41 protein-coding genes and 1 pseudogene (1 of these 42 cut by a window edge) are annotated in these 55,772 nt (G+C 70.0%); 19 read left to right on the forward strand and 23 right to left on the reverse strand.

The window, feature by feature from the left end; translation table 11 throughout:
- Positions 1-636 carry the 5' portion of a Nif3-like dinuclear metal center hexameric protein gene (locus tag FBT69_08620; GenBank protein MDL1904855.1) on the reverse strand. It extends 504 nt beyond the left edge of the window, so the window shows 636 of its 1,140 coding nt (coding positions 1-636); its start codon is at positions 634-636; its stop codon lies beyond the left edge, outside the window.
- 84 nt (positions 637-720) lie between these two features.
- On the opposite strand from FBT69_08620, the gene FBT69_08625 reads away from it, so the two are divergent.
- Positions 721-1,629 carry a hypothetical protein gene (locus FBT69_08625; protein MDL1904856.1) on the forward strand — a complete coding sequence of 303 codons (909 nt, stop codon included), beginning with the start codon at positions 721-723 and terminating at the stop codon, positions 1,627-1,629.
- Between the two features lie 57 nt (positions 1,630-1,686).
- Positions 1,687-2,703, forward strand: a complete 1,017-nt coding sequence (locus tag FBT69_08630; GenBank protein MDL1904857.1) for an ROK family protein — start codon at positions 1,687-1,689, stop codon at positions 2,701-2,703.
- Positions 2,704-2,766: 63 nt separating this feature from the next.
- On the opposite strand, the gene FBT69_08635 is transcribed toward FBT69_08630, so the two are convergent.
- Together FBT69_08635 and FBT69_08640 are read right to left on the reverse strand one after the other, a co-directional pair.
- A complete protein-coding gene (locus tag FBT69_08635; protein MDL1904858.1) occupies positions 2,767-3,240 on the reverse strand; it encodes an LEA type 2 family protein in 474 nt (157 codons plus the stop codon).
- 87 nt (positions 3,241-3,327) lie between these two features.
- Positions 3,328-3,837, reverse strand: a complete 510-nt coding sequence (locus FBT69_08640) for a hypothetical protein (GenBank protein MDL1904859.1) — start codon at positions 3,835-3,837, stop codon at positions 3,328-3,330.
- 149 nt (positions 3,838-3,986) lie between these two features.
- Between FBT69_08640 and FBT69_08645 the strand changes: the two genes are divergently transcribed.
- Positions 3,987-8,219: a hypothetical protein gene (locus FBT69_08645; protein ID MDL1904860.1), complete on the forward strand. Its 4,233-nt coding sequence runs from the start codon at positions 3,987-3,989 to the stop codon at positions 8,217-8,219.
- A gap of 79 nt (positions 8,220-8,298) precedes the next feature.
- Here FBT69_08645 and rpiB read toward each other — a convergent pair whose 3' ends face one another.
- The 3 genes from rpiB to FBT69_08660 are packed head-to-tail and all read right to left on the reverse strand — an operon-like array spanning position 8,299 to position 10,368.
- Positions 8,299-8,763 carry a ribose 5-phosphate isomerase B gene (gene rpiB, locus FBT69_08650; GenBank protein ID MDL1904861.1) on the reverse strand — a complete coding sequence of 155 codons (465 nt, stop codon included), beginning with the start codon at positions 8,761-8,763 and terminating at the stop codon, positions 8,299-8,301.
- Positions 8,760-10,028, reverse strand: coding sequence for a hypothetical protein (locus FBT69_08655; GenBank protein ID MDL1904862.1), 1,269 nt, complete (start codon positions 10,026-10,028; stop codon positions 8,760-8,762). Before FBT69_08655 ends, rpiB begins: the two co-directional genes overlap by 4 nt.
- Positions 9,919-10,368 carry a DUF393 domain-containing protein gene (locus FBT69_08660; protein ID MDL1904863.1) on the reverse strand — a complete coding sequence of 150 codons (450 nt, stop codon included), beginning with the start codon at positions 10,366-10,368 and terminating at the stop codon, positions 9,919-9,921. The genes FBT69_08655 and FBT69_08660 overlap by 110 nt, the downstream gene beginning before the upstream one ends.
- A 95-nt stretch (positions 10,369-10,463) precedes the next feature.
- Between FBT69_08660 and FBT69_08665 the strand changes: the two genes are divergently transcribed.
- Together FBT69_08665 and FBT69_08670 are read left to right on the forward strand one after the other, a co-directional pair.
- Positions 10,464-11,525, forward strand: a complete 1,062-nt coding sequence (locus FBT69_08665; protein ID MDL1904864.1) for a prepilin-type N-terminal cleavage/methylation domain-containing protein — start codon at positions 10,464-10,466, stop codon at positions 11,523-11,525.
- A gap of 67 nt (positions 11,526-11,592) precedes the next feature.
- Positions 11,593-14,142, forward strand: coding sequence for a DUF4131 domain-containing protein (locus tag FBT69_08670; GenBank protein ID MDL1904865.1), 2,550 nt, complete (start codon positions 11,593-11,595; stop codon positions 14,140-14,142).
- Between the two features lie 7 nt (positions 14,143-14,149).
- Here FBT69_08670 and FBT69_08675 read toward each other — a convergent pair whose 3' ends face one another.
- The gene (locus tag FBT69_08675) at positions 14,150-15,508 is read right to left on the reverse strand and encodes a hypothetical protein (GenBank protein ID MDL1904866.1); all 1,359 of its coding nucleotides are present in this window, start codon (positions 15,506-15,508) and stop codon (positions 14,150-14,152) included.
- Here FBT69_08675 and FBT69_08680 point away from each other — a divergent pair.
- The 4 genes from FBT69_08680 (at position 15,458) to FBT69_08695 (ending at position 22,897) form a co-directional block, all read left to right on the forward strand.
- Positions 15,458-17,539: a hypothetical protein gene (locus tag FBT69_08680; protein ID MDL1904867.1), complete on the forward strand. Its 2,082-nt coding sequence runs from the start codon at positions 15,458-15,460 to the stop codon at positions 17,537-17,539. The genes FBT69_08675 and FBT69_08680 overlap by 51 nt on opposite strands.
- A gap of 161 nt (positions 17,540-17,700) precedes the next feature.
- Positions 17,701-18,705: a hypothetical protein gene (locus FBT69_08685; GenBank protein MDL1904868.1), complete on the forward strand. Its 1,005-nt coding sequence runs from the start codon at positions 17,701-17,703 to the stop codon at positions 18,703-18,705.
- 94 nt (positions 18,706-18,799) lie between these two features.
- A complete protein-coding gene (locus FBT69_08690; protein ID MDL1904869.1) occupies positions 18,800-21,952 on the forward strand; it encodes a DUF5117 domain-containing protein in 3,153 nt (1,050 codons plus the stop codon).
- A gap of 96 nt (positions 21,953-22,048) precedes the next feature.
- The gene (locus FBT69_08695; protein ID MDL1904870.1) at positions 22,049-22,897 is read left to right on the forward strand and encodes a sulfotransferase; all 849 of its coding nucleotides are present in this window, start codon (positions 22,049-22,051) and stop codon (positions 22,895-22,897) included.
- Positions 22,898-22,901: 4 nt separating this feature from the next.
- Here the strand turns inward: FBT69_08695 and FBT69_08700 are convergent, their stop codons facing one another.
- Entirely contained in the window at positions 22,902-25,187 is a 2,286-nt protein-coding gene (locus tag FBT69_08700; protein ID MDL1904871.1) for a methionine--tRNA ligase, read from the reverse strand.
- Here FBT69_08700 and FBT69_08705 point away from each other — a divergent pair.
- From FBT69_08705 to FBT69_08715, 3 genes are all read left to right on the forward strand, one after another.
- On the forward strand, positions 25,075-27,219 hold the full coding sequence (locus tag FBT69_08705) for a hypothetical protein (protein MDL1904872.1): 2,145 nt from the start codon (positions 25,075-25,077) through the stop codon (positions 27,217-27,219). The two genes, FBT69_08700 and FBT69_08705, sit on opposite strands and share 113 nt — an antisense overlap.
- An 84-nt stretch (positions 27,220-27,303) precedes the next feature.
- Positions 27,304-28,944 (forward strand): FHA domain-containing protein, encoded by a 1,641-nt coding sequence (locus tag FBT69_08710; GenBank protein MDL1904873.1) that lies wholly within the window; start codon positions 27,304-27,306, stop codon positions 28,942-28,944.
- Positions 28,945-29,022: 78 nt separating this feature from the next.
- Positions 29,023-29,805 (forward strand): IS5 family transposase, encoded by a 783-nt coding sequence (locus FBT69_08715; GenBank protein ID MDL1904874.1) that lies wholly within the window; start codon positions 29,023-29,025, stop codon positions 29,803-29,805.
- A gap of 82 nt (positions 29,806-29,887) precedes the next feature.
- Here FBT69_08715 and FBT69_08720 read toward each other — a convergent pair whose 3' ends face one another.
- From FBT69_08720 to rplM, 3 genes are all read right to left on the reverse strand, one after another.
- Complete coding sequence (locus FBT69_08720; protein ID MDL1904875.1) at positions 29,888-30,667, reverse strand: hypothetical protein; 780 nt, start codon at positions 30,665-30,667, stop codon at positions 29,888-29,890.
- Positions 30,668-30,804: 137 nt separating this feature from the next.
- Positions 30,805-31,299 (reverse strand): 30S ribosomal protein S9, encoded by a 495-nt coding sequence (gene rpsI, locus FBT69_08725; GenBank protein MDL1904876.1) that lies wholly within the window; start codon positions 31,297-31,299, stop codon positions 30,805-30,807.
- 56 nt (positions 31,300-31,355) lie between these two features.
- Entirely contained in the window at positions 31,356-31,790 is a 435-nt protein-coding gene (gene rplM / locus FBT69_08730; protein MDL1904877.1) for a 50S ribosomal protein L13, read from the reverse strand.
- Positions 31,791-32,060: 270 nt separating this feature from the next.
- On the opposite strand from rplM, the gene FBT69_08735 reads away from it, so the two are divergent.
- Positions 32,061-33,566: a CPBP family intramembrane metalloprotease gene (locus FBT69_08735; protein ID MDL1904878.1), complete on the forward strand. Its 1,506-nt coding sequence runs from the start codon at positions 32,061-32,063 to the stop codon at positions 33,564-33,566.
- 66 nt (positions 33,567-33,632) lie between these two features.
- Here the strand turns inward: FBT69_08735 and FBT69_08740 are convergent, their stop codons facing one another.
- Both FBT69_08740 and FBT69_08745 read right to left on the reverse strand, forming a co-directional pair.
- The gene (locus FBT69_08740; GenBank protein ID MDL1904879.1) at positions 33,633-35,300 is read right to left on the reverse strand and encodes a hypothetical protein; all 1,668 of its coding nucleotides are present in this window, start codon (positions 35,298-35,300) and stop codon (positions 33,633-33,635) included.
- Positions 35,301-35,442: 142 nt separating this feature from the next.
- Positions 35,443-36,276: a hypothetical protein gene (locus FBT69_08745; protein MDL1904880.1), complete on the reverse strand. Its 834-nt coding sequence runs from the start codon at positions 36,274-36,276 to the stop codon at positions 35,443-35,445.
- A gap of 45 nt (positions 36,277-36,321) precedes the next feature.
- Here FBT69_08745 and FBT69_08750 point away from each other — a divergent pair, with 45 nt between their 5' ends.
- Entirely contained in the window at positions 36,322-36,948 is a 627-nt protein-coding gene (locus FBT69_08750) for an acetyltransferase (protein ID MDL1904881.1), read from the forward strand.
- A 119-nt stretch (positions 36,949-37,067) separates the two neighbouring features.
- Here the strand turns inward: FBT69_08750 and FBT69_08755 are convergent, their stop codons facing one another.
- From FBT69_08755 to FBT69_08785, 7 genes are all read right to left on the reverse strand, one after another.
- The gene (locus FBT69_08755) at positions 37,068-37,592 is read right to left on the reverse strand and encodes a PEGA domain-containing protein (protein MDL1904882.1); all 525 of its coding nucleotides are present in this window, start codon (positions 37,590-37,592) and stop codon (positions 37,068-37,070) included.
- 26 nt (positions 37,593-37,618) lie between these two features.
- Positions 37,619-38,410, reverse strand: a complete 792-nt coding sequence (lptB, locus tag FBT69_08760; GenBank protein ID MDL1904883.1) for an LPS export ABC transporter ATP-binding protein — start codon at positions 38,408-38,410, stop codon at positions 37,619-37,621.
- Positions 38,411-38,487: 77 nt separating this feature from the next.
- Positions 38,488-38,877, reverse strand: coding sequence for a DUF4870 domain-containing protein (locus FBT69_08765; GenBank protein MDL1904884.1), 390 nt, complete (start codon positions 38,875-38,877; stop codon positions 38,488-38,490).
- Between the two features lie 261 nt (positions 38,878-39,138).
- A complete protein-coding gene (locus FBT69_08770; protein MDL1904885.1) occupies positions 39,139-39,846 on the reverse strand; it encodes a hypothetical protein in 708 nt (235 codons plus the stop codon).
- A 24-nt stretch (positions 39,847-39,870) separates the two neighbouring features.
- Positions 39,871-40,992 carry an AAA family ATPase gene (locus FBT69_08775; GenBank protein MDL1904886.1) on the reverse strand — a complete coding sequence of 374 codons (1,122 nt, stop codon included), beginning with the start codon at positions 40,990-40,992 and terminating at the stop codon, positions 39,871-39,873.
- Positions 40,993-41,049: 57 nt separating this feature from the next.
- Positions 41,050-41,550: a hypothetical protein gene (locus FBT69_08780; GenBank protein ID MDL1904887.1), complete on the reverse strand. Its 501-nt coding sequence runs from the start codon at positions 41,548-41,550 to the stop codon at positions 41,050-41,052.
- 12 nt (positions 41,551-41,562) lie between these two features.
- Positions 41,563-44,595: a hypothetical protein gene (locus tag FBT69_08785; GenBank protein ID MDL1904888.1), complete on the reverse strand. Its 3,033-nt coding sequence runs from the start codon at positions 44,593-44,595 to the stop codon at positions 41,563-41,565.
- A gap of 97 nt (positions 44,596-44,692) precedes the next feature.
- On the opposite strand from FBT69_08785, the pseudogene FBT69_08790 reads away from it, so the two are divergent.
- Positions 44,693-44,845, forward strand: a pseudogene (locus tag FBT69_08790) (type II toxin-antitoxin system VapB family antitoxin).
- A gap of 70 nt (positions 44,846-44,915) precedes the next feature.
- A complete protein-coding gene (gene sucD, locus FBT69_08795) occupies positions 44,916-45,905 on the forward strand; it encodes a succinate--CoA ligase subunit alpha (protein ID MDL1904889.1) in 990 nt (329 codons plus the stop codon).
- A 65-nt stretch (positions 45,906-45,970) separates the two neighbouring features.
- Here sucD and FBT69_08800 read toward each other — a convergent pair whose 3' ends face one another.
- Positions 45,971-47,656: an FHA domain-containing protein gene (locus FBT69_08800; GenBank protein ID MDL1904890.1), complete on the reverse strand. Its 1,686-nt coding sequence runs from the start codon at positions 47,654-47,656 to the stop codon at positions 45,971-45,973.
- Positions 47,657-47,707: 51 nt separating this feature from the next.
- Here FBT69_08800 and holA point away from each other — a divergent pair, with 51 nt between their 5' ends.
- The 3 genes from holA to FBT69_08815 all read left to right on the forward strand — a co-directional run bounded on the left by holA (position 47,708) and on the right by FBT69_08815 (position 52,926).
- Entirely contained in the window at positions 47,708-48,736 is a 1,029-nt protein-coding gene (gene holA / locus FBT69_08805) for a DNA polymerase III subunit delta (GenBank protein ID MDL1904891.1), read from the forward strand.
- A 99-nt stretch (positions 48,737-48,835) separates the two neighbouring features.
- On the forward strand, positions 48,836-50,029 hold the full coding sequence (locus FBT69_08810; GenBank protein MDL1904892.1) for a hypothetical protein: 1,194 nt from the start codon (positions 48,836-48,838) through the stop codon (positions 50,027-50,029).
- Positions 50,030-50,388: 359 nt separating this feature from the next.
- Positions 50,389-52,926 (forward strand): ATP-dependent Clp protease ATP-binding subunit, encoded by a 2,538-nt coding sequence (locus tag FBT69_08815; GenBank protein MDL1904893.1) that lies wholly within the window; start codon positions 50,389-50,391, stop codon positions 52,924-52,926.
- An 81-nt stretch (positions 52,927-53,007) separates the two neighbouring features.
- Here the strand turns inward: FBT69_08815 and dnaA are convergent, their stop codons facing one another.
- Positions 53,008-54,336 carry a chromosomal replication initiator protein DnaA gene (gene dnaA, locus FBT69_08820; protein MDL1904894.1) on the reverse strand — a complete coding sequence of 443 codons (1,329 nt, stop codon included), beginning with the start codon at positions 54,334-54,336 and terminating at the stop codon, positions 53,008-53,010.
- Positions 54,337-54,481: 145 nt separating this feature from the next.
- On the reverse strand, positions 54,482-55,438 hold the full coding sequence (locus tag FBT69_08825) for a ribonuclease Z (protein ID MDL1904895.1): 957 nt from the start codon (positions 55,436-55,438) through the stop codon (positions 54,482-54,484).
- Positions 55,439-55,772 lie beyond the last annotated feature (334 nt).

The raw sequence follows: 55,772 nt of genomic DNA on the forward strand, positions 1-55,772 counted from the left end.
CTCAAGTCGAAGTTCCGAGACCTCTTCCAGCCGACCCGGCGTCCCGACCGTCGGCCTCGCGCCCTCACCCGCGAGAAACGTGCCCGTCCCCGTCACTCCGAACGAACAGACCCGATACGCCCCGATGATCCCGGCCCCCGCCGAGGCGAGCGCATTGCGGACCTTCTCCGCCTCCGCGTACGGAACGAAGGTCACGATCTTCACCTCCTGCTCGGGGTCGCGCGCGCCGTGCGGCGTCAATGCCCGACAGTCCCCCTCCACCCGACCCTGCCCGCCGGAAAGCCCCTCGCACAGCCAGTCGGTCACGCCGCCCGGCGCAGCGTCCAACGCAGTGTGCGGCGAATAGATCGCAATCCCCGACTCCGCCGCCCCCAGAATGATGCGCTGACGAGGCGTCCGGTCCGTCACGCGGTTCAGCGGCTCAAAGATCGGCGGGTGGTACGCGACTATCGCCCGCGCACGCCGATCGATCGCCTCCTCGAGCACGCGCTCCGTCAGGTCGATCGTCAGCAGGACCGGACCGTCCAGCTGACGCGAGGGCGAGCCGACCTGCAGTCCCACCTTGTCCCACGGCTCAGCGTACTCGAGCGGGGCGATCCGCTGCATCGCATCCATCAGGCTCTGCACCGTGGTCATGCGCCTCCTCCGGCCCCGGTCGGAGCAGTCTAGGTGGGTTTCGACCAACTGAAAATCAACCGAACCCCGTACGTATGATCCGCCGTGCCGCACGGGACCGTCACTCGCCGCGCCTACGCCAAACTGAATCTTGCGCTCGCCGTCGGCCCCCCCGAGGGCGAGGCATCCGCACGCCCGGGGTGGCACCGCATCGCCTCGTGGTCGTGCGCCATCGGACTCGCCGATGAGCTGCGCGCGCGACGCCTCCCCGACGGCGCGGCCAGCACGTGGTCCTTCGCCTGCACGCCCGACGCGCCGCGACGCTTCGCCTTCGACTGGCCACCCACCGCGGACCTCACCTACCGCGCCCACGCGCTGCTCCAGCACGAGACGCGCCGCCCCCTCCCGACGGCGTTCACGCTCTCGAAACGCATCCCGCCACAGGGTGGATTGGGCGGTGGGTCCAGCGACGCTGCCGCTGCCCTCCTCGCCCTCAACGAACTCTTCGAGCTGCGCCTCAGCGCCGAACGGCTCCGCGACCTCTCAACCCGAATCGGAAGCGACGTCGCCTTCTTCATCGACGAGACAGACCCCCCCAGGCCCGCACTCGTCACCGGCTTCGCCGACCGCGTCGAACGCACCACCCCGGCGCCATGCGGGGTCGTGCTCATCGTCCCCCCCTTCGGCTCCGCCACGCCGCAGGCCTACAAGGCGTTCGACTCGCTCCGTCCAGGCCCCCTCCGCGAGCGCGAAGTCCGCGAGATGGCACGCACAGGCAGGCCGGCACGGGCTGCCCTCTTCAACGACCTGCGCGAAGCCGCGTTCACGCTCCACCCCGCGCTGCGAACGCTCCGCGATCGCGCCGAGCGCGCGACCAGCCGGCCCGTCCACCTCACCGGGAGCGGGAGCACGCTCTTCGTGCTCTGCGAAACAAGCGAAATGAACACGATCGCGGAGCGCGCCGCGCGGGCGCTCCCCGACGCCTCGATCGTGGCGACGGAGTGCGTGGGATAAGGCGCGGGGCGATTCGCTCCCTCACGGTCGCGGCTCGTCGGGCCGTACACTGGCGGCATGAGCAGGCCCGGACCCATCGTCGGCATCGACCTCGGCGGCACGAACATGCAGATCGGCGTCGTGACCCGCGACGACCATGCCGCCGGCGTGCGCATCGTCGGACGCTGCCGGCGAAAAACCAAGGCCGACGAGGGGATGGAGAGCGTGCTCGCCAGAGTCGCCGAGGGCGTCGACCGCGCCTGCGCCGACGCGGGCATCACGCGCGGCGACCTCGAAGCCGTTGGGATCGGCGCGCCCGGCGCGGTCGAGCCTTCCGCGGGCGTCGTCCTCGAAGCCGTCAACCTGCGCTGGGACAACGTGCCCCTCGCGGGCCTGCTCGCCGAGCGTCTCGGCGTCCCCATCATCGTCGACAACGACGTCAACGCCGCGGTCTGGGGAGAGTTCGTCGCCGGCGCGGGCCGCGGCGTCACCGACCTCCTCGGCGTCTGGGTCGGCACCGGCATCGGCGGCGGGCTTGTCCTCGGCGGACGACTCCACTACGGCCACTTCCTCACCGCGGGCGAGATCGGCCACATGCACGTCCTCCCCACAAACCCACCCGGACAACGAACGCTCGAACACAACTGCTCACGCTCCGCAGTCGTCGAACGGATCGTGCGCCTCGTACGCAGCAACCGAAAATCCATGGTCACCGAACTCGTCCAGGGCGACTTCGACAAGATCCGCTCCAAGACCATCGCTGAGGCATACGCCGCCGGCGACTCACTCGTCCGAGAGGTCGTCGACGACTCCGCCGACCTCCTCGGCGCCCACGTCGGCGGCATCGTCACCCTCCTCGCCCTGCCGCGCGTCGTGCTCGGGGGGGGGCTGACCGAAGCCGTCGGGTCCCCCTACGTCGCCCGCGTGCGCGACGCCGTCCGCCGCGTGGCATTCCCCGACAAGTGCAAGGCCGTCGACGTCGTCGCCAGCGAACTGCTCGACGACGCAGGCATCATCGGCGCCGCCCTGCTGGCGGCGGAAAAGATCGACGGACAGGCTGCCGCGAAGCGGCAGAGCGGAAGAGCGACGGTGTGACGCCCCGAACGGCGGCACAATCGCCCGGCCCGCGCCCCATCCCGTTCCACTCCGTCACTCCCCTCACTCACCGAAGTCGATCGTCCCGCTGTCAGAGAACGAAACGCTCGGACGGTTCAGCCCCGCCTCGAACATCGCCTCCGCGAACGCCCCGGGCGTCACGTAGCGCATCGTGCCCTGCAGGCGATACGCGTGGACGCCGCGCAGCATCCCTTCGCCCGTCCGCAGCGGGACCACCGCCGGAAGCCGAATCTGCTGCGTCCCGTCACGCCGCAGCGTCGCCTCTGCCGATCGCTCGCCGGTGAAGACACGCCGGTCGTCCACTGTCAGCGAGTAGAACACCTGCCGCAGCGGCAGCTCCACCCGGTTCGGGTTCTCCGCGTCAAGCACGAACTCGACCGCAACCCCCTCGCTCGTACGCTCGACCACGCGAACCTCGCTCACCGAGAGCGACGGCGCACGAGCGCCGGAGCAGCCCCCCGGCCCGATGCACGCGAGCAGGCTGACCAGAGACAACACGATCGGGTGGCTCTTCACGCCGGGAGGGTATCACGCCGGGCGCGTGCGGATGTTCTGGCACCGAGAACCGCGGCCCGCAGGGCCAAGCCCCGCGACGCAACGCCGTCACGTGCCCCCGACCGGCTGGGCGAACGAGACCCACTCCTCCCCGAAGTGCTCCGGCATCGCCGCGATCGCACCCGCCAGCGCGGGCGCGGCCTCGACGTAGGCAACCCACCGAACCATCAGCCAACCCAGCACCGCGCAGCACACGATCGCCGCCACCTCCGCCGCGCGGCGCCGACGCAGACGCAGCAGAATACCCACCGCCAGCACCGTCGTCGCAAGCTTCCATGCGATCAGCGACAACGGCCCGCCGCCGTGCATCACGATGCGGGCGAGAGGGTTGCTCTCGATCATCCCGACGTGGTTCAGGTACGTCATCGTCATGGCAAGGTCAGCCAGGCTCATCACACCTACCGCCGCCATCAGGACCGCCACCCGGCACCCACGCCACTCCGAGCCGAGCAGCACACCCAGCCCCGCCCAGCCCCGCAGCGGGTGGTGGGACTGCCCGAGGGCGACCGCCGCGCCCCCCCCGACACCCGGCCCGGCCTGTGGAGAACGGAAAGCCATGTTCGCTACGCATTTCGGCGCGCCTTGACGGGTCAATGAGCCGACAACGTGCCATACTTCCTTTCGAGCACACCGACCCTCCCGGCCGTGCCGTTGCGGCAGATTGGGAGGGTCGTACCGATACGCCCACCAGCCGGGAGGCACACCCCTTGAACCGACCGAGACCAACCGCGACCCGGCTCGCCGGCGTGGTCCTCGTTCTCGGGCTAGCCACGCTCGCCCATGCTCAGGTGCCCAACCCCGTCTATATGGACGACTCGCCAAGGGCACGCGACGCCCTCGGCCAACTCGACGCCCTGCTCGCCGCAGGCAACCACCCGGAAGCGGTTCGCGCGCTCCAGCGCCTTCTCGACGAGGACGCAGAACGCGTCATCGAAACCACGCATGACGCCGACCTCCTCGTCAGCGTCCGCCGCCGCGTCCATGAACGTCTCCTCGCCGACCCGGACCTGCTCGAACGCTACCGCCTCGCCGAGAGCGAGCGCGCAAGGGCCTTGCTCGCCGCAGGCGAAGCGCCCTCGGTCGAACGCTCCCGCCTGCTCACCCCCGCAGGGTTCGACGCCGCCCTCCTCGTCGCGCGCGAACACCTCGAAGCCGCCCGCTTCGAAGCCGCACGCCTCACGCTCGAACAACTCGAAACGCACCCCGACCGCGCTTCCGACGCCAGGCGAGCACGCGACGCCGCCCAGGCCCTCGCCCTCGTCGCCTCCTACCTCGACCGGCCCGCGGTCTGGGCACGCGCAGAGCGCTGGGCTGACGACGCACTCCCCGATCGACGCGCCGTCGCCTGGCCGGAGGCCGCTGGCGTGCGCTCCTACGACCCCACCCAGCCCGGACCCGCGATGGACCCCGCCACGCTCCTCCCCACGCCCATGCGCACCGTCGATCTCCGGCCCGGCCGACGCGAGGCCGAACGGCCCGCACGCTCGGGACGCGGCGGCTCCCTCATCGAGGCACCGTGGCTCTACCCGGCCGTCGTCGGCGACGTCGTCTACATCAGCGACGGACAAGCGATCAGCGCCTGGGACCGCTTCACCCTCGCACCGCGCTGGCGCGTCGTGCCTCGCGGCAGCGACGCCGCCGCGATCATGGACGAACCCTTCACCGCACGCCAAGCACGCTTCGCTCGCACCGTCGAGGACGCCAACGTCGTCGTCGTCGCAGACCGTCTCGCCATCGCCGCCACAGGCATGGCCGCCTCCGGCGGACGCACAGGCGACACCCGCCTCCACGCGCTCGACCGACGCTCCGGCCGCGTGCTCTGGTCCGTCGCACCCGACGCCCTCGACCCACAACTCGTCGAGGCCACCGTCCGCGGGCCTGCCGTCGTCGAGGGCGATACCGCGATCGTCTCCCTGCGCAAGTTCCAGCAGTCACGCCGCGTCGTCAGCCTCTATCTCGCCGGCCTCGACGTCGGCACCGGCGAACTGCGATGGCTCCGACTCCTCGGCAGCGCAGGCTCGCTCGGCTTCCAGACCGTCGGCCGCGCCTCGGACTGGCCGCTCCTCCACGAAGGAATCGTCTACCGCGCAGACGAACTCGGCCTCGCCGCCGCCGTCGAGGCCGCCACAGGCCGCGTCGTCTGGGCACGCAGGATGCCCGCCGTCGGACGACAGGGCTACCCCTTCACCCTCCCCTGGGCGACGAATCAGCCCGTCCCCGACCGCGACACCCTGCTCCTCATCGCCCCGGGTCGGCAGGCCATCCTCCGACTCAACACCCTCACGGGCGCGGTCCTCGGCGCACGCAACGCCGCTGACCTCGGCGAACCGGACTACCTCGTCCGCATCGGCGACCGCCTCGCCGCTGTCGCCCAGAACCAGATCGCGTTCGTGCCGCTCGCCGAAACCGAGAGCGCCGCGCCGGCCGTCCTGCGCTTCGGGGAGGACGGCATCGTCGGTCGAGTCGTCGTCTCGGGCGACCGCCTCCTCGCGCCTGTCCCCGAGGGTGTCGCCGTCATCGACCCGGACGCCCCGAACAACGCCAGGATCGTCCGCCTCGACGCCTCCGGCAACCTCCTCGCCCTGGACAGCCAGCTCCTCGTCCTCGGCAACGAACGCCTCCACAGCTACCTCGTCTGGGAAGAGGCCGCCCGCGTCCTCAGCGGCCGGATGCAGGAAACGCCCGACGACCCCGACCCCGCCATCACCTTCGCCGAACTCGCCTACCGCGCCGGAAAACCCGACCGCATCATCGGCGCCTGCGACGCCGCCCTCGCCGCCATCGACCGCAACCCCGCTTCGGAAGCCAACCGCGCCGCCCGCGAACGCCTCTTCGGCGTCCTGCGCACGATGGTCGAAGCCGCCAGCCGACGCTGGTTCAGCGAGGGCGCGGCGGACCCCAGCCGACCCGACGCCCCCCCCTCGCCGCGCGACGAGCCGGTCATCGGCGACCTGCGGCTCCTCGAAGACCTCATCGCCCGACTCGGCCGCGTCGCAGACGCCCCAGAGCAACGCGTCGCACACCTCCTCGCACTCGGACGCCTCCGCGAAGTGCAGAATCGGCACCCACTCGCCGTCGAGGTCTACCAATCCGTCCTCGCCGACGCCGCTCTCGCAGGCGCAGCCTGGACCGGCCCCACCCTCAGCGTCCGCGCCGATGTCGAAGCCTCCAGGCGCGTCCGACGAATCGCCACCGAACGCGGCATGGCCCTCTACGCCCCGTTCGAGAACGAGGCCGCGCAGCGACTCGCCGGGACCAACGACCCCGGCTCCCTCGAGGCCATCGCCAGGCGCTTCCCCATGGCCGAGGCCGCCGCACGCGCGTGGCTCCGCGCCGCGGAGACGCACGAGCGCGCAGGCCGCGCTCCCGCCGCCACCGCCGCCCTCGAAGCCGGAATCGAAGTCCTCGAAGCCCGCGCCGCCGCTGGCTCAGCGCCCGACCGCTCGCTCCTCGGCGAACTCGCCGGAAGGCTCGTGACCACCCTCGTCCGCTCCGGACGCTACGACTCCGCCGCGGACCGCCTCGCCTCGCTCGCGGCGAGGCACGCGCGCCTCGCCCTCACCACCGCCGGCACACCCATCGACGCCGAGTCGATACGCGCCGAACTCCTCGGACGACGCGAATCCGCGCGCCGACTCCCCGCCATCGGCGCGTCCGTCCAACGCGACTCCGTGCAGGCCCTGCGCGGTTGGTCCATCCTCCGCCCGCTGGTGCGCGACGGCGCGCACCGCGACGCGGGTGGCGCGCTCCTCGCCTCGCCTGAACGCAGCGCGGTCTCGCTCTGGACACCCGACCCCACCGGCCCGGGACTCGTCCAACGCTGGGAAGCCACCCTCAACGCAGTCCCCACGCTCCTCCGCATGGACCACGACGCCGCCGTCGTCTACGTCCCCGGCGATTCCGGAGGCACGTTCGCCCGTCTCTCCGCCGCCGACGGCGCGGTCGCCTGGCAGACCCAGCCCGTTGCCGACCTCCTCGCAGGCAAGGCCGACGGTGCCCTGGCCGACGACGTCCTCACCGAAACACCCCTCGACGGGCCGGTACGCTACAGCGACCTCCTCGTCGCGCTCGACGAGCAGACGCTCGCCGTCGTCACCCGCAGCGGCGCGGTCGCCGTCGTCGACCTCGCGACGGGACGCACGCTCTGGACTGCCCGCACCGACGCCATGGTCGTCCACGACGCCGACGCCGCCGCGGGGCTGCTCGCCATCGGCGGCGCGGGACGACGCGCCGACGAGGCCGCCGAACCCGAACCCGTCCTCGCCGTCTACGACCTCCGCACAGGCCTCCTCCTCAACCGCATCGGCGACGTCGTCGGACGCGTCCGCTGGGTCCGCGTCACCCCGCGCGGCCGGCTCATCGCGGGACTGGAACGCGGCATCCTCTCCCTCACCCCCCCCGCCGCCGACTTCGACTGGATCGCCACCGACGAAGCCGCACAGGTTTCCGCCGGCGCATGGACGCTCGACGACCGCCTCTTCCTCCTCACCGCGGAGGGCGACCTGCGCCTCGGCTCCGTCTCCACCGGCCGCTTCCGCGAGATGCCCCTCGAAACACGCAATCGCGTCGAGCCGGCCGCCAATGCCGACCTCGCCCCACTCGGCGACCTCGCCCTCTTCGGCTCGACCCGAGGGCTGGTCGTCTTCGGCGAGGCGGCTCGCCTCGTCGGCGCGGACGCCCTCGACGGCTCCGTCCGCTTCGTCACGCCCGCCCTCGGCTCGCCTCACTCCGTCGCCGTCGAAACGCGCGGCACGCCCGATCCGGAAGGACGCGGCTCCACCCACGCCGTGATGATCTTCGAGTCGCAGACCGGCCGCCTCGTGGCGACCGAGCGCGTGCTCCTCGGCGCTCCCCCGCGACGCGTCGCCCTCGTCGAGGGACGCATCCTCCTCACCGCAGGCCAGACGACACTCGTCCTCCCGACGCCCCCGGGCCGGTGAACGCGGCCACGTCCACGCCGGTCGCCACGCCGCGTGCTGCACGAACCGCTCCTTCGCCTCCGCCTCCACGATGGCCACGTCAGTCCGTCACGCTCGACGGCTCGCGCCCGTGCTCCATCGCCTCGATCTTGCTGATGCGCCTCGCGTGCCGGCCCCCGTCGAAGGGCGTCCGCAGAAAGACATCGACGATCTTCTCGATCAGTCGCACGCCGAGCAGATCACCGGAGAGGCAGATCACGTTCGCGTCGTTGTGCGAGCGGCAGAGTTGGGCCGTGAGCTCGTCGTGCACGACCGCCGCCCGCACGCCCGGCACCTTGTTGGCCGCGATGCTCATCCCGATGCCCGTCCCGCAGATCAGCACACCGCGCTCCGCCTGCCCCGAAGCGACGGCACGCGCGACAAGCCACGCAGGCTCCGGATAGTCGCACACCTCGCCGCCGCAGTCGCCCAGGAGCTGCACCTCGTGCCCCTCGCCGGAAAGCTTGGCAAGAAGCGTGCGCACGGCGGCGTGCCCGCGGTGGTCCGCGCCAAGCGCGATCTTCATGCGTCCAGCTCCTCCAGCCGGCGGCGGACCATCCCGAGCATCCGCGCGGCGGTCGTGTTGTAGACGGCCTGCGGCAGGCCGATCGGGTCCGGCACCTCGCTGCCGGTCGGGTCGAGCAGAACGGTACGCCCGTCCGCCCCGGGGTCGAGCGAGAGGACCGCATCCCGGTGCACCGCCCCCATCGCGAAGATCGCCTCCGCGTCGCGGATGATCTCTCGCGTCAGCTCTCGCGAACGGTGACGCAGCGGCTCGATCCCCAGTTCCCGCAACGCCACACCAACCTCCGCCGACGCGGGACGACCGGGCGCAGCCGACACGCCCGCCGAAACCACCCGCGTCGGCACCGACCCCGGGCCGGCGTTCTCCGTCAGCGAACGCGCGATCGCCTCCGCCATCGGGCTGCGGCACGTGTTCCCCGTGCACACGAACAGGATCGTTCGCGGAACCACCCGATGCACATAACGCGCCTCGAGCGCGCCCTCACGCTCCACCGCGTACGAACCGTCCCGGCGCAGACGCACCAGCGTCGAGGGGCGGCCCAGACCCGGCGCATCCTCGATCACCACCGCCACCCCCGCCTTCAGCGCGCGGCCGTCACGCAACGCCGCCCCAGCGTCCCGGTCGGGGGACCACCCCGCCGTGGCGGCACGCTTCATCACCACCGGCACGCCCGCCTCGTCGAGCACGCGCCGCGCAACAGGCTGATTCGGCACACGAACGCTCAGTTCGCGCCCGCTGTCAATCACGCCCGCACGCACGCCGAGCTCCTCCAGCGATCGCGCCAGGCGGTCCTCGGCCATCTCGACGAAGAACTGCACCGGCCCGGGCGCCAGCCGCCGCAACACACGACGGTGCAACGCCGACTCCAGCGCCACGACACGCTCGACCGCCTCGACGCTCGGAGCGTGCCACGTCAGCGGCTCCCCCTCGCTCGTGCCTGGGCCGGTCAGCGCAGCCAACGCAGCAAGCGCGGCATCCGACGCCGCGTTCGCCGCCACGCCGTACACCGTCTCCGTGGGAACGACGACGAGCCGGCCCTCGCGCAGCGCAGCCGCCGCGGAGGCGATCGTCGCATCGCGCCCACCCGTTGACTGTCCCTCGATCGACCGCGCACCCGAACTCACCTTCTGAGTATGCCCGAGAACCAGGCCCCGATCAATCGCCGTCCGCACATTGCACCGACACGCCGCACGATTCCTCCCGCCGGCGCCGCGATGCAATCCGGGCATACATCCGGCCACCGACCCACGAAACACCCGGAACATGCAGCAACACGCCGGGGATTAGACCGAGCGGTGTCAGCATCAGGGCGCGACGAACCGCTGGAAACCCGACCAGAACCCTCCCATCGGAAGTTCTCATCGGCATCCCGCCGAGGGCGACATCCGCAGGAACCGGGAGCTCCGTCGGGCCGACCTGGGTCATGTCCACAAACTCAAGCCGGCGCAGCCAGTCCAGCCGGCGGAGCCACCGCGAAGTCCGTCGGCACACCCCGCACCCGCCGTCGTAATAACACGTCTCCCGTGCCACGCCGGATTCTTGCGCCGGACCGAGGGTCCGGCCCGTAGAATCCACCGCGTGTCCGCCTGCCGGGAGCAACAGCATCCCGGCGGCGGACGAACAGGAAGGCAGAGGCCCGCCCCCGCGGCGGGCGTCGCTGCGCGTCCCCGAGCCGGGGCCGCCCGCCGAGGGAGTCGATCATGCCGAGCCGCAGAGCCTTCACCCTGATCGAACTGCTCGTCGTCATCGCAATCATCGCCATCCTGCTGGCGATCATCATCCCAGCGCTCGGCGGCGCGCGCACCGTCGCGCGACGCACCGCCACCCACGCCCTGATGACCGATCTCGCGAACGCCATCACCCAGTTCGGCCAGGACAACAGCGGACGATTGCCGGGCTACTTCACACAGCAGACCCTCGGACGCAACCCGCAGGGCCAGGGGCTGACCGTCCTCGAAAATGCCATGATCGAGCTCGCCGGCACCCGACAGATCACCTCCACCTCCGCGCTCGGACAGCCGGGCGGCGCGCCCGGCGAGAGCGTCGTCCTCCAGGGCGTCAAGCCCGAGGGCGTCCAGGTCAACCCCGACCTCGCGGGCGTGGGCGATGACGTGTACTTCGTCCCGCCGGCGCGGAACTACGTGGCGCAGCCGATCGGCAAGCAGGCAGGCAAGCCCGGCGCAACCGCACCAGAGGGCGAGAAGCAACTCCCCGACCTCGTTGACTTCTTCGGCAGCCCGATCCTCCTCTGGATCGAAGACGAGTCCGCCCCGCGCGCCACCACCACCGCCGCCGAGTTCGCCGCCGCTGAGTACAGACCCAGCGCGCAGCATCCGTCGCGATTCTATTGGCGCGCCAACCAGGGCTTCCTCTCCTCCACAAGCCTCGGCAAAATCGGCAAGGACCAGACCGTCGAGAGCCTCATCGGCGCCGCAAACCCAAACAACGAAGTCGTCCAGTCCCTCATCGGCCTCCTCGGCGACCCGAAGGGACCGACGCCCGCCAACTACGACCAGAACACCGTCCTCCCAGGCTCGCCGCGCGGACGGTTCGTCATCCACTCCCCCGGCGCGGACGGCGTCTTCCTCGGACGCAAGGACCGCGGCGGGCGGCGGCTCCCCTCCGGCGACCCCACACTCAAGTACGCTTGGAACTTCTACGTCCCAGGCTCCGGCACCAAGTACACCGACAGCAAGGGCGCGATCACCATCGAGGACGTCCTCGACGGCTTCGACGACATCGTCCTCCCCGGCGGCAACTGACCCGACCCGCGCCTCGCCGACTCCTTCCGATTCTTGACGGATCACCCCACGCCCGCGACGCTGTGCCATGCTCGCAGGGGTCGATCCGCTCGCGCCTCGGACAGGTCCAGCACCGCCCGCTCGCGCGCGCGCCCTCGCCGCGTTCGCATCCATCGCCCTCGGCATGATCGCCGCACGGGAGTGCGCGCCGCTCGCCCTGCCCGCGCCGGTCTGGTTCGGCGTCGCGTGCGCAGCCGCCGCGGCCTCGCTCCTCCTCCGCCGACGCGCGTGCGCGTTCGCTCTCATCGCCGGCGCCATCGCATTCGGCGCAGGGTGGTTCACGCTCCGCATCCTCGAAACCCCGCCGGACAGCCTGCGCGCCCTCCTCCCCACCGACGACGGAACAGCGCCGACGATCGGCGTCGAACTCGAAGGCGTCGTCCTCGACGATCCGAGGCGGGCTCGCTCCTCACCCGGCAGGCTCGCCAACTTCGCTTTCTCCGGCGAGCCGGCATGGACCTTCCGCCTCCGCACTGACACCGCCTACGCCGAACACGGCCCGGTGCGCGCCTCCGGCGTCGTCAGGGTCGCCGTCGTCGGGGGCACGGGCGAAGACATTCGTGCCGGCTCGCGCGCCCGCGTCACCGGGAGGCTCTCCCCCGTCCCGCGCCCACTGAACCCGGGTGAGCCCGACTCTCGCTTGTGGGCGGCGCAACGCAACGAGGCCGGCAGGCTCCGAGTCCCGGACCCTTCGCTCGTGCGCCACGAACCCACCCTGCCCGGCGCGATCCCCGCGGCCGAGGCGTGGTGGCTGCGCACACGCGCCGCGATGCACGGCCGCGCCTTCCGCGTCCTCAAGGGCAATGAAACCGACGACCCCGCGCCGGGACGCACGCTCATGCTCGCTCTCCTCCTCGGCGAGGACGAGGGCACGCTGCGCCCGCTGCGCGACGCCTTCGCACGCCAAGGACTCTCGCACCTCCTCGCCATCAGCGGGTTCCACCTCACCATCATGGCGGCCGTCGCGCTCTCCACGGTCCGACTCACCGGCGAGCGCGGACGCCTCGAACCCCTCATCGTCGGCGTGCTGGTCGCCCTCTACATGACCGTCGTGCCCGCGAACGCCCCGGTCCTCCGCGCGGGCTGGATGATCCTCCTCCTCCTCGCCGCCGAGGCGGCCGGAAGACGCTACGACCGCCTCGCCGTCCTCACCTGGATCGCCTCAGCGATGATCCTCGCACGCCCCATGGACCTCTGGTCCCTCGGCTTCCAACTCAGCTTCGGCCTGACCGGCACCCTGATCTGGCTCGCTCCGACCGCACACGCCCGCCTCTTCGGTGCCCTCCGCACCGGCCCACACGACCCGCCCGACGCCCTCGGGCCGCGCTGGTGGGCGGAAAAGGCCAGGGGACTCGTCTCCGTGAGCCTCCTCTGCTGGGCGGCCGCACTGCCCACCATCGCCCATGCCGTCGGCGTCGTCAGCCCCCTCGCGGTCCTCTGCACCGTCGTTCTGGTGCCCGTCGTGCTTGCGCTGCTCTTCGCGGGCTACGCCGTCCTCACGCTCGGCGCTGTTCTGCCGTCCGCGGCCGCGTGGGCAGCCGACGGCGTGCAACGCATCGGCGACGCCGCCGCGTGGATCGTCGAGCGCTTCGACGACGTGCCCGGCACCGCGCTCTACACGCCGCGACTCTCCCTCACGCTCACCCTCGCCGCGACCACGCTCGTCCTCTACTGGTTCGCGCGCGGCCACCTGCGCGACCGCTTCGCATGGGCAGCCGCCGCAGCCCTCGCCCTGTGGACCGCCGCAGAAGCGTTCAACCGAACTTCGCTCCACGCCGACACGCTCCTTCGCATCGACGCGATCGCCGTCGGCGACGGGACGTGCCTCCTCCTGCGCTCGGGACGCGACGCCCTGCTCTGGGACTGCGGCTCGACGGACCCCGGGATGGGCGTCATCGACATCCCACGCGCCCTGCGCCGCCTCGGCGCCCACCGCGTTCCCGCCGTCATCATCACGCACCCCGACTACGACCACTACTCCGCACTCCCGGACGCCGCCCGCCCGCTCGGCGTGCGCGAACTCCTCGTCGGACAGCGGACACACGAACGGGCACGCGCCCAGCGCGTCGGCCCGCTCCGCACGACATACGACACCCTCGCGACGCGCGGCACACGGGTGCGCGTCGTCGGCGCGGGCGACACCATCACCCTCGGGCACGCCACCGTCCGATTCATCGCACCACCGGACGGAGCGGGATACCTCGCCGACAACGATCACTCCCTCATCGCGTTCGTGGAGGCACGAACCGACCACGGCTCGACGGTGCGCGCTCTGCTCACGGGAGACGCGGGACCCGCCGCCCTTGCCGCTCTCCTCGCCCCACACGCGGACCTGCGCGCGAACGTGCTCGAACTCCCCCACCACGGCAGCCACAACCCGCAGGCCCGCGCGCTCGTGGCCGCCTCGAACCCCGCCGTCGTGCTGCAATCGACCGGGCCGTCTCGCGTCAACGACCCCCGATGGACGCCCGAGCACGCAGGACGCGCCTGGCTCGTGACCGCCGCCCACGGCGCCGCATGGACCGAGCTGCGCCGCGACGGCACGGTACGCCACGGCGCAACGCATACGGCGAGATGACGCAGACCTACCGCTGCTCAACCACACCCGACACGTCCGGACCGTCTTCGGCGGTGTCGCCGTTCACGCCCTTGATCGTGTGCGGGTCGATGCGACGCACCGGCGACGCCGCCGCCACCGTGATCGCCGTGGCGAACGCAAGCGTGAGCGCCAGCGACGCAGGGCCGACCAGGCGCAGGTGCCACAGCGCGGCCACCACGCCGCGCGGACCCACCGCCGCCCGACGCAGCCGGCACGCCAGCACGGGCAGCAGCAGAAGCAGCAGCGGCTCGGTGTACCGCTGCCACAGCTTGTAACTCGCCATCTGCGCCGCCGTGAACGCAACGACCGACACCAGCATGATCCAACGCTCGCGCCGCGGCAGGGCGACGAACCACGCGAGCACCGCGCACGCCCCCAGCGGCGCGAGCAGCACGATCAGCGTCGATGTGCGACCGCCCATCACCACCGGCGCCTTCTGCACCAGGTTCCACAGGCCAGAGTAGCGGCCCGCCTCGGTGCTGTAGGTCGTCTCCGGCAGCAGCGCGGCCGCGAGCCCGCCGACGATCGCCAGCGCAAGCAGCAGCCGCTGCTTCCGCACCGCCTCCGCCGCCGCGGGCGCGAGGAACCCCGCGTAGAACAGGCTGAACGCCCCGAACAGCGAGAGAATGAACGCTGGCGCGGCAGCATTGCCCCCCGTGTGCCGCTCCTGGAACGTCGGCGGAGTCAACCCGCCCCACAACCGGTGAAAGTACAGCACGACCAGCGCGGCCGGAACCGTCGCCGCCACCGCGAGCGCGGTCCGCGCGACCCGCAGCGCCGGATCGCGCAGGAGCGCACGCGCATCCCCCATCGCGTCGAACGGCTCGCCGTCCTGCGCGTCGCGCACACCCAGCCACGCGCCCGCCCACAGCGCCGCCGCCGCCCACAGGTGCGACTGGCGCACGAACACCAGCCCCGCCAGCAGCACCCCCCCCCCGATGATCGTCGGCGCGTCAACCCGACCCCGAAGCGCGAGCAGCAGCGCCGCAAGCACGCCCAGCCAACCCGCGTTGTCCGGCAGCAGCCACACCCCGCTGAAGAAGACGTACATCGACGCCGCCGCGGGCATCACGAGCAGCAGCGCCGCCCGCCCCGCCCTCCGGCACGCCAGCCCGAGCGCGACAAGCAACGCGACGGTGAAGAGCGACCCGACGAACTGCAACGCCCGCGGCGAGTCCGACACGAACCGCGCGAACGCCGCCAGCAGCGTGTGATACCCTGGCGTCGTCGCCGACAGATAGTCCGAGTAGTCCAGCCGCGGCCACTCCTCCGCGAACCGGAGGATGGCCGGCAGATGGAAGTTGACCTGGTCGTGCGCCCCGCGCCCCCGGGTGTTGCCCGACACGATCAACCCCCACGCCGCCAGCGCGAACACGCCCGCGGGCACAAGGCAGGGCCAGAGCGGCCCACGGTCGGTCGGGGTATGTTCGCGCGCGATCATGGGGCTTGGCTCTGCATCCGGGCGAGGGCATCCGGTAGGCTTGGGCGGGGAGGCATCGGAGGAATCAGGGTCATGACTGTACTTCGGCGTGCGCCCGGATGGTTCGCGCTGGCGTGGTTTGCTTGTTTCTGCTCGGCGCAGGAGTCGCGGGTGATCGTGAGGGCCGAGTACGAGGACTGCCTGCGCGGCATGTGGCTGGGCCAGAGCATCGCCAACTGGACCGGGCTGCTCGCCGAGGGCAAGGTGACCCAGCCGCCGTTCCTGACCGACGACGACTGGGGGATCAACCTCGGCAAGGGACCGCTGCGGTTCATCCTCGACCAGGATCCGTGGCTCGCGGACGATGACACCGACGTCGAGTACGTCTACCTGCACCTGCTCGACCAGCACGCGACGACGGAGCTCGCCGGGGAGCAGATCGCGGCGGGCTGGCTCGCGCACATGGACGACGACTATCTGTGGGTCTCGAACCAGCGCGCGCTCGACCTGATGCGGCTCGGGCTGATCCCGCCGGAGACGGGCTTCTGCAACGCCAACGAGTTCTGGCTGAAGATCGACGCCCAACTCACGACGGAGTTCTTCGGCGCGCTCGCCCCCGGCATGCCCGGCGAGGCGCTCGAGATGGCGGACCTGCCCATCCGAACGACGGCGCGGAGCCACGCGGCCCACGCGGCGCAGTTCCACGTGCTGCTCTACTCGCTCGCCGCCCTCGCGGACCGCTCGCTCCCGATGGAGGACCGCATCCTGTGGATGGTGGAGGAGGCACGGCGGTATCTGCCCGATTCGTCCAAGGCGGCGGACATTGTGGACTTCGTGCTGGCTGATTTCCTCGACAACCCGGACCCGGACGACTGGGAGCGAACGCGCGACCTCGTCTACGACCGGTACCAGTTGAACGCCGAGGCCAACGGCTTTCGCTATCGCAACTGGACTGAGTCCAGCGTCAACTTCGCCGCGGGGCTGATCGCCCTGCTGTACGGTCGTGGGGACTTCCTTCGCACCGTGCAGATCGGCACGCTCACCGGCTGGGACTGCGACAACGGCACGGCCACGATGGGGGGCCTTCTGGGCCTGATGCTCGGGCACGGCGTGCTCGTCGCGGAGATACGCGCTGAATACCCCGACTTCGACCCCAGCGACTCCTACGACATCGAGAGAACGCGAGACAATCTCCCCGATCGTCTCCCCGACGATCCGCTCGCGCAAGACACGTTCACGATGATGGCGGCGAGGTGCGCGGATGTCGCGGAGCGGCGCATCAGGGAGGCCGGAGGGCTTGTGCATACGTCGCGCGCGTTGTGGTTGCTGCCGCCGACGCCCGACGGCGATCCGTTGCTGCAAAGCCCGCTCCAGCGCGAGTGGCGCCGGAGCGCGAACAACCGCGTGCGGGCAGAAGAAGGGACCGTGCAGGCCGTGTCGTCCGTGTCGTCGAATCCGCCCGCGGGATACGGCTGGAAGCAGGCCGCTCGCTTCGCCAACGGCTACGAGATGGACGACTCGGGCGTCGACGCGATCAACAACCTTCCCAGGCAGTGGTACTCGACGCTCGGCGCGGGTCAACAGCCCGGCGACTGGGTGACCCTGAGCGTTGTGTATGACCGGCCCGTCGAGGTGTGGTCCGTGCTATTCATCGAGGGTTCCCACCACGACGATGGCGAGGTGCAGGGCGGGTGGTTCGATTCGGTGGTGTTCGAGGTGAAGGTCGGCGGCGTATGGATCGCGCCGGCCGGAGCGCCGGATCGTGCGCTCGACCCGGACATTCCCTTCCAGGCGGTTCAGTTCTTCCTCGATGCGCCGGCAATGGCGACAGCCGTGCGGGTGCGGGGAGGCGTGGGTGGAAGAAGCGCGTTTGTGACCTGCTCTGAGATCGACGCCCTCGGTTCGCCGATCCCGCGCCCCACCGTTTCGTTCGTGCTCGATCGAGGCGGCCGCTAGGAGCACAAGACGCACCCGGCGCCCTCCCGCATGGCGTCACGGGGAACGGCGGGTGTGGGATGGCGTGCGTTGGGGACCACGGGTATGTTGGTGCGGCGCTCCTGCGAGGCGCACAATGATGGACTGACCGCCGGTCGGGCCGGGTTTCCGGTTCACCGGTCATGCCGGAGGCCTCATTGCCACAGCCATCCCCACCTCTGGGCGAGTCTTCGTCCGCGGACGTCGCTCCGCGCTCGAATCCACTCCACTACCTCCGCCTCGCGCGCCCCCACCAGTGGGCCAAGAGCGCGTTCGTCCTCGTCGGGCCGCTCTACGGCATGAGCGACCACAAGGGAACGTGGCAGGAGTTGCTGCTGCCCGCCTTCGTCGCCGCCGGGGCTTTCGCGCTCGCCTCCAGCGCGTGCTACGTCGTCAACGACATCATGGACGCCGACGCCGACCGCGCACACCCCCGGAAACGCAACCGCCCGATCGCCTCGGGCGCGATCCGCCCAGCCTCGGCGTGGGTCTTCGCCGTCATGCTTGCCATCGCGGCAGGGCTGCTCCTGCTCGCCATCCCCGCTTCCGTCAGGCCCTGGGTCGCGCTCGCCGTCGGGTTGTACGTCCTCAATGTCTCGGCCTACTCCTGGCTCCTCAAGCACGTCGTCATCGCCGACGTGATCGGCCTGAGCCTCGGCTTCGTGCTGCGGGTGCTCGGCGGGTGCGCCGCCGCCGCCGTCGAGCCCAGCACCTGGCTCCTCAACTGCACCTTCTTCCTCGCCATGTTCCTCGCGTTCGGGAAACGACTGGGGGAACGCCGGTCCCTCGGCTCAGGCGAAGCAGCAGCAGCAGCTCGCGCGGTCCAGGGGGCATACACCTCCGACCTCCTCCGCATGGTCGTCGTCGTGACCGCCGTAGCAACGCTCCTCAGTTACGCCGGGTACGTCCAGGCGAAGGAAAACCTCTACTGGCAGGGGTTCAATCTCCTCTGGCTCACGGTCCTCCCGGCAACCTTCGGCCTGCTCCGGTGTATCGTCCTGCTGGAACGGGGCGACTTCGACGACCCGACGGAGCTGGCGCTGCACGACCGGGCCTTCCAACTCGCCGCGGGCGTCTTCGCCTTCCTGACGATCTGGCTTCTTGTCGCCTTTCGGCAGTGGGGAATGGCGGCAGACGCGATACCCTGATGCGGGGCAGCGCAACGCCCCGCGGCGACAAGTACCACCAGTCGGCCCACACACCGCAGGCCGCGAGCAGACACGACCACGAAGGAGTCCACCCATGACGTCTCGACACATCATCCGCAGGCTGACGCTCGCGGGCCTCGGCGGCGCCATCGTCCTCGCCGCCGTCGCCGGCCAGGCATACTCCACCCGCCCCCAGGCCGCGAACGACCCGCCCGCAGGCCAGCCCGACGCCGCCGAAATCCCCGACGCGGCCACCATCCAGGCCATGATGAGCTCACGCGGCGGGGCGCGGGGCGACCAGAACGACGACGGTCTCCGACCCTTCGACGAAGTCTCCAAGGGGTACCGCAAGGTCGTCTCCACCGCCGACGGCTCCGAGAGCTTCTACGGCCTCTGGGTCCGCGACAAGGACGGCCAGATGCTCGCCGAACTCCCGCGCGGATTCGACCGACAGCGGCACTTCATCGCCATGACCGTCGCGGGCGGAGACATCTGGGCCGGGCTTCAGGCAGGCGACCGCTACTTCTACTGGAAACGCTACGGCAACCGCCTCGCCATGATCGAGCCGAACTTCGCCACGCGCTCCACCGGCGATCAGGAGTCTCGCTCCTCCGTCAACCGCATCTTCACCGACCGCGTCATCCTCGACATCCCCATCCTCGCCAACGGCCCCAGCGGCCAGCCCGTCATCGACATGGACGAACTCCTTGTCGCGCAGGCCGGCACCTTCTTCGGCGCGCAGGCCCGCGGCGCCAACACACGCCTCGCCACCATCGCCAAGGCCAAGGCCTTCCCGGAGAACGTCGAGGTCGCCTTCGAGATGCCCGTCCAGGGCGGCGTCCTCCGCACCTTCCACTACTCCATCAGCCTCATCCCAGAGAACACCGGCTACAAGCCCCGCGTCGCCGACAACCGCGTCGGCTTCTTCACCACCAGCTACCGCGATCTCGGCAAGTTCGACGACGACGAGAAGTGGGTCCGCTACGTCAACCGCTGGAAACTCGAAAAGGCAGACCCCAAGCTCCGCCTCAGCCCGCCCAAGGAGCCGATCGTCTTCTACGTCGAGCACACCGTCCCGGTCCGCTACCGCCGGTGGGTCCGCGAGGGCGCGCTCCAGTGGAACAAGGCCTTCGAGCAGGTCGGGATCACCGGCGCGATCGAGGTCTACTACCAGGACAAGTCCACCGGCGCGCACATGGAGAAAGACCCCGAGGACAGACGCTACAACTTCCTCCGCTGGCTCTCCAACGACGTCTCCACCGCCATCGGACCCAGCCGCGTCCACCCCATGACAGGACAGATTCTCGACGCCGACGTCGTCCTCACCGACGGCTGGATCCGAGCCTTCTGGTACCAGTACAACAAGACTCTCCCCGAACTCGCCCTCGAAGGCTTCGCCCCCGACGCGCTCGCCTGGCTCGAGCAGAACCCCGAATGGGATCCGCGCATCCGCATGTCCTCCCCGGCGGAACGCGACCACATCCTCGCACAGCGCGCACGACGCGGCGTCCTCCCCTACGGCGGGCACCCCGCCGCGCTCGCCAACGCCGGCGGACTGGTCGGTGAGGGCGAATACGACGGACTCCTCGGACGAGTCAGCCAGATCAACGGCCTGTGCATGGCCTCCTACGGCAAGGCCATGGACCTCACCATCGCACGCGTCTTCTTCGACGTCATCGGCCTCCTCGACGAAGAGCCGGCCCAGGATTCCCCACGCCCCCGCCGAGGCGACCTGCCGCCCGAAGTCGTCGAGATGCTCAAGAAGCAACTCGCCGACGGAAACATCCCGCAGGGGCTCGCACCCGAAGTCCTCGCCATCCTCCAGGAGGGAGAACCGCAGCCCGAGGGAGAGCCGAAGACCGACGACGACAAGCCCAAGGAAGACAAGCCCAAGAAGGACGACGGCGACGTCCTCGACGGCGTCCCCGAGTGGTTCGTCGGACCCATGCTCCGCGAACTCGTCGCGCACGAGGTCGGCCACACCCTCGGCCTGCGCCACAACTTCGCCGCCTCCAGCGTCTACTCCCTCGCCGAGATCAACAGCGAGGAGTTCAAGGGCAGGAAGCCCTGGTCCGTCTCCGTCATGGACTACAACCCCGCGAACATCAACATGGGCGACGGCCCAATCCAGGGCGACTTCGCCGTCATCGACATCGGACCCTACGACATGTGGGCCATCCGCTACGGCTACGCCCTCGACGACAAGGCCGCACAGGAAGCGCTCAAGGAATCCGCCAAGCGCGAGCACCGCTACGCAACCGACGAGGACACCTGGGGACCGGACCCCGAGGCTCGACGCTACGACATGTCCTCCGACCCACTCGAATACGCCGAGAGCAGCGTCCGCCTCGCCGTCCACCTCCGACAGAAACTCCTCGACCGCTTCGTCAAGGACGGCGACTCCTGGGCCAAGGCTCGCCAAGGCTACATGGTCACGCTCGGCATGCAGACCCGCTCCAACAGCATGATGGCAAACTGGGTCGGCGGCGCCTTCGTCTACCGCGACAAGAAGGGCGACCCCGACGGTCGCGCCCCCATCGAGGTCGTCCCCGCCCAACGCCAGCGCCAGGCACTCAACTTCGTCATCGAGAACACCTTCCGCGACGAGGCCTTCGGCCTCACTCCCGAAGTCCTCCAGTACCTCACCATCGACAAGTGGTTCGACGACGGCGGCATGGCCGCCCTCTTCGAAGACCCCACCTGGCCTGTCCACGATCGCGTCATGGGCATCCAGGCCTCCACGCTCACCATGCTCATGAACCCCGTCACCCTCCAGCGCGTCTTCGACAACGAGTTCCGCGTCCCCGCAGATCAGGACGCCCTCACCCTCGTCGAACTCCTCGACACCGTCACCGAGGCCGTCTGGACCGAGGTCAACGGCACCCCCGACCGTCGCTACACCCCGCGCCAACCGATGGTCTCCAGCCTCCGCCGCAACCTCCAGCGCGAACACCTCGAACGCCTGATCTCGCTCGCGCTCCCGGGCGGCGCGTCCGGCGCGGCCGGCAAGCCCATCTCCGACCTCGCCACACTCACCCTGCGCCGACTCTCGCAACGTATCGAGAAGGCGACCGCCGCCGGCGCCAACATCGACGCCTACACACTCGCCCACCTCTCCGACGCCAAGGCCCGCATCGACAAGGCCCTCGAAGCCCAGTACATCTACAACGCACGCGACATCACCCGCGGACTCGGAGGCGGGGGCGTCGTCTTCCAACCCGCGCCAAACGACGACAACCGCCGCTGACGGCCCGACCCAGACTCCGTCGTGGGGGCGGGCGCCTTCCCTTCAAGGGGACGCGCCCGCCCCCGTTCGTTCCGCCTGCCTCCGTGGGGCGACCGAGTGCCCGCTTCCCGAAAACCGAAGGTCGCAATCCTCCACCACCTCGCCCGCACGGGCGGCACGCTCATGAGCCGATGCCTCGGCTCCATGCGCACCGTCCACCTCCTCAGCGAAGCCCATCCCCTCGGCATGCGCTGGATCAACCCGCTCCAGCAGGCCGTCGAGTGGCACCGTCTCATGACCGCAGCCGAGGCCCGCGCCATGCTCGCGCGCGGTCCCGTCCGCTTCGACACGCTCATCGAACTCCTCGCCGAACGCGCCGCCCAGCGCGGACGAACCCTCGTCGTCCGCGACTGGACCCACCTCGACTTCCACGGCGCACCCTACGCAGAGCCGGCCATGCGCTGCCGCACCGCCGTCGCGCTCGCGCAGGCCTGCCGCACCACACGCTACGCCACCGTCCGCCACCCCATCGACCAGTGGGTGAGCGTCAGCGCGCTGCCGCGCGTCCGCGAAACGCTCGGCATCGACGCCTACCTCGCCGGGTGCCACGCCTTCGCACGCACCGCCGCCCGCCTCGGCTTCGGACGCTACGAGGACTTCACCCGCGACCCCGAGGGCGAACTGCGGGCCATGTGCCGATGGCTCCGCGTCGAATACGACCCCTCCTGGCGCACGCGCTGGACCAGCAACACCCACGTCACCGGCGACACCGGACCCGACCGCGCACGCCCCACCGAAATCCGCCCCTCACGCCGGCGAACCATCGACCCGGGCATCCTCCGCGCGTTCGAACGCAACGACGACTACTGGGAAACGCTCCGCCTCCTCGGCTACGAACACCGACGCGCCCAGGCCGGCGGGGCGCCGGGCGGACGAGTCCTCCGCGCGCCGGGCCGGCGGTGGTGAGCGCTCATGCCGTCGGCGCAGGCTCCGCGGCGTCAGCACGCATGAAGAGCGGCTCCCCTTTCGCAATCCGCCGCCCGGGCCTGAGCGACCACGCCCCCCCCCACGCGGCCAGTTCCGCCAGCGGCGCCCCGAACCCCGAATCCGGGTCGTCAGGATCTTTCAGCGGCGAGCAGCTCCACGCCCGCCACAACGACGCCATCTTCGCCGGCATCGCCGGATACAGCAGCAGCGAGGCGATGCGGATCGCCTCGGCACACTGATACAGAATGGTGCCCAGGTCGCGGGCCGCCCCCGCGTCCGTCGCCATCGACTTGGCGAGCGCGAACGGCCTCGTCACGTTGATGAAAGAATCAACCCGACCGATCAGCCCGATCGCACCCCGGAGAGCGACATCGAACGCGAACGACGTCTCGAACGATCGCGCCGCCTCGACGGCCGCGACCGCGGAATGCTCCCAATCGAACTCCTGCAATCCGCCCATGCCGTCCGCAGCCTGAAAATCATCCCGACTCGCGGGAGCAGGCACGCTCCCGCCGAAGTACTTCTCGATCATGTTCCCCACCCGGCTCGCACAGTTCCCGATCCCGTTCGCAAGGTCAGCGTTGTACACCTCCACGAACCGCGCGTGCGCGAAGTCCGCGTCCGTCGCGCCCAGCGGCCCCTGCGTCGCCAGGTACCACCGCACCGCGTCGATCGAGTACCGCCGCCCGTACGCCTCCAGCAGGTCGATCTCGATGAAGTTGCCCAGGCTCTTGCTCATCTTCCGACCCTCGGCCACGAAGTACGCGTGCGCGTACACCGTCCCCGGCAACCCCTCCCCCAGCGCCATCAGCATCGCAGGCCAGATCACCGCGTGGAACCACAGGATGTCCTTCGCCATCACGTGCACCGTCGCCGGCCAATACCTCCGCCGCTCCGGCTCGTCCACCGCCGTCAGGTAGTTGCACAGCGCCTCGATCCACACGTACACCCGGTGCCCCGGATCGCCCGGCATCAGGATGCCCCAGTCCGCGTCCCCCTCCTTCACCGCCCGGCTCACCGGCACGTCGTTCAGCCCCTGCCGCAGACGGCCCAGCACCTCGTTCCGACGCGCCTCCGGCAGCACAAACTCCGGGTGCGCATCGAAGTGCGCCCGCAGCCGGTCCTCGTACCTGCTCAGCCGGAAGAAGTAGTTCTTCTCCGTGCGCTTCTCGAGCGGCTTGCCGGTAACGGGGCTTTTGAACCCGTGCTCCTTGGCGACCGTCTCCGTCAGGTACTCCTCCTGCGAGGCATCGAACCACCCCACGTAGTCCCCCAGGTACACGTCCCCCGAGTCCATCAGCCGCCGGATGTACGCCGAGGCCCGTGTCTTGTGCCGGTCCTCGCTCGTGCGCATGAAATCGCTCTCGGCCACGCCCATCAGCCGGAACGCCCTGCGAAACTGCTCGGCGTTCGCGTCCGCCCACTGCCGGGGCGTCAGCCCGCGCTCCCGCGCCGTGGAGACGACCTTCTCCGCGTGCTCGTCCGTGCCCGTCAGAAAGAACACGTCCCGCCCCAGCAGCCGCGCGAATCGCGCCGCCACGTCCGCGACCACCGTCGTGTAGCAGTGCCCGATGTGCGGCCGATCGTTCACGTAGTAGATCGGCGTCGTGACGTAGTACGGCTGGGCTGGCATGGGGCGGATTGTAGAGGGCGAGTGCAGGCCGAACGCCTCGCTCAGTCGGCACCCTCGCCTGACTCCTCGCCATCGCTTGGAGCGCTCAGCCGCACCCGCCACTCGGCGGCCTTGGCATCGTGACCTGCGCTGACGAGTGAAGTCGATGCGCTGCCGATCCGCCTCGCCCACGATGCGCGCCCACCTCATACCGCCCGGATCGCGTCCGGCGGGATCGACCGCGTCAGCGCATCCGGATCGACGGGTGCAGGCTCCCGCGTCTTCTCGCGTCCCCCCGAGTCGATCATGGCCAGAGCATGCCGGGAGATGCCCGAGGTGCGAAGGCACGATCGGGCATGTTCGTATTATGCGCGGGTAGCGTTCTCCGTCCCGGACCTGCCGTTTCGGCCCGGTTCTCTTGGGCTTCCCGACACCTTGCGGTAGACTGAAAAGAGGGAATCGCTGAGCACACACGGGGCGTGACGCGGCGTGCGAACGCTGCACCCGCGCTCCGGGGCAAACGGTGGGGAGTGGAGCAACGGCCATGGCCTGCGGAGGTCCAGTCAGTCGTCGTCTCAAGTACGCCACACTCGGTCTCTCACTCGCCGCCGGACTTGCCCGCGCAGGCGGCACGCCCGAGAACGTCCTGCTCATCATCGACCCGCTCGACCGGCGCAGCCTCGAAGTGGGCCACCACTACAAGGCCGTCCGCGGCATCCCCGACACCCACGTCCTCTACATGGAGCCGGGCGCGGCCGACTACGCCTCCTTCGTCCAGTTCAACCTCCCCGCACTCTTCGCCACCATCGAACGCCGAGGCCTCTGGGGACAGGTGGACTACATCGTCATCTCCTCCTCCGACACCTTCTACCTCAACGCCCCCAACCTTGTCTCCGACGGGTGCTCCCCTGTCACCAGATTCTCCCTTTCCGGCGCGTACACCCTCGCTTTCGTCGCCGACGAAATCCTCGCCGGCGGACTCACCTCCGCCTACGGCAACCGCTACTTCGGCGGCAGCAACACCCCCCAGAGGTTCGACAGCGAGTACTCCTGGCTCAGCGGCAACCCAAGCAACGACCCCAACGCACGCCGCTACTTCATCGGCGCCCTGCTCGGCTACACCGGCACACGCGGCAACTCTGCCGCCGAGACCATCGCCATGATCGACCGTTCCGCCGCCGTGGACGGCACCCGCCCGGCCGGCACCTTCTACTTCATGCAGACCACCGACCAGGCCAGGTCAGGGCCGCGCCACAACGCCTACCCCGCCGCCGTCTCCGCCATCACGAACCTCGGCGGGCAGGCCGAGCACCTCTTCGCCGTACTTCCCGAAGGCCGCCACGACTGCCTCGGCATCATGACCGGCATCGCCACGCTCGACGTGCCCAGCGCCAACCTCACCATCCTCCCCGGCGCGTTCTGCGACCACCTCACCAGTTACGCCGCCACCTTCGACGTCGGCGCTCAGACCAAGATGTCCCACTGGATCACCAACGGCGCGAGCGGAACCTGGGGCACCGTCGAGGAACCCTGCAACTACCCCGGCAAGTTCCCGCACGCCCGCGCCCACGTCTACTACTTCCAGGGCATGTCCCTCGGCGAGTCCGTCTTCCGCTCCGTCTCCTACGCACCCTTCCAGGGACTCCTCTACGGCGACCCCATCACCCGCCCCCACGACCACATCCCCACCATCACCGTCGCCAATCCCCCCCAGGGGCCGGTCAGCGGCACCATCAACCTCACCCAGTCCGGCTCCACCACGAGGCCCGGAGGCTCGATCACCTTCTTCGAGCTGTTCGTGGACGGGCGCCGATTCGACGACGCCTTCTTCTTCCAGACACTCACCCTCGACACCACCCTCCTCGGCGACGGCTGGCACGACATGCGCATCCTCGGCTACGACAACTCGCCCACCACTTCCACCGGCAGTTGGGCCTGGCCGCTCGTCGTCAACAACCGCGGCCGATCCGCCTCGATCGTCGCACAGAAAACCTCGGGCAACTGGAACACCGCCTTCACCTTCGAGGTCGCCGCCGCCGGACCCGGACTCCGTGAGGTCCGTCTCCTGCAACACGGCCGCGTCCTCGCCGCAACGAAGGACTCCACCGCACCGCTCACCGTCCACGGCTGGACCCTCGGCGCGGGTGTCTCTCGCCTCCAGACCGAGGCCCTCTACGACGACGGCATGCTCGTCCGCTCACAACCCGTCGAGGTCACCGTGGCCTTCGGCGGCGCCAACCCCAGCGGCAACCCACCCGCCGCCTCCGACTTCTCCATCCACATCGACCCCGGAACCGACGCGCTCGTCGAACTGCCCCACACCTTCGACGACCGCGACGTGCCCATCGCCTTCGAAGTGCTCTCGCCACCCGCCGGCGCGACCGTCGTCCCCGGCCCCGACGGACCATTCAGGCTCCTCCGCGCCAACGCCGATGCGACCGGCATGGACACCATGACCTTCCGCGTGACGAGCGCGACCGGCAACTCCAACGTCGCCACCGTGCGCATCCTCTACGCCCCGTGCGCCGCCGACTTCAACACCGACGCCAAGGTTGACACTCTCGACTTCCTCTCCTTCCTCAACGCCTACACCGCCGCCGATCCACGCGCCGACGTGAACGGCGACGGCACGGTCAGTTCCCTCGACTTCATCGCATTCCTCAACCTCTGGACCGCCGGCTGCCCCTGATCGCTCCGCCGGCCTGACGCCGATCCGCTTCGCGGGTACGCTTGTGGGTTCCCCCGGCCCGGGCCGGGGTCGGTGGCGAGCGCGATGAACGCAAGTTCGGTGCTGGAGAATGTCATCCGTCTCGACCCGCTCGCCGGGCCGCCCATCGACCCCGTCGAGATCACCGCCGGCAAGCCCTGCACCCTCGGCCGCGGCACCACCTGCGAGGCACAGCTCGCCGACCAGACCGTCTCACGCCGACACGCCATGGTCGCCTTCCGCGCCGACACCTGGTTCGTCACCGACCTCGAAAGCCGCCACGGCACCTTCGTCAACGGCGTGCGCCTCGAAGTCAACACCCCCTCGCCCATCAACGAGGGCGACCTCCTCCGCATCGGCCCCTGGACCTTCCGCGTCCGCTCCGCGGACGCCCCCCCCTCAACCCTCCCCACCACCAACGACTTCGGCTCCACCGGGCACCGCGTCCAGCACGTCCCCCAGCAGGAACTCCGCTCGATCGCCCAGCAAAGGCTCGAACTCCTCATCGAGTGCGCCGCGCAGATCAACGCCTCCCCGGACGAGAACTCGCTCGCCAAGGCCGTCCTCGACGCCGTCACCAGCGGCACCGGGTTCCCACGCGCCGCACTCATCCGCACCAGCGGCGCGGACGTCGAAGTCATCGGATACCGAGGCCCCAGCCAGCGCGACGCCCCCTCCCACGACCTCGCCTTCTCGCGCTCGCTCATCAACGCCGCATCAGGCGGCGGCGTCGTCCGACTCACCAGCCAGATGCAGCAGGGCGCGTACGGCGAATCCATCATGCGCCTCGGCATCCACTCCGCCCTCTGCGCTCCCGTCTACATCGGCGACACCGTCGCCGCCTATCTCTACCTCGACGCACGGCACCAGGAGTCCCAGGTCCAGGCCGACGCCGCCGCTTTCTGCCAGGCCGTCTGCCGCATGTTCGGCCTCGCCCTCGCCAACCTCAAGCGGGCGAGCCTCCAGAAACTCAACGAGGAGATCATGCGCGACGTCGGCGCCGCCGCCGCCGCTCAGAAGCTCCTCATGCCCCCCCCCCACGGCCAGATCGGACCCCTCGCCTACTTCATGCGCATGCGACCCGGACGAATGGTCGCGGGCGACCTCTTCAACATCATGCCCCTCCCGGACGGCCGCGTCGCCGCATACCTCGGCGACGTCGCCGGAAAGGGCGTCGGCGCGGCCATCCTCATGGCCACCACGCAGACCATGCTCAATCAGGCCCTCCGACACGACCCAGACCCCGCCGCCGCCCTCAACGAGGTCAACGCCCAGATCAGCCGCCAGATCGTCACAGGACGGTTCATCTCCCTCTGGGCCGGCGTCTTCGACCCCACCCACAACACCGTGCGATTCGTCGATGCCGGACACGGGCACTGGCTCTACCGATCTACCTCCGGCAGACCGCACAAACTCGACGCCAACGGCGGACTCCCCCTCGGCGTCGATGCCGACGTCCCCTACGAGAGCGAGCAGGCCCCCTTCCCGCCCGGCGCGCGCATGATCGTCTTCTCCGACGGCGTCGTCGAGCAGCCTTCGCCCGAGGGGCAGGAGTTCGGCCTCGACCGCATCCTCGCCACCCTCGCCGACGCCGACTCCACCGACGCCGAGGTCAACAGCCTCTTCGAGGCCGTGCGCCGCTTCGCCGGCACCGACAACCTCGCCGACGACGTCACCGTCGCGAGCCTGGAATACAGAGCCAGATAGCGACACCGTTGCGGCGAAGCCGGCTTCACGCTAAAGCCTATCCCGGAACCTCCTTCATTATCGCGCGTATGAGAATGCATGACGATAAGACTCACGGACGAGCAGCTTGACTGGATCTGCGAGCGGGTGTCCGATGCGCCGCGCAGCCCTCTGGGCGGGCGGCCGCCGACGGACAAACGCAAGGCGGTGGCGGGCATCTTCTGGATCCTCGACAACGGCGCGAAGTGGAAGGACCTGCCGCGGGAGTACGGCTCCAGGAGCGCGGTGCACCGCTGCTTCAAGCGCTGGGTCGAGGCGGGCGTCTTCGAGAACATCATGCGCGACGCGGGCCGGCTGGTCGAGGATCGCGGCGAGTACCGGCTCTACGAGTGCTTCATCGACGGCACCTTCAGCAAGGCCAAGGGCGGCGGCGACGGGATCGGGCGCACGAAGGCCGGAAAGGGCGTGAAGATCATGGTTCTCGTGGACGCGCGCGGCCTGCCGGTGGCGGTGGACACGGCGTCGGCCTCGCCGCACGAGACCAGGCTGGTGCAGCAGCTCTTCGGCTGGATGCTGACCGAAGAGACGCCCGAGCGTGTGGTCGGCGACAAGGCCTACGACAGCGACGCGCTCGACGAGGAACTGGCTGCGGACGGCATCGAGTTGATCCCGCCGCACCAGAGCAACCGGCGTCCGGAGAACGTGACGCAGGACGGCCGCCCGCTGCGCCGCTACAAGCGCCGCTTCACCGTGGAGCGGACGATCTCCTGGTTCCAGAACTTCCGCCGACTGTGCATCCGATGGGAGAAGTCCACCGTTCTGTTCCAGGGTTACCTTCACTTCGCGTGCTCGTTCATGTTACTTCGAGAGGCTCTGGGATAGGCTCTACTGGGAATACGGCAAGGCGTCAACACGACCCAGAGAGGGCCGCGAAGGTTGCACCATTGCCAGTGAGGCCGGTGTCTCACCTCCCCCCCTCCGTCCTGCACTCCACCTCCAGCCGGCCCTCGCGGGCCGCGATCGAGAGCAACCGCACCCTCCGCCCGTCGATGAGTTCGATCACCGGCTCTTCCATCAGCGGCCGCCCGCCCCGCAGGGCCTCGATCAGGTTGCGGGCGGCGGGCTTGTTCCAGACCGAGATCGGGACGACGCGTGCGTCGGGCGGGCCTTCGTCGCCGAGCGTCCAATCGGTCGGGAGCGAGAGCCGTCCGACGCCGACCGCCTCCGCCGAGACCCAGAGCGAGCCGTCCTCGCGCAGTTCCGGGCGCAGCGTCGCCGAGAGAATCCGCCGCGTGCGGCCATCGTCGATGAGCACGCCCACGCGGATGCGCCCGCGCTCGAAGACAACACGCAACTGCCGCACCTCATCCGGGATCGACGCCGAGCCGTTCGAGAGGCTCTCCAGCCAGGCCTCCAGGCGAGTGTTCAGCCAGGCGTTCGCGTCGTCGGACCGCATGGCGACGCGCCACGGCTCGCTCCGCCAGCGTTCGCCCTCGCCGAGCGCCGGGTCCGTCTCGCGGGCCAGGTGCAGGTGCGTGCCGACGGCGTTCTCGAGTTCCTCCGCGAGGATCGTCTGTCGCGAGTCGTGCGGGTCGAGGTCCGCCCACCACGCCGGCGGGCGGTTCGAGAGGATGAACGCGAACGCCACGCCCGCGCACGCGACCGCCGCGAGCGCGAGGGCGGCCCAGACCACCCGGCGACGGACGCGCCGCCAGTATCGGAGCGAGGAAGCGGCCCTGGACATCGACGCTCGAATCCTCGCCTCTCCCGCTCGCTCCCGCAAGCCGCAACGCGTGGATTCGCCACGTCATCCGCACGCCGAAGAAAAAAGCGACCCGGGACAGGCCCGGGCCGCCGCTGCATGGACTCCACGCCGCACGGTCAACGCTTCGAGAACTGGAAGCGGCGCCGCGCCCCCGCCTGCCCGTACTTCTTCCGCTCCACCTCCCGGGCGTCGCGCGTCAGGAAGCCCGCCGCACGCAACGCCGGCTCGAACGTCGGGTCGTACCCCGCCAGTGCGCGGCTGATCCCCAGCCGCACCGCCTGCGCCTGCCCCATCGTCCCACCGCCCGCCGCACGGATCACCACCTCCATCTTCCCGAAGGTGTTGGTCAGCTTCAGCGGCGCATAGGCGTCGTTCCGGTCACGCTCCTCCGAAAAATGCTCCTCGATCGTCTTGAACCGGTTCCCGGACTTCTGCACCTTCACCGTCGCCTCGCCCTTCGCAGGGCGAAGCCGCACACGCGCCACCGCCGTCTTGCGACGACCCGTGCCCCACCACCACCCCTGCGCGTCGGGCGGCGTCGGCTCCCGAAGCGGGCGCGTCGAGGTCGCCCCGGTCTCGGCGGATGTCTGCGTCTCGGTCCTCAGTGTCATCATGGTGATTCTCGCGTGCGCGGGTCGCGGTCCTTGTTCGTGGGAGTACGGGAGGGTCAGACTTCCATGCGGACGGGCTGCTGCGCCTGGTGCGGGTGCTCAGGCCCGCCGTACACCTTCAGTTTCGTGAGCATGTGCCGACCGAGCCGGTTCTTCGGCAACATCCGCCGCACCGCGTCCTCGACCAGCCGCTCGGGCCGGCGCTCGCGCACCGCGCCATACGCCTCCGCCTTCAGCCCGCCGGGGTAACGCGTGTACCGGAGCTTCATCCGCTGCTCCGCCTTGCGCCCGGTCAGCGCGACCTTCTTCGCGTTCGTCACCACCACGAACTCGCCCGTGTCCACGTGCGGCGAGTACTCCGGCCGGTGCTTGCCCATCAGCACCGTCGCCACCTCCACCGCAAGGCGGCCCAGCGGAACGCCCTCCGCGTCCACCACCTTCCAACCTCGCTCGACCTCGCCGGGCTTGGCATAGAACGTCTGGCGTCTCACGTCGGGCCTCCCGATTCGGACGTCGGCACGCCGACCGATCGTCCTGCTCTGGCGAAGGCACAAGCCCCTCGCCGGGTGCGTCTGCTCGCCGCCTACCGGGCGGGGCGGGCCGCGTCCTCCGCGGCATGGTTTCCCAAGGCTCCCGCGCCAAGGGCCTCCCAGCCCGGGCACGAGGAATCAACAGCCGGGAACCCTAGCAGCCGAGCGGCCCCGGTCAAGATTCCGCCCCGGCTGTGGCCCAGTCCCCCGCGCGGGCCGATCATCGGGAGCATGTCCATCCTCCCCAACGCCCCCCAACATCACCGACACCACCGCGAACCGCCCGACCCCGGCACGCCCCTCTCGCGCCGGATCGCCCTCACGCTGGCCATCGCCCTCGTCCTCCTGGTCGCGGGCCTCCAGGCGTTGACTTCAATCGCGAGCAGTCAGCCCGCCCCGGTCCAGCGCGCGGAGGTCGATGCCCCGCCCACCACCATGGACCAGTTCGGCCTCACCGCCCGCCTCTACGTACTCGTCCTCCACGGGCTGGGAATGCCCGACCCCAACGGCGAGGCCTCGCACGCCCTGGCCAAGGCCGCCCCGACCCCGCGAGACGATGTCCGCGCCGTCATCTCCATGGCCGAGATGGCGTCGAGACCGGACGACGGCGCGCAGCGCGCGCTCGCCCGGCTCGACGAGTTGCGCCCCGAGTTCGAGCGCCTGGCGAGCGAACGCCCCGACGAGCCGGAACCGACCGCACTCCTGGCCGACCTCGAAACCCTGCGCACGATCTATACCAACGGGCCGGAATCCCTCGACGACGAGACCCGCGACCGCCTCGTGCACCGCCACGGCTGGTTCGGCCGACTCGCGCTCGTCTTCGGACGCAACGACGACAACCCCGAACGCGCCGCCATCTTCGGACCCGCAACCGCGCTCGCGTTCGGCGTGCTCATCGCCGCTGTCGTCATCCCGCTCGCCATCCTCGTCGGCTTCGTGCTCCTCGTCATCGCCCTCGTCCTCTTCATGGGACGCTCGCTCAGACCACGCTTCGTCCCGCCCATGCCCGGCGGGAGCGTCTATCTCGAAACCCTCGTCGTCTTCCTCCTCGGGTTCCTCGGCGTGAAACTCCTCGCCGACCTCGTCGGCCTTGTCCTGAGCGACACCGCCGCCGTCGTCGCAGGACTCACGCTCCAGGCAGGCCTCGTCCTGCTCATCCTCTGGCCGCTCACACGCGGCGTCCCCTTCGCACGATGGCGCGCCGCCACGGGATGGCACGCTCCGCGCGGCGTGCTCCGCGAAGTCGGGTGCGGCGTCCTGGGCTATCTCGCCGCGCTCCCCGTCTTTGTCGGCGGCGTCGTCCTCAGCCTCATCCTCTCCGCCGTCTGGGCCATGATCGCCTCCGCCATTCGCGGCACGCCGGAGCAGCAACCTCTTCCCCAGAACGCGCCGCTCGACCTCGTCCTCTCGGGCAACACCCTGCTCGTCGTGCTCCTCTTCCTCATGGCGACCATCTGGGCGCCGATCGTCGAGGAAACCATCTTCCGCGGCGCCCTCTACCGCCACGCACGCGCAAGGGTCGGCGCGGCCGCCGCGGGGCTGCTCGCCGCGCTCGTCTTCGCCTTCATGCACGGCTACGGCCCGCTCTTCACCCCCCCTCTCATCGCGCTCGGATTCATGTTCGCTCTGCTGCGAGAGTGGCGCGGTTCGCTCATCGCGTCCGTGACCGCCCACTTCCTCCACAACTTCGTCACGCTCTCCGCGCTCCTCGTCGTCGTCCATCTCCTCGGATCGTGAGGATTCACCACGACCAGCGCGGGAAAGCCGCGGCATCACGCCACCAGGCCATGACCCCGGGCGCGGTCAAGCCCTCGCAACCGTGAGCGCGGCCCGTATCGCCCGCCGCTCAAGTTCTCCCGCCCGCATCACCGTCACCCCGCGCTCAGCGGCCAGCTCAGCGAGCGTCCGCGGATAACCCCCCCCCAACCCGAACCGCGCGCACAGCGTCGCCCGCGGCTCCGCGTCCAGCAGGTCCAGCACGCCCGCGAAACGCGCGTCCGGCTCCAGAAACGCCTGCCACGGCGCCAGCCGGCGTGTCCAGTCCTCGAACGCGACACCCCGCGACAGCCGCGGCATCGCACGCCGAGGGTCCGGCCGTGCCTCGCGCGCACGCCCCGCCGCCAGGCGCGTCACCGCCAGCCCCACCGGCGCAGCCACGCGACCGCCGCGCCACGGATCGTGCCCCATTACACCCGATGCCACCGCCACCACCGCCGATGCCAGCAGCGGGCGCGACTCCCCGGGCCGCAGCCCCTCGAGCGGCACGCCGAGCGCACCCTCCAGCGTCTCCACCATCAGCGGCAGGTGCGTACGCACCAGCGTCGCCGCCAGACGCGTCGCCCAACGCAGGTCCGTCTCCGCACGGTCCACCCCCGCCGCCTCGGCCGACGAAGAGCCGAGCAAACCCGTGATCCGCGCCGCCCGCGCCCGCAGCGCGTGCATCGCCATCGCTCGCATGCGCTCCTCGACCGCCACCGGCGCGGACCGCTCGCGCGCCGACAGGATGAACGCCAGCAGGTCCGTCTCACCCCGCCAGACCAGGCCCGACCGCACCGGCTCCGGTTCGAGCAACGCTGCGATCGCGTCGGCATCCAGCGCAGCCGCCGCAGGGGGAACGCCCCCGACCGGGTGCGCCCGCAGCAGCCGCGCCCGCTCCGCGAGCAGCGCGTGATGGATCGCCCCGCGCGTGCGGCCGTACCGCGCCGCGATGCGGCCGGGAGGCGCCCCGCGCCGCCACGCCCGCAGCGCGGCACGCTGCCGCCTGCCGGCCAGCAGCGCAGGCTCACCGAAGATCGGCTCGCGCCCCGCCGCGATCGCCCGCTCGTCGTGCCGGCGCAGCAGACGCCGGACCCCCTCGTGCGATCGCCCGAAACGCCGCGCGATCCGCGACGCCGCCTCGTTCAGCGACAGCCCCAGCGAGTCGCGGTACCGTGCCGCACGCCGCAGCATCCGCGCCTCGACCTCCGGCGGCACGCGCGAGAACGCCCCCGCCCGCGCGATCCGCGCCGCGTTCGCTCGCTCAAACCGCTCCACCGCTCCCGGCATGTACGCCACCCGCGAAAGCCCCCCCCCGAGGCTCGCTCGCCGCGCGAGCAGCCCCTCGCGCCGCCACCGTTCGAGCGTCTTGCGGCTCACGCCCCAGCGGGCCGCCAGCGCGTCTCCGTCGATCGCCCCGGCCGCCGCCAACTCCTCCGCCGTCAGGCCGGCCGCCGACGAAAGCCGCTCAACCAGCGCGGAGAGATCGCCGAGCAGCGCAGCCCCGACAACCTCCGCCGGCTCGTCGATCCGCGCCCGATACCCCGTGATGCGATACACGATCCAGTCCTCCGGATACGTCCGCTCGGGATCGATCTCGCCCGCCAGCGCCTCCGCACGCTCGATGTCGCGCAGCAGCGCTTCCCGGGGCGCAAAGCGCAGTTGCTTCGCCAGTTCACCCAGCGCGGTCACGCGAAGTCGTGGCAGGGGAGGCATGGACAACCGTGGACGGGGGACAATGGACAGTGAACATCGGCGAAAGCACCGAACACGACGGACACTCGAACGTCCGACCACGCCCGGGATGAGGTCCGGTCCTCCGGACCGATTCCCGGGATCATCGACACACCACGACGCATCATGCCGCCTGTCCCGACTCGACCCATTGAAGTTCGCTTCGATCGACGATGCCCAGCGCTTCCGCCTCGCGCAGGAACCGCCCCACCGCCTCGCGCTCGCGCTCGCCCACCCGGAACCGGAGCAGGTCGCCGACGTATTCCCGCGCCAGGTCCGCTGGCCAGCGGTGTTCGGGCGCGCGCCGCGCAACGATCCATCCCAGCCGTTGCTCGTTCCGCCGACGCTGTCGGTCCAGCAGCGCGCACGCCGACGCGATCCGCGCCGTGTCCGCCTCGTCCGCCCGGCACATCCACACCGCGTACACGAACGGCAGCCCCGTCCACTCACGCCACGCCGCGCCGAGGTCCAGCGTCTGCCCGTACCGGCCCTCGGGGGGGGGATCGGTCACCACCTTGTCCCCGATCACCAGCAGCGTCTCCGGCCATTCCTCGCCCCCGGCCGCCCCCGATCGCTCGCGCGCGTCGAACGGCGCAAACTCCGGTCGCACGCCGAACCTCGACCACAGCAGCACGCGGCACAGCGCGACCGACGTGTGGCTCTCCACGTCCGCGTACACCCTCCTCACACGCTCGAACGACGCCGCCGAGTGCAGCCGAACCGTCAGCGTCGCACCGTCGCAGCCGATTATCCCCACCGGCAGCAGCGCGAGCCTCGCACCAGCCTTCGCCGCATCCACCAGCGACACCAGCCCCACGTCCGCACGACCGTCCGCCACCAGGTCCGCGATGTGCGAAGGCGCGGCCGGGATCAACTCCACACCCCCCGCCTTCTCCAGCCCCTCCACCAGCGGGCGTGTGTTCAGGTAACGCACATACGCGATGCGGAGAGCGTCCATGCCGAAGTCTACGGGCACCCCGCGCCTCCGGCCGATGGTGGACGCATGAGCGCACCAGGACTCGTCCTGATCGGCGGCGGCGGGCACGCCATCGTCGTCGCCGAAGCCGCACGCCTCGCGGGCCTGCGCGTCGAGGGCGTGCTCGACGACGCCCCAAGCCCGGTCGCCACGGTCGGCCCGGGCGCGATCCCGCGGCTCGGCACGCTCGCCGAGGCCCGGCTCATCGCCGGCCGCCGGTGGATCGTCGCGCTGGGCGACCTCGGTGCGCGCGCCCGCGTGCTCGCCGCGCTGTCGGGCTTCGCCGACGCCGCCCTCGCCGTCGTGCATCCGGGCGCGATCGTCTCCGCCGACGCCGAGATCGCCCCGGGCGCTTTCATCGGCCCGGGCGCGATCGTCAACGCCCGCGCCGACATAGGCCCGCACGCCATCGTCAACTCCGGTGCGATCGTCGAACACGAGTGCGACATCGGTGCGAACGCCCACGTCGCCCCCGGCGCGGCCCTCGGCGGGCGCGTCCGCGTCGGCCCCAACTCGCTCGTCGGCATCGGCGCCCGCGTCGTCCCCGGCGTCACCATCGGCGCGGGCTGCCTCGTCGCCGCGGGCGCGGTCGTCACCGCCGACGTGCCCGACGGCGCACGCGTCGCAGGCGTGCCGGCCCACCCGATCCGATGACTCGCGGGGCGGGGCCTTGCAGGCCCCGAGTCACCACGCGCCAAGCCGCAGGACACGGTGGCACAGGCGTCCCGCCTGTGCGTCATCCCCTCTCCCCACGGTGTGCATCCGATCGCGCCTCACCCATCATCGTCAAACGGAAAGTCCTCTTCCGCCGGCGCGCCATCGTCCGCGCCAGGATCGTCGAACTCCTCCGTCGGCGCGGGCAGCGCGGACGCCTTCGGCCTCGCCGTCCCAGCCAGTTCCGCACGCATCGACCGCGCCCGCTCCGTCAGCAACCGCTCCGCCTCCTCGCCCGTCAGCGCGGCCTCCGCAAGCGGCGAGAGCACGAAGTGCCACCGCTGTGTGTTCCGGAACTTCATCGGCAACGCCTCGGCCACCAGGTCGATCGGCGGCCACTCGTACACCGGCGCGGCCGCCTCCGCCTCCGTCCGCAGCACCTCGTACCCCTCCAACTCCACCCGCACGTCGTACCACCCGTGATACAGGAACGACGTCTGGAGCGGCGTCCGCCCGACCTCCAGATCGTTGATGTAGACGAGCGCGCCCGCAGGCTCCGTCGTCACCACGATCCGACGCTCCACGCACCCGACCAGCAGGACACACGCCGCGAACGCCGGGATGGGGGTCCGCCATCGTTCCATGCCGCCACTCTACCGCGCCCCGACCCTCACGGCTCCCGCACCGCCGCCTCCGCCACGCCCTCGCGCCGTCCCCGCTCCGGCAGGTCGTCGAACTCGTCGCCCCGGAACAGCGAGCCGAGGTACACCCGACGCACCATCTCGTCGTTGATCAGGCCCCGCGGCGTGCCCTCCGCGAACACCTTCCCCGAGTCGATGATGTACGCCCGGTCGCACACCCGCAGCGTCTGTTGCACGTTGTGGTCCGTGATGAGGAACGCGATCCCCTGGTCGGCCAGCTGGCGGATCTCCCCTTGCAGGTCCTCGACCGCGATCGGGTCCACGCCGCTGAACGGCTCGTCCATCAGGATCAGCCGCGGCTGCGTCACCAGCGCCCGGGCAATCTCCAGTTTCCGCCGCTCGCCGCCGGAGCACGTCCGCGCCGCGTGCCTCGCCTTGTGCGTCAGCCCGAACTGCGCCAGCAGCGCGCCCGCACGCTGCTTGCGCTCGCGCCGCGACAGGCCCAGCGTCTCGAGGATCGCCAGCAGGTTCTGCTCGCACGACAGCCGCTGGAACACGCTCGGCTCCTGCGACAGATACCCCACGCCAAGCCTCGCCCGCTGGTACATCGGCAGCCGCGTGATCTCGTGCTCGTCGAAGAACACCCGACCGCCGTCGCAGTCGATCATCCCGATCGTCATGCGGAACGTCGTCGTCTTCCCCGCCCCGTTCCGCCCCAGCAGGCCCACCGTCTCCGATCGTTCGACGTACACCGACACGCCGTCCACGACGGCACGACCGCCGTAGGTCTTCCGCAGGTCTTTCGCTTCCAGCAGCGGCACGATGGGCAGTCTATGCGCCACACCCCCCGCGCCGGACGACACCCAACGCCTCCCACACCAGCCCCCCGCGCCCGCCCTCAGTGGATGAAGCGGAAGCACATCGGGTAGCAGAAGTACTGCCCGCGCGACGCCGCCACCACCGCCATCACCCCACCCACGAACCCGAGCACAACCGCGAAGATCGCCCCCACCCCGCACGTCACGATCCCGATCGGGATCGCGTAGATCAGAAGCGAAATCTCGAAGTTCAACGCCTCGCGCCCGTGGTGGTCCACCAGCGGCGAATCGTCCTTCTTCGCCAGCCACAGGATCAGCGGCACGACGATCGGGATGCCCAGGAAAAACATGACAAGATGGGAAAGATGCACGAAGACGCAGTATGTCCGCTCCCAGTCCGCCGCCTGGGCATCGATCAGTGGTCCCTGGGCGTCGGCTGGTGTCTCATACATGGCGGCTGCGGCGTGCATCCCAGACCCTCCCGGCGGGGACTCGTTCCGGAAACCCAAGGCCGGGTTTCGACCAAGCCTACCTCCACGCCGCAAACCACACCAAAAAACCGGGCGGCCGGTCAGAGACCAGACCGCCCGGCGTGAGTGGGCAGACAACAACCCCGCCGGTCAAGCCCGGCGACTCTCAATCATGCGCCATAATCCGTCGACTGCCAAGCCCTTCCGGGATCAAATCCCCCAAAATCGGGCCTGAGACGCCACACCGGCGAGCATCCGTCGTCAGGCATCCCCGAGGCGATTCTCGCCACCGGCCCGGTCCTGCGGAGCAGCAGGCCGCGGCGGCCCGGGGACGATGAACCGGGCGAGCGTCATGGGCATGAACAGCAGTACCACCGTGATTCCGCCCGTCACCCCGGCGAACACGAGGTAAGCGACGAAACTCGAAATATACCATCCGGTGTACTCGTCTCCCACTTGTGTCACCCAGCCCAGCGCGACGACGGCCCCCGCGATGGAGAGCGACGCTGCAAACCCGGCGAGCACACCACAGAACCTGAGCACGACCGCCACGATCTCCCGCGTTCTGATCACGCGCGCCGTCCGGCGAAGGTTCGAGTCCCGTTCCGGCGACAGGCCCATGAACTCCGGCGAGAGCGCCAGCCCACACTCAGGGCAGCGTGCCTCGACCAGCCCCTCCAGCCGGTACCGACACGCCGGGCACTCCGACCACCTGCGCAGCGGTACAACGAAATGGACGAACAGCCGCCCGAACATGAGCACGAACACGAAGTAGACGAACGGAAGAAAGCCGGCCGTCACCCGGGGCCAGTAGTACCCGACGTCCAGAAGGTCGCCGTCTCTCACCCCTTCCTGAATCCAACTTGCGAACGGCACGACGGCCACGGGCATGGCAAGCAACGTCGTGCACCGCAGCACGATCAGCACCGTCCACCGTCGCCGCGCGACCTCCGCCGAAGATGGAACCATGCCCCCCAGTGTACCCGATCGCCCTCAGTGCCCGAAGAGGTTCCGCTCACCGAACATCCCCGACAACTCGAAGAACCACAGCGCGTCCTGCACCGACCCGAACACCTTCGTCGCCGTCTCCGTGATGAAGGGGCTGGGCGGCTTCTTCGGCTTCCACACCACGTACACCTCCTTCGTGTGCTCGAAAGCGTGGTGCAGCTCCCGCTCGACGCCGCTCGACAGCCCGGGCACCCCCCCCGGCAGTTCCGGCACGTAACTCACGATCATGTCCGACTGGTCGATCAACTTGAAGTCCCGCATGTAGATCTGCCCGTCGATGTCCCCCGCGATGTCCAGCACCTCGCGCACCCGCACCCGGATCGGCGGCCCCGACCTCGCCCCGCCGAACGAGTGCGGCACGTGCTCGATGAACTCCGCCCCCTCCCGCGCAGCCGCCAGCGCACGGTCCAGCAGCAGCTTCTCGTCCACGTCCCCGGGGTCGAAGGTGATGAAGTGCTCCGCCAGCTCCGCCCGGAACCCGTCGATCTCCGCCAGCACCTCCGGCATGTCCACCACGTGGCTCATCGGAAAACTCGGGTACACCTTCCGCATCCCCGGCCGGCACACGAGCCGGAACAGCGTCCGCGTCGTCTCCGCGTGCCGCCCGCGCGACAGAATGAAAAACTGGCTCCCCTTCACCGCCTTCGACATCAGCTCCGTCGCCAGAATCTCCTCCTCGCGCCACACCATGCAGTCCTTCAGCGTCGCGTCGATCACGTGGTCCGCGTGCAGCCTGTGGTGCACCACCTCGATGTTGTCCACCAGGCAGATGAAGAGGTCCGGTGCGAACTTCTCGATCTGGTCGAAGTCGAACGCCGAGAACAGGCCGTGACGCCACCGGAACGTCGCGTGCGTGTTCACCAGCACGTTCGGACGACCCGCCGAATCCGAGATGATGTCCTTGAACGCCGCCCGACGCAGAGAGTTCAAACGGCTGATCGGCAGGTCCAGAATCCGCCCCGGCCGCACGTCAGGCGCCTCCGCGTACATCATGTCACCGACGTGGTAGACCGCGATCGACTCCCCCTGCTCCCCCGCGAAGTCACGCGCCCCGTTCAGGTACGGCTTCTTGTCCATCCCGACCTGGCCCGTCACGATCGCTCGCATGAGGGCCGATTGTAGGGGGGGAGATGCGCGGGCTTCTCACGCTCCGACCGGCCGTGCCTACTCGATGACCACCTTCACCGTCACCGACCCCTGACCGTTCGCGTTCCGGCACGTCAGCCACGTCATGTTCCCCGCCTGGGCGCTCGCGCACGCCTTCACCTCCACCGTGAACGAGTTCGACAAGCCCGTATCCACGCTGTGGCTCCAGGGCGAGCACACCACGCCCAGCGACGAGTAGTAGAACAGGAACGTCTGCGCCCCGTTCGTCGGCTGGTCGAGCGTGACCGTCAACACCGCCTCACCGCCCGCCGGAACGTTCAGCTGCCCCACCGACGCGTACGTCGGCACCGACTCCGTCGTGCTCACGTCCGTCATGTCGTGGCGATACTCCCCCGCGCCACGCTCCAGCTCCATGATCCGCAGCGTGTTGCTGGCGATCGCCGCCCACTGGAAATCGTTCTCCGAAGGCCGGCTCTTGCACCCGGTCACCGCCATCACGCACGCCGACGATGCGATCACGCCCGCGCACGCCACCCGACGACGCACCCGCTGTTTCATCGTCCGCCCCCTTCAGACACCGCCACGCTGCACGGCAGAGCCGCCGACCCCGAGCCACCGATCCACCACCGCGAGCAGTGTATCAGGTGTCTCCCCGGGCGCCAACGTCAAAACGCCGTCAACACCCGCCTCCCGCCGTGCCTCGTGCCACAGCCGATCCTCCTCCGCGGAACGAGACGCACCCGCCGCAAGACGGATCTTCTCGCTCGCAATCAGCAGGCCCGCGCCCTCCTCCGTTCGCTCCAGCCGAAGTGCGCACACCCCGAGCAACAGCGCAAGACTTGCGCAACTCGGCAGGTGGGTCATCCCACGTCGCAGCCCCCACGCCTGGACCAGCGCCTCCCTCGCCCGTCCGAAGTCGCCCCGTGTCATCGCGATGTCCGCAAGATTCCTCAGCGCGGCCGCTTCGCGGAATCGATCCCCCTTCTCCCGAAAGTCCGGCAGGCACGCCCGCAGGAGCGACTCCGCCTCCTCCAGGCGACCCTCGTGGATCGTCACCACGGCCAGATTTAGGCTCTCCTGCGCCGCGCGCACGCCATCCCCGCTCGCCCGGTAAAGGTCGTGCGCCCGTGCGTGCGCCTCTCGCGCCCCGGCCAGATCTCCCGCATCCTTGTTCAGGATCCCCAGCAGGCTCCAGCAACGCGCCAGACGCGCCCCGTCACCGATCGCCCCCGCGATCCCGATCCCGGCCTCGATGAACTCCCGAGACTTCCGACGGTCCCCGTCGCTCCACGCGAGGATCCCCGCCGCGTTGTACCCACGCGCCTGAAGCGCATCCGCCGCACCTCCCCGCGCCGAGATCAACCGCTCCAGCCACGACAGGCCGATCCTGATGTACCCGCGCGCCTGCCAGAACAGCACCAGCACGTTCGCAAGACGAAGACCCGACTCGGCATCCCCCCCCTCGCCCGCGAAGTGCTCGAGTGCGGCGAGGAAGTTGCCGTGGTCACGCTGGAACCGGTCGAGCGCGAGCGCCTCGCCCGGCCCGCCGTGGTCGCCGAACAGCCGCTCGCCGAGCCTCACGAAGTAGGCCGCGTGGCGCAGCCGGATCGCACCGGCGTCCGACTCCGCCTCCGCCCTCGCTCTCGCATAGGCAAGCACGGGTTCGAGCATCCGGTACCGCTCCGCCTCGCGGTCGAAAACAAGCAGCGACTTGTCCACCAGCCGCGCCAGAAGGTCGATGACCGCGAACTCGTCCCTTCCCGCACCGCACACCTCCACCGCCGCGTCCAGCGTGCACCCCCCGCTGAACACGCTCAACGCGTGGAACATCCCCTGCTCGTCCCGCGTCAGCGTGCGGTACGACCAGCCCATCGCCTCCTCGAGCGTGTCGTGCCGCCCACCGGCCCCCGCACCGCGACGGAGCAGGCGAGTCGCCTCGCCCAGCCGATCCGCAATCTCACCCACAGGCAGCGCACGCACACGCGCCGCAGCCAGTTCGATCGCCAGCGGCAGACCACCGACTCCCGCGCAGATCCTCGCCACGTCCCCAGCCGCCTCGGGCGTCAGCTGAAACGTCGGGTCCGACGCACGCGCCCGCTCCACGAACAACCTCACCGATCCGAACCGCTCCAGCGCGCTCGCGTCCACCGCCCACTCCCCGGGCGGAGGCACGCTCAGCCCCCCCAGCAAGTACACTCGCTCACCGGGCACGTGCAGCGGCTCGCGGCTCGTCGCCAGCACCCGAAGCCCCGGCACACGCGACAACGCCTCACGCACAAACAACGACGACGACACCGACAGGTGCTCGCAGTTGTCCAGCACCAGCAGCATCGGGCGATCCCCAACGACCTCCGCGATCGCCTCCACGCCTCGGCTCGCTCCACGCGCCCCCAGCGACCCCGCCACGACCTGCGGCACGTGCACCGGATCGGAAACCGAGGCCAGCCACGCCGCGCCGACCGCCTCTCCCCGCTCCTGGGCCTCGTGCGCCAGCCGAAGCGCCAGACGCGTCTTCCCGCACCCCCCGGGGCCGAGAAGCGTCACCAGGCGCGCCTGCCCGAGCAGCCCGCGCACCTCCTCTGCCTCGCGCCCACGCCCGATCAGCGGGTCCGTCTCCAACGGCAACACCGGACGCTCACGCGCCACGACCGCCCGATCTCCCGGCCGTGCCGCCGCACCGAGAGCCTCGGCGACCTCCCGCATCGACCCCGGACGCCCCGTCACGCTCGGGTCCAGGCATCGCTCCACCAACCGACGCACACCCTCCGGCAGATCGACCGGCAGCACACCCCAGTCCGGCGACGCCCGCTCGCCAAGAAACGCCCGCACGCCCGCCAAGCACTCGTACAGCACGCACCCGAACGCCCACACGTCCGCCCGGTGGTCCACCTCCTTGCCCGCCACCTGCTCCGGGCTCATGTACCCCGGCGTGCCGAGCGCAGCCCGCCGCGCACCCCCGCCCTCCCCCGCGCTCTCGTGAAAGTGCTTGGCGAGCCCGAAGTCCAGCACCTTCGCCCCGGTCCGGCCGAGCATCACGTTCGCAGGCTTCAGGTCGCGGTGGATCACCCCGCGCTCGTGGGCCGCGCCGATCCCTCTCGCCACCTGCAGCGCAATCACCAGCGATTCCGCAGGCTCGATCGGCCCCTCGCGCAGCCGCTCCGCGAGCGTCCTCCCCTCGACGAACTCCATCACGATGAAGACACGCCCCTCGTGTTCGAGCACGTCATGCACAGCCGCAACGTTCGGATGGCTGATCCGCGCCAACGCCTCCGCCTCGCGCCGAAAGCGCGCCACAGCCGCCGCGTCGCGCGTCCACGGGCCGCGCAGCGTCTTCAACGCCACGTCCCGCTGCAGCGCGGTGTCACGCGCCCGGTAGACCTCCCCGAACGTCCCCGCCCCCACCCACGCCTCCACCACGTACCGGTGCACGCGCTCGCCCGCAGACAGCCGAGGCCGCTCGACCCCGGACGCCTCCCCCAACGGCGAAGTCGGCGCGGCCGAATCGGCGCGGTCGTCACGCCCGGGCAACGCGCCGGTCTCCACTCGGTCTTCGCCCTCCCAATCTGCCCGCTTCGCCACCTTGCCCTCCCGACCAACGTCCAGCCTACCCCGGCCCTCCCCCGCAAGTCACGGAAAAGATCGGCGTCGAGCAGGTCGGCGCGGCTTAAAGTGTGCATAAGTTGTGCATACCGAAATGCACATGAGAACGACGCTCAACATCGACGAGAAGCCCCTCGAAGAGGCCGCCCGCTGCACCGGCATCAAGGAAAAAACCGCCCTCGTCCGCGCCGGACTCGATTCGCTCATCGCCAGGGAAGCCGCGCGTCACCTCGACGCCATGGGCGGCACGGATCGTGGCGCGACCGCCTCCACACGCCGTTTCCTCCATGCCCTGCTCTGTGCGCCCCTATCCTCCCCTTCCCATGGCCACACTCGTCAACAAAGACACCCGCGTCATCTGTCAGGGCATCACCGGCGCCTTCGGGGCCGTGCATACTCGCGGCTGCCTCCACTACGGCACCCGGATGGTCGGCGGCGTCACGCCCGGCAAGGGCGGGACCAAGGACGAGAACGCCCTGCCCATCTTCGACACGGTAGATAAGGCCGTCCGCGAGACCGGCGCGGACGCCACCATGATCTTCGTTCCCCCCGCCTTCGCCGCCGACGCCGTGCTCGAGGCCGCCGCCGCCGGCATCCGCGTCATCTGCTGCATCACCGAGGGCGTGCCGGTGCAGGACATGATCCGCGTGCGGGCCGTGCTCGACGAGATGAACCTCGGCGCGCGCGGCGCGGACGTCCACCCCGCGCAGCAACTCATCACCCTCATCGGCCCCAACTGCCCCGGCATCATCACGCCCGGCCCGAAGACCGGCGCCGGCACGGGTCCGTCCGACCCCTACACCAACGCCGGATGCAAGATCGGCATCATGCCCGGCTACATCCACACCCACGTCAGCGAGGCCAGGACCGGCAAGGCCGTCGGCATCGTCTCTCGCTCCGGCACACTCACCTACGAGGCCGTCTGGCAGTGCTCCCGACTCGGCATCGGCCAGAGCACCTGCATCGGCATCGGGGGCGACCCGGTCCGCGGCGTGAACCACGTCGATTGCCTCAAACTCTTCGAGGCCGACCCGGAGACGCACGGCATCCTCATGATCGGCGAGATCGGCGGCACCGACGAGGAGGACGCGGCGGCATTCATCAAGACCCACGTCCGCAAGCCCGTCGCCGCCTTCATCGCCGGTCGCACCGCCCCCCCCGGCAAACGCATGGGCCACGCAGGCGCGATCATCTCCGGCGGCGAGGGCACGGCCGACAGCAAGATCGCCGCCCTGCGGGCCGCGGGCGCGACCATCGCCGAAAGCCCGGCCGACATGGGCAACGCCATGGCGACGGCGCTGAAACTCCGCTGAGATTGTTCCATCGGATCAGCGCGACCGCGCGCCCCGCTCCGCGCAAAGGCTTCAAACAAACCGCACTACGCCAGCCGATCCGCCTGCAACCGGCTCTGCGCCGTCGCCGAGGGGTCGGCGTGCTCGGCCGCGTCCGCCGGCAGCGTCATCTTCACCGTCGTCCCCTTGCCCACCTCGCTGATCAGTTCGATCTGCCCGCGGTGCTCCTCGACGATCCGCCGCGTCACCGCCAGCCCCAGGCCCGTGCCCTTCGTCCCCTTCGTCGTGTGGAACGGCTCGAAGACCCAGCGCAGCCGGTCCTCCGGGATGCCCGGCCCGTTGTCGATCACGTGCACGTCCGCGTAGGCGTGCCCCTGCCCGAGCAGCGGGTCCGTCACGCGGTAGAACGTCCGCACCGTCACCGCCCCCGTCCCCGGCGGCACGGCCTCGACCGCGTTCGTCAGCAGGTTCATCAGCGCCTGGTGGATCAGGTTCGCGTCGATCGGGATCGGCGGCATCTCCGGGTCGTGGTCCACGATCAGCGCGACCTGCCGGCCGGCGCACGCGCTCTCCAGCAGTTGCGCGCAGTCCTCGATGAGCGCGCCCAGCGGCGTCAGTTCCAGTTCCACCGAGCGCTGGCGGCTGAACGCCAGCATGTTCAGCGTCAGCCCCACGATCCGGTCCAGGTTCCGCTTCAGGATCGCCCACCCGTTGCGCGCCAGGGCGGGGTCGTCCTTCTTCAGCCCCATCTCCACCACGTCCGCGCCGCCGCGCAGACCCTGCAGGATGTTCTTGATCGAGTGGCTCAGGCTCGCGACCGTCTCGCCGATCGCCGCCAGCCGCTCCGTGTGAATCTTCTGCCCGTAGTGCTCCGCGTTGGCGAGGGCCAGGCCCGTGTGCTGGCCGATCGCGTTCAGCAACGCCAGCTGCTGCTCCGTGAACGTGTAGTTGGCGATCGACGAGTCCACGTAGATCGTGCCGTACACGCGGTCCTGAAACCGGATCGGCGAGCAGATCGCGCTGCGAATCCGGAACCGCTGCACGCTGTCGCCCGCCTGGAACCGCCGGTCCGCCATCGCGTTGGAGCTCAGCACCCCCTCCGAGTGCTTCAGCACGTGCTGCAGGATCGTCCGCGACACCCCGATCCGCGCCTCCTCCTTGTCCTTCGGCGGCGTGCGGTGCATCGCGGCCGCGGGCCTCAGCGCGCCGTCCGGCAACTCCTCGCGCAGCATGATCACGCCCCGCTCCGGCTTGAACTCGCGGAACACGAGGTCCAGCACCGCGTTCAGCAGCTGCTGCCGGTCCATCACCTGCGTCGTCAGCGTCGTCAACTGGTAGATCACGCGCAGGTGGTCCACCGCCGCCGCACGCGGCTCCGGCTCCGCCAGGATCACCGAGTCCTCGTTCGACGGGATCGTCCGCTCGAACTCCACGTCCAGCTCGTCCGCGTGCAGCAGTTCCACCCCGAACGAGTCCGGCCGGTCGCTCTGCCCGAACACCAGCAGCGTCGAGCCGACGCGCACCTGGTCACCCGCGCGCAGACGCGTGCGCTCCGCGATCCGCACCCCGTTCACGTACGTCCCGTTCTGCGACATCAGGTCGCGGATCCACCAGATGCTCCCGTCCGGCGTCAGCTCCGCGTGCCGACGGCTCACCGTGTCGTCCGTGATCGGCAACGCCTCGCTCGAACGCCCGATCAACTGCGGCTCGTTCGGCGGCAACTGGAACGTCCGCCCCTCGTCCGGCCCCTGGATGACGCTCAGCGACAGCATCCACCCAACGATACGACGACGCCCGCCCGCCGGGTTCGCTATCGTCACCCCATGGCGAAACGCGCCGCCGCCACCACCAAAGCAAGCACCCGGGCCGTCAACTTCCGCCCCGATCCCGCCGCGCGCATCGTCGTCCTCCACGGCCCGGACGCCTTCCAACGCGCCGACCGAACCGCCGCCATCCGCGCCGCGCTCCTCATGGCCCACGGCGAGGTCGAAACCATCTACCTCGACGGCCAGTCCGTCAGGCCCGCCGACGTCCTCGACGAGTGCCGCAGCTTCGGACTCCTCCAGCAGCACAAGCTCATCGTCGCCGACGCCGCCGACCAGCTCGTCAAGGAGGACGCCCGCCCCATCTTCGAACGCTACGCCCACGCGCCCGCCGACTCCGCCACCCTCGTCCTCCGCGCCGACCGCTGGAACAGCGGCAGACTCGACACCCTCATCGAGCACGCCCCCGGCGCGATCGTCAAGTGCGACGGACTCCAGCAACGCGAAGCCGTCCCGTGGGCCGAACGCCGCGCCCGCGAGGTCCACGCACGCGCCATCGACAAGCGCGCCGCGGAACTCCTCGTCGAACTCCTCGGCCCAGACCCCGGACGAATCGACAGCGAACTCGCCAAACTCTCCCTCAGCGTCGATGACGACGACGCCATCACCACCGCCCTCGTCAAGGAACTCGTCGGCTGCACCCGCGAAGAGGAAGCCTGGGCCATCCAGGCCGACCTTCTCTCGGGCGACCCGGAGGCCGCCCTCTCGCGCCTGCGCATCGTCCTCGAGAACGGCCCGCGCGACGCCGACGTCCCGGCCCAGTGGGCGATGCTGGACCTCGCCCGCAAACTGCACGGCGCGTCGCACGGCTTCGCGCAACGCATCGCACCGGGCCAGGTGATGAGCGTCCTGCGCATCTGGGGCGCGGGCAGCGAGGCCGTCCTCCACGCCGCCAGGCGCATCACCCCGTCCGACGCCGCCGCCGTCCTCCGACTGTGCGTCGAGTCCACCGCGCTCGCCCGCTCCGGCTCGGACCCGCGCCGCCTCCTCGAAGCACAGGCCCTCCGATTCGCAAGCCTCACCCGCTGACCGGCCGATGACAGGCCGATCGTGCGCCGGGGTTGCGCGCCCGCACCGCCCCGCGACAGACGCAGTTCGACCCGCCGGCGAGCGCAGGAGGCCACAGCCGTGCATCCACGCCAATCCATCGTCACCGTCACCCCCCACTGTCCCACCGGTCGTGCCCCCGCGTGCCTGCTCGCGCTCGCCGCGGGAACCTGCCTCATCGCCGCAGGCTGCGGCTGGATGGGCGGCTCGGCAGGCCGCGACGATGCCACCCTGAACACCGGCCTCGGACACCTCGCCACCACCGACGACCCCGCCGCCGGACCCGCTCCCATCCCGGACCCCGAGCAGCCCAGGCGCGACGACGTCTCACGCCTCGCCCTCGACCTCGAACGCCTCCTCGCCGAGAGCAGGACCGCGCAGGCCGAACCGACTCCCGCGAACGCGCCCGATTCCACAACCGAAACCGGCATGGTCGTAGTACCCGAATCGAACCCCGCGCAACCGACAGAAGCCGCGACTCCACCCGCCGAACCGACGCCCGCCCCGCCGCCGGTGAATCCCGCCGTCACCCTCGCCGAGGCCTACGACCGCCTGACCCTGCTCCTCCGCGACCGCATGAACGCCGCGAACGAACCGTTCGCCGACGCGCTGGCCCTGGTCGCCGCGACCGCCTCCTCCCCCGCCGCGATGCCCGTCGATCCAGCCTCCGACTCCGGCGGACGCCTCTCCCCCGATGAACTGCGCACCCTCCGCGCCGTGCGCGACCTGCTCACGCGCCTCGGCGACTCACGCGACGCCTCCGACGCCGCGCGAGCCCTCCGCGAGGTCGCCGACGACCTCGAAACCGGCATGGGCGTGCGCATCGCCCGCGCCGAACTCTGCCGCCGCGTCGATGGCTTCGGCAGCTTCCAGCCCTTCCCACGCAACGACTTCATGGCCGGACAGATCAACCGCGCCATCGTCTACGCCGAGATCGACCGCTTCGCCCACCGCCCCCGCACGGAAACCAGCGACAACGGCACGCCGGGTGACACACTCGCCGTCGAACTCTCGCAGGAACTCCTCGTCGTCCACCGCGCCGACGGCCGCCTCGCCTGGAGACGCCCGCCGGAACGCATCGTCGAGACCTCTCGCAACATCCGACGCGACTTCTACCTCGTCTCCGAGATCGAACTCCCGCGCACCCTCACCGTCGGCTCCTACCTCCTCAAGGTCCGCATCCGCGACGAAATCGCCGGCAGCGTGGACGAGGTCTCCATCCCCCTCGGCATCGTCGCAGACCCCGCCCTCGCCTGGGAAGGGGCAACGCGATAGCTGAACCCGGCGGAATCGATCCCTAATCCGTTGTCACACACCTACAGAGCGTCGTTCGCCCGCTCCCCGACCAAGGCTTATCCGCTCCACCGGCGGGTTGAGTCACTTCCCCCTGCCGATTCGGCAGTGCCCCGCCTCACGCGGACCGCCCGCACAGACCGAACCCCTCCACGGCCACCCCAACCGCCCTTTCCTCTCTCCGGACAACTGGCACGCCCCTCGCAGCCGATACTGGGGCACGGCACGGCCTCGGGGGCCTTTCCGTGCCCGGGAAGGCCGCCGGGTGCGTCGGGTCGCCCCGGGCGTGCGAAGAATGATCCAGAGCGGACCGGCACAACCCCGGTCCGCGGGAGCCTCAGATGTTCGAGCGATTCACCGATCGTGCACGAAAGGTCATGGCTCTGGCCAACCAGGAGGCACAGCGCTTCAACCACGAGTACATCGGGACCGAGCACATCCTGCTCGGCCTCGTCAAGGAAGGCTCGGGCGTCGGCGCCAACGTCCTCAAGAACCTCGACGTCGACCTCCGAAAGGTCCGCCTCGAAGTCGAGAAACTCGTCAAGGCCGGCCCCGAGATGGTCACCATGGGCCGCCTCCCACAGACCCCGCGCGCCAAGAAGGTCATCGAGTACGCCATCGAGGAAGCACGCAACCTCAACCACAACTACGTCGGCACCGAGCACCTCCTCCTCGGCCTCCTCCGCGAGCACGACGGCGTCGCAGCGCAGGTCCTCATGAACCTCGGCCTCAAACTCGAAGAGGTCCGCGAGGAAGTCCTCAACCTCCTCGGCGCAGGCTCAGAGTCCGAATCCGGCGAGGCCGGCGCCAGCGGCGGCTCCGGCGGCTCCTCCGGCGCAACCTCCGAAGCCCGGCGCGGCCGCAGCAAGACCCCAGCCCTCGACAGCTTCGGACGAGACCTCACCGAACTCGCCAAGGAAGGCGCGCTCGACCCCGTCATCGGACGACAGAACGAGATCGAACGAGTCGTGCAGGTTCTCTGCCGACGCACCAAGAACAACCCCGTCCTCCTCGGCGAGGCCGGCGTCGGCAAGACCGCAATCGTCGAGGGACTCGCACAGCGCATCATCGCCGCCGACGTCCCCGAAATCCTCCACGATCGCCGGCTCGTCGTCCTCGACCTCGCCATGATGGTCGCGGGCACCAAGTACCGCGGCCAGTTCGAGGAACGCATCAAGGCCGTCATGAACGAGGTCCGACGCGCCAAGAACGTCATCCTCTTCATCGACGAACTCCACACCCTCGTCGGCGCGGGCGGCGCGGAGGGCGCGATCGACGCCAGCAACGTCCTCAAGCCCGCCCTCGCACGCGGCGAGATCCAGTGCATCGGCGCCACCACCTTCGACGAGTTCCGCAAGTACATCGAGAAGGACGCCGCCCTCGCACGCCGCTTCCAGCCCATCCCCGTCGACCCGCCCACCAACGAGCAGACCATCGAAATCCTCAAGGGCCTCCGCGACCGATACGAGAGCCACCACCGCGTCCAGATCACCGACGACGCCATCAAGGCCGCCGTCGACCTCTCGGGCCGCTACATCTCGGGGCGTGTGCAGCCCGACAAGTCGATCGATGTGATCGACGAGGCCGGCGCCCGCGTGCGCCTCAAGAGTATGAGCAAGCCGCCGGACCTCGCCGAGATCGAGGGCGAGATCGAACGCCTCAGCGTCGAGAAGGACGAGGCCGTCAAGGGCGCGGACTACGAACGCGCCGCCGAACTCCGCGACAAGGCCGAGCAACTCCGAAAGAAGAAGGAGGAGATGCTCCGCGAGTGGCGCGCCCGCTCCATGGAAGTGGACGGCGTCGTCGACGAGGACGTCATCGCCGAGGTCGTGAGCAAGATGACCGGCGTCCCCCTCCAGCGCCTCGAAAAGGAGGAGGCCTCCCGACTCCTCGAACTCGAGAAGGAACTCCACAAGAAGGTCATCAGCCAGGACGAGGCCATCAAGGCCGTCGCCCGCGCCATCCGACGCGCCCGCGCTGGCCTCAAGGACCCCAAACGCCCCATGGGCTCGTTCATCTTCGTCGGCCCCTCGGGCGTCGGCAAGACCCTCCTCTCCAAGGCACTCGCCGAGTTCATGTTCGGCGACGAGGACGCCCTCGTCCACCTCGACATGAGCGAGTACATGGAGAAGCACAACGTCTCACGCCTCGTCGGCGCGCCCCCCGGCTACGTCGGCTACGAGGAGGGCGGCCAACTCACCGAACGCATCCGACGCCGCCCCTACTCCGTCATCCTCCTCGACGAGGTCGAGAAGGCGCACCCCGACGTCTTCAACATGCTCCTCCAGATCATGGAGGAAGGACGCCTCACCGACTCCTTCGGCCGCAACGTGGACTTCCGCAACTGCGTCCTCATCATGACCAGCAACATCGGCGCCGAACTCATCAAGGGCGGCGGCGGCTTCGGCTTCCAGAAACGCGACGCCACCGTCGACTACGACAACATCAAGACCATCCTCATGAAGGAGATCGAACGCTTCTTCCGACCCGAGTTCATCAACCGACTCGACGACATCATCGTCTTCAAGCCCCTCACCCGCGAAGACCTCGTCCTCATCATCGAGTACGAGGTCGGCAAGGTCTCCAAACGCCTCCAGGAGCAGGGCATCCACCTCACCCTCGAACAGTCCGCCAAGGACTTCCTCATCGAGAAGGGATACAACCCCGACTTCGGCGCACGACCCCTCCGCCGCGCCATCGGCACCTACGTCGAAGACCCTCTCAGCGAGATGCTCCTCTCCGGCGAACTCCACGGCAAGGGGCAGGTCACCGCACGCCGACCCGAAGGCGAAGACAAACTCGTCTTCGACGCCAGCGCACCTACGGGTGAAACCGGCGGCGGAAGCAGGCCCGTCAGCGCGGGCGCGCAGAGCACCTGAACCCACGCACAGACCCGCAACCCCTCAAACGCCCGCGCCGGGGAGCGCGGGCGTTTCATCCGACGACGTCGCGCAACGCCCTCACCCGCCCGGCCGCAGAATCCTGCTCTCCAGCGTCCGAACCACGCGCTCGAAGTCCGGGTCGTGGTCGCGCCGATGCCCCACGATCTTCACCGCGTGCAGCACCGTCGTGTGGTCCCGCCCGCCGAAGTACCCGCCGATCTCCCCCAGCGAGTGCTGCGTGTGCCGGCGGGCCAGGTACATGCACACCTGCCGCGGCAGCGCGACCGATCGAGCCCGCCGCTTCGACTGCAGGTCCGCCAGACGCACGTCGTAGAAGTTCGTCACCGCGTCCACGATCGTCTGCACCGTGGTGCGCGTCGGCCCCCGTCCCGCACCGAGGCTCGCCCGCGCCATCTCCACGTCGATCGCCCTGCCCTCCACGCTCGACTGAATCTGCAACCGGACGATCGCCCCCTCAAGCTCCCGGATGTTCGTGTCCACACGCTCCGCGATGAAGTACGCCGCGTCGTCCGGCAGCTCCAGCCCCCGGATCCCCGCCTTCGTCTTCAGGATCGCCACGCGCGTCTCATAGTCCGGCGGCTCGACGTGCGCCACCAGCCCCCACTTGAACCGCGACACCAGCCGATCCTCCAGGTCCGGGATCTCCTCCGGGGGCGCATCCGACGAGAGCACGATCTGCTTGTTCGCCTGGTACAGGCTGTTGAACGTGTGGAAGAACTCCTCCTGCGTGCGGTCCTTCGCGCCCAGAAAGTGCACGTCGTCGATCACCAGCACGTCCACGTCGCGGAAGCGGTGCCGGAAGTCCGTCATCCGCCCGCCCTGCACCGCTTCCATGAACTGCGTCACGAACCCCTCGCACGACAGGTAGCAGATCGCCGACGCAGGGTCGTTCTCGTGGATCGTCAGGCAGACCGCCTGCAGCAGGTGCGTCTTGCCCAGCCCCACGCCCCCGTGGATGAACAGCGGGTTGTACGCACGCCCGGGGTTCGCGCCCACCGCCACCGCCGCCGCGTGCGCCAGACGGTTGCTCGGCCCGACCACGAACGAATCAAACCCATAATCAGGGTTGATCGGCAGCGACTCGCCGACCTTCGCCGCCGGCCTCGCCGTCGGCCCGACCGGCGCATCGTCAGGACGCTCGTCAGGCCCGATGAACCGCGCGCCGATCAGGCGGCCCGTCACCGTACGGATCGCGTCGTTGAACGCGTCAAGACAGTACCGCCGCAGATAGTCGCGGTGGAACGGCGAGTGCGCACGCACCACCAGCGACCCGCCACGCACCCCGAGCGGCTCGAGTTCATCGAACCAGCGCCGGCACAGACCAGGCTGCGAAGCACGCAACTGCGCAAGAACGGCATCCCAGATCGGACGATCGGGGTCAGGCATGGACGACCTGCCTCGGGGCGGGCGTGAGTGGATGAACGAACGAACACAATGCCGGGGCGTCGCCTGCCGCTGATCCTCCCATCAACGCCGACGGACAGGGGCCGTTGCCCGGGGGAGCCAAACCTAATCCACAACCACCGCCCTGTCAACCTCGCTCCGTCGAATTGCCCCTGGCGCGTGCCCGGCGCGGGTCCGGCTCCACCCCGGCCTCCACCAACTGCCGCTCGTACCGCGCTCGCGACGCGCGGTGATCCATCAGAAAATGCACCCGCGACGCCAGCTCCGGACCCAGCCGCTCCGCCAACCGCGACGACGCCTCCCCAAGGTGCGTACGCCGCGAGACGTGAACCACCACCATCGCCTCGCACTCGCACACACGCAGCCACTCCGCCAGGTCCTCCAGGTGCAGGTGCTTCCCCACCACCGCACGCTCCCGGTGGTCCGCGTCGAAAAACGTGCACTCCGTGATGATGACCTTCGCCTTTCGCACGTCCTCGCGCACCAGGTGCGGCCCCGGCCCCGTGTCGCCAAGGTACGCCACCAGCGGAATCTCCAGCGACCGCGTGATCTCCACACCACGCTCACGCAACTCCCGCAACTTCTCCTGCGGGAAGTCCGTGTACTCCGGCCGAAGCTTGCTCCGACGCTCCACGACCGAATACCCCATCGACGGCGACGTGTGCTCGGTGTGGAAACCGCGCAGAAACACGTTGTTCTTGATCTCCACCTGTCCGCCGTCCGACAACGCAACCACCTCATACGGCGTCCGCTGCTGCTCGATCTCCACGAAACCCGCCATCATCTTGTGCACCGCCGGCGCAAGACGCTCGTCGCACACGATCGTCCCCGTCCCCATCCCCTGGAACCGCCGCTGCGAGCAGTAGTACGCCAACCCCCCGACGTGGTCCATGTGCCCGTGCGAGATCGCCACGAAACGGCTCGCCAGCATCGGACGAGGGCACGAACCCATGTCGAAACACACGTCCAACTCGGGAATCTGCACGCACGTCGCCTCGCCCGCGACAGACGATCCCTGCACGCGGAACGGCGGGATGTACAGGAAACCGAGCGGCGGCTCCCGCGGCGGGGGCTTGGGCAGCATCGGAAGGCTCCGGCGTCGGGCTGCCGCCCGGCGTGGTGCATCTCACGGGCGGCCACGCCGCCTCGAAAACCATCGTACCGCGACGAACCACGCCGTCAAAGCGCACGTGCCGACGACGCCGGCTGCTCCGAGCCGACATCGGCGCCCAGCGTGCTCTCGGTCCACTCCGGCCACAAACCCACTCACCTTCTCCGTTTCCCATTCGGCCATGTGCTCTTCGCCCTCTCCTCACCCCCCTTCCTCCGAGCCTCGGGGCGGGGCCTTGCAGGCCCCGCCGACCCACCTGCGACCTCCCGCGCGCACACCGCGCGCCCCGCCCAGCCCAATCCCCGCC

The organism is Synechococcales cyanobacterium CNB (genome assembly GCA_030263455.1).
Classification (GTDB): domain Bacteria; phylum Planctomycetota; class Phycisphaerae; order Phycisphaerales; family UBA1924; genus CAADGN01.

What these genes read in the sequence shown, in the direction of transcription:
- FBT69_08700 (MDL1904871.1), bottom strand. Translation starts at nt 25,187, where the DNA reads ATGATGAGCAGGACGTTCTCGGGCGTGCCGCCTGCGCGGGCAAGTCCG.
- FBT69_08770 (MDL1904885.1), bottom strand. Translation starts at nt 39,846, where the DNA reads ATGGTTCCATCTTCGGCGGAGGTCGCGCGGCGACGGTGGACGGTGCTG.
- FBT69_08800 (MDL1904890.1), bottom strand. Translation starts at nt 47,656, where the DNA reads ATGCTGTCGCTGAGCGTCATCCAGGGGCCGGACGAGGGGCGGACGTTC.
- FBT69_08655 (MDL1904862.1), bottom strand. Translation starts at nt 10,028, where the DNA reads ATGTTCCGGGTGTTTCGTGGGTCGGTGGCCGGATGTATGCCCGGATTG.
- FBT69_08745 (MDL1904880.1), bottom strand. Translation starts at nt 36,276, where the DNA reads ATGGACGCTCTCCGCATCGCGTATGTGCGTTACCTGAACACACGCCCG.
- FBT69_08750 (MDL1904881.1), top strand. Translation starts at nt 36,322, where the DNA reads ATGAGCGCACCAGGACTCGTCCTGATCGGCGGCGGCGGGCACGCCATC.
- sucD (MDL1904889.1), top strand. Translation starts at nt 44,916, where the DNA reads ATGGCCACACTCGTCAACAAAGACACCCGCGTCATCTGTCAGGGCATC.
- FBT69_08705 (MDL1904872.1), top strand. Translation starts at nt 25,075, where the DNA reads ATGGCCTGCGGAGGTCCAGTCAGTCGTCGTCTCAAGTACGCCACACTC.
- FBT69_08825 (MDL1904895.1), bottom strand. Translation starts at nt 55,438, where the DNA reads ATGCTGCCCAAGCCCCCGCCGCGGGAGCCGCCGCTCGGTTTCCTGTAC.
- FBT69_08690 (MDL1904869.1), top strand. Translation starts at nt 18,800, where the DNA reads ATGACGTCTCGACACATCATCCGCAGGCTGACGCTCGCGGGCCTCGGC.
- FBT69_08660 (MDL1904863.1), bottom strand. Translation starts at nt 10,368, where the DNA reads ATGCTGTTGCTCCCGGCAGGCGGACACGCGGTGGATTCTACGGGCCGG.
- FBT69_08670 (MDL1904865.1), top strand. Translation starts at nt 11,593, where the DNA reads ATGCTCGCAGGGGTCGATCCGCTCGCGCCTCGGACAGGTCCAGCACCG.
- holA (MDL1904891.1), top strand. Translation starts at nt 47,708, where the DNA reads ATGGCGAAACGCGCCGCCGCCACCACCAAAGCAAGCACCCGGGCCGTC.
- FBT69_08715 (MDL1904874.1), top strand. Translation starts at nt 29,023, where the DNA reads ATGACGATAAGACTCACGGACGAGCAGCTTGACTGGATCTGCGAGCGG.
- FBT69_08665 (MDL1904864.1), top strand. Translation starts at nt 10,464, where the DNA reads ATGCCGAGCCGCAGAGCCTTCACCCTGATCGAACTGCTCGTCGTCATC.
- FBT69_08685 (MDL1904868.1), top strand. Translation starts at nt 17,701, where the DNA reads ATGCCGGAGGCCTCATTGCCACAGCCATCCCCACCTCTGGGCGAGTCT.
- FBT69_08710 (MDL1904873.1), top strand. Translation starts at nt 27,304, where the DNA reads ATGAACGCAAGTTCGGTGCTGGAGAATGTCATCCGTCTCGACCCGCTC.
- FBT69_08630 (MDL1904857.1), top strand. Translation starts at nt 1,687, where the DNA reads ATGAGCAGGCCCGGACCCATCGTCGGCATCGACCTCGGCGGCACGAAC.
- FBT69_08780 (MDL1904887.1), bottom strand. Translation starts at nt 41,550, where the DNA reads ATGAAACAGCGGGTGCGTCGTCGGGTGGCGTGCGCGGGCGTGATCGCA.
- FBT69_08680 (MDL1904867.1), top strand. Translation starts at nt 15,458, where the DNA reads ATGGAAGTTGACCTGGTCGTGCGCCCCGCGCCCCCGGGTGTTGCCCGA.
- FBT69_08755 (MDL1904882.1), bottom strand. Translation starts at nt 37,592, where the DNA reads ATGGAACGATGGCGGACCCCCATCCCGGCGTTCGCGGCGTGTGTCCTG.
- FBT69_08735 (MDL1904878.1), top strand. Translation starts at nt 32,061, where the DNA reads ATGTCCATCCTCCCCAACGCCCCCCAACATCACCGACACCACCGCGAA.
- rpsI (MDL1904876.1), bottom strand. Translation starts at nt 31,299, where the DNA reads ATGACACTGAGGACCGAGACGCAGACATCCGCCGAGACCGGGGCGACC.
- FBT69_08765 (MDL1904884.1), bottom strand. Translation starts at nt 38,877, where the DNA reads ATGCACGCCGCAGCCGCCATGTATGAGACACCAGCCGACGCCCAGGGA.
- FBT69_08640 (MDL1904859.1), bottom strand. Translation starts at nt 3,837, where the DNA reads ATGGCTTTCCGTTCTCCACAGGCCGGGCCGGGTGTCGGGGGGGGCGCG.
- FBT69_08815 (MDL1904893.1), top strand. Translation starts at nt 50,389, where the DNA reads ATGTTCGAGCGATTCACCGATCGTGCACGAAAGGTCATGGCTCTGGCC.
- FBT69_08740 (MDL1904879.1), bottom strand. Translation starts at nt 35,300, where the DNA reads ATGCCTCCCCTGCCACGACTTCGCGTGACCGCGCTGGGTGAACTGGCG.
- rpiB (MDL1904861.1), bottom strand. Translation starts at nt 8,763, where the DNA reads ATGAAGATCGCGCTTGGCGCGGACCACCGCGGGCACGCCGCCGTGCGC.
- FBT69_08775 (MDL1904886.1), bottom strand. Translation starts at nt 40,992, where the DNA reads ATGCGAGCGATCGTGACGGGCCAGGTCGGGATGGACAAGAAGCCGTAC.
- dnaA (MDL1904894.1), bottom strand. Translation starts at nt 54,336, where the DNA reads ATGCCTGACCCCGATCGTCCGATCTGGGATGCCGTTCTTGCGCAGTTG.
- FBT69_08720 (MDL1904875.1), bottom strand. Translation starts at nt 30,667, where the DNA reads ATGTCCAGGGCCGCTTCCTCGCTCCGATACTGGCGGCGCGTCCGTCGC.